Below are 57,671 nucleotides of genomic sequence, written 5' to 3'. Positions count from 1 at the left end.
TGAAGCTCGATCGCGATTTCTTCCATCTCCCTGTCCGTCATCGCAATCGTCTCTGCCACGCGGAAAAGCTCCCTTCTCACGCTTTCAGGCACATTCGTGTTCGTCTTGTAATGAAGTTCATGCTCCAGACAGGCCCAAAAATCCATTGCAATAGTACGCAGCTGAATCTCAACCTTAACATTATGAGTAGCCTGTGAAAGATAAACCGGAACCTCAATCACCAGGTGCAGGCTTCGGTAGCCGGACTCCTTCGGATTTTTGATGTAGTCCTTTTCTTCGAGAAGGGTGATGTCCGGCTGCTTTAAGAGCATATCGCGGACGGAATAAATGTCGGAAATATACGGGCAGATTACACGCACGCCCGCAATATCGTGAAGATTTTCGACCATTGACTCAAATGTAACAGGTAAATTCCGCTTTTCAAGCTTACCCGCAATGCTCTGCGGCGATTTTACGCGGGATTTTACAGTTTCGATTGGATTCCGCCGGCCGGAAACCTTGTTTTCTTTATTAAGAATGTCTAACTTCGTCTCTATCTGCTTGATAGCGCTCTCGTAAACCATCATAATCTGCTGGAACTCGAACGCCATTTTATAAAAATTATCAGGACTGCTGAGCAAATCCTGTTTTACAGCTATAGGAAGCTCCCTGTCAGGAACAGCTTCATAAGCAAGTGCATCTATATTCAAAATAAGGCCTCTAAAATTCTTTTTAAATATAAACAAAAGATAATAAAAAAAGTTTCAAGCGGCAAGAAAAAAAAGGGACAATGAGCGGAGAGCCCACTGTCCCGAATTTTCACGGATTTTATTACATCAATTTTCCGAATTTTCGCTCCAAGTCCTTAATCAGCTTGTACTCAAACGAATCCACAAGCGCGATATATGAAGCTTCGATTACGTCGCTTGAAACGCCCATCGTTGCCCAGTGCTCATCGCCGTCGCTGGACTCAATCAAAACGCGAACCCGGCTGGCCGTTGCTCCCTTTCCGTCAAGGACACGGACTTTATAGTCAGTAAGGTGTATCTGAGCCACATTCGGATAGAACTGCTCCAAAGCCTTTCGCATGGCAACGTCAAGAGCATTTACAGGACCGTCACCGTCACCGGCAGTCACGACGACCTTTCCATCAACATCAATCTTAAACTGGGCGAATGCGCTCTGATCATCGGCAAAGCGAGGGAACTCACCGCTGGTCTTGTAATAATGAAGATTGTAGAATGGCTGGTACTTTCCGATGGCTTTTCGGACAAGAATCTCAAAGCTTGCGTCCGCACCCTCAAACTGATAGCCCTGATGCTCCAGTTCCTTAACCCGGTTGACAATTTCAGCGACAATCGGACTTGATTTTGTAAGGGTTTTATCGAATTTCTGAACTTTTTCGACAATCATACTCTTGCCGGCAACCTCACTCATGAGGAAGACGCGCTCATTTCCGACGCTCTCCGGAGTGACATGCTCGTAGGCAAAAGGATTTTTAATGACCGCATCGATGTGCATTCCGGCCTTGTGGGCAAAGGCACTCGAACCGACATAAGGCATTCCGGCCTCAAGGGCAATGTTCGTAATCTCAGCAACCCTCTTACAGATTGGAGTAAGGTTCTGCATGTTTTCAGCAGGAATACAAGAGCAGTCCATTTTGAGCTGTAAGTCAGCAATAATAGAAGAAAGATTTGCGTTTCCAGTGCGCTCACCAAATCCGAGCAAAACGCCCTGAACGTGAGTCGCCCCAGCCTCAACCGCAAGCAAAGAGTTTGCGACCGCACAGCCAGAATCATTGTGGGTATGTACGCCAATCGCGGCAATTTTTCCAAATCGGGCTGTCACATCTTTTGTCATGTTGTAGCACTGCATCGGGAGCATGCCACCTTTTGTCTCACACAGACACAAAATCTTTGCCCCGCCACTGGCAGCAGCCTCAAGACATTTCATCGCATATTCGGCATTTTCGTTATAGCCGGTAAAGAAGTGCTCGGCATCAAAAATAACTTCCTTTTTATGGGCAACCAGAAACTCGACCGTCTCACGAATCATCTCAAGGTTTTCTTCGAGAGTAGCATGAATGATGTCCGTAACCTGAAAATCCCAGGTTTTTCCAAAAATACAGACGACATCAGTGTCAGCGGCCAGAAGGCTCTGCAAATTGGCATCCTCTGCGCACTTAATTCCCTTGCGGCGGGTTGAACCGAAAGCGACAATCTTGGAATGCTCAAGCTTAAGTTTTTTTGCCTCAGCGAAAAATTCCATGTCTTTTGGGTTCGAACCTGGATTTCCAGCCTCAATATAGCTCACGCCAAGTTCATCAAGAGCCTTAACGATATTAATTTTATCCTGTACCGAGTAAGAAATGCCCTCGCCCTGAGAACCATCCCGTAAAGTAGAATCAAGAATCGAAATCTCTTTCATAAAAATCTCCATGGGGCTACGGCTGACGCCGTCGAGCTTTGCGTGGTTCCGCTTACCGCTTCATTCTTCCACTCCCTTACGGTCGTTTCAGAACGGCTGACGCCGCCACTCCAATCTCTAGCCCGCTTAATCAGGCAGATATCGTGCCCTATTATTATCCGTCTCAAAGACATCAATTGCGTATAAATACGCGCTCTCGCCATCTGTTTTCTTTAAACCTGGAATCAATTCGATAATTCCTTCATAGATGTACATTGCGATTCGCTCCGCACTTGGATTCTGCTCAAAAAAAGCGATGTCGTTCAAATTTGTGTGGTCAATTTTATCACAAACAGCCTTTAATGCCTTTTTCAGCTCCGTAAAATCAAGGAGCATTCCGCCCTCGTCGAGATTTTTTCCCTGAACATGGGCATAAACCTTGTAATTGTGGCCGTGCAGGTTCTCGCACTTTCCGTGATAATCACGCAAAAAGTGAGCCGCCGCAAAATCAGCCTTAACACGAACTTGAAACATGCCAAAGATTATATCAGAATCCAAAAAAAAATACTATAAAGCAAGGCAGCTAAGACAAACAAAAAAAAAGCATTATAGAATTTCTGGAAAAACTGTTTGAAATATAAAAAAAACGCGCAGCGAATAAAACACTTGCTATATGTTTTAATGCTACGCGCTGAGAGAAAAAATGTAAAAACAAAATTCGAGCGGTCAAAGCAGGATTTAAGCACAGCCCTGACCATTCAAGTTTAGGATTTTATCAAACCCTAAATCAAAGCCAGAATATTTTGTATTCCGGATTTACAGACTATTTGAGAGCAGCAGAAATTCGCTCAAGAACCTTTTTGCGGTCAAGAGGTTTTACGATGTAGTTCTTTGCACCGAGAAGAAGTGATTTTTTAACCAATTCCTCTTTACCAAGAGCTGAAACCATGACAACGCGGGCATTTTTGTCGAATGCAACAATCTGCTCAAGAGCTGTGATACCGTCCATGCGAGGCATAGTAATATCCATTGTTACCAAATCGATATTCGGGCACAACTCTTTATATTTATCAACGCCGTCTTTACCGTCAACAGCTGTAGCTACGACCTCATAACCTTCACTTGTGAGAATCTGACCAAGCTGTTTAGCAACGAACATTGAGTCGTCGACAACGAGCACTCGGATTTTTGAGCCGTCAGCATTCATGCCCTCTGGCGGACGCTCGTTAATTGAAGGAAAATCCTGTTTTGTTTTCATTTTAGCACTCCTTATTATACGCGTTCGCGAATTGCGACGTTAACTTCAATTTTACCACACTCAGTGATGAGAGGAACGATGAGAGCCTCTACACTGTTTGTATTACCGCCACCAAGAGCAGCAATTTCCATCTTTTCACCAGCAAAAAGAGCCGGTGGAGTAAGGTCAAATTTGAATCCAAGCTCGTGCAATTTTGTAACTGCCTGAGCTGTGATGAGGTTAGCAAGCTCACTGATTGTAGCTTTTGCAAGCTCATCAAATTTTGTGAGAGTCTCACCGTTCATTGCAGAAGCAATGTTCAAAGCTGTCTCAAAAGTCATGTCAAAAAGAACACGACCTTCAACATCACCAGCAAGACCTACGAGGGCAGCAACACCCATTACAGGCATTGCGGTAGATTTGAGATACAAATCACCGCGTGTAACGGTTGCACCACCAAGCACTTCTTTCAAAATCTGATATGAAGTTTCTACAAATGGATTAATGTACTCTACTCTCATGAGTTTTTACTCCTTTATTATTGGCTATTTCTTTCCAAAAATAGTTATTGTTCCAACTTTTGTTGTTGACCACTTTGGATTCTCTTCAAGAGATTCATTCTGACCAAGCATAACAACGCCGTTTCCCTTGAGTTTTTCATAGAACTCAGAAACAATAGTCTGCTGACTAGGCTCTGGCAAGAACGATAGTACATCCCTAGCGAAGATTATATCGCAAGTTGGCAAGTTATTGGTGTTTGCGCAGTCGTGATATTCAAACAAAATACTATCGCGAATCTCAGGAATAAATGTGAAATCCCCGTTAGCTTTTTTTGTAATATACGGTGCGTACCAATCATTGGCAACATCGGCAGGAACTGCAAGCAAAGGTGCGTTAGAGATACTGAGCAAATCAACTTCATGAGCATAGATTCTCACTTTTGCTTCAGGATAACGCTTTCGAAGAATACAGGCCAAAGAATAAGTTTCGCAACCCTTTCCACAACCCGGATTCCAAACGACAATCTGTTTTGCGGTATTGTCAGGCAAAGCCTTAAATACTGAATCAGCATAGGCTTTATCCCACCAAGAACCATTGAAAGGTGAGAAGAACTTTTTAAGGAAAATATCTGCATCAGCTGGTGTCTGAAGCTGTGTTTTTCCCTTTCCACGCTCTCCTTCCCATTCCTTGTAACGAACCTGCATCCATTTGTCGTTAAGCATGGAAGCAGTGAATTTTCGCATTGAAGCCAAAGAATCAACTACGAAGGAATAATCAACCCGCTCTTCCTTTTTTGGAGCCGGAGCAGCCTGTTTTTTTGCAGCTCCAGCAGGAGATGCAGCTACCCTTGCAGCCATTTCCTTCATGACAGCATCTTCGGAAGCCTTGTTATCAGCCTTTGAACCGAAAATTTTATCAATATCAAGAAGAACGTAAAGGCGGTTGTTTACCTCAACTACACCCTGAATGTATTTGATGTTAATGTCACCAAACAAAGGATGCGGAGGGTTGATTGTTGATTTTTGAATTCCGACTACCTTGTCGATTTCATCAACTACGATACCAAAAGTGAGCTCACCGATTGAGACAATAAGCATATTCTCAAGGGCATCATACTCACGCTCCGGCATATCGATGTTGAAGAACAATCGCAAGTCAATAATCGGAATAATATCACCACGAAGGTTATAAACACCAAGGACAAATGGCAAAGCGTTCGGAACATAAGTGAAGCGACCTGCCTTTGCAATTTCCTTGACCTTCATAATATCAATAGCATAATCCTTGCCAGCAAGAGAGAATGTGACCATTTTATAGTCAACGACAACCATGTTGTCCTGTTTTGGAGTCTCTGCAGCATCAGCACCTGCGATATTCTGAATATTACCCAAGCTCTCTTTAAGAACGGAGTTGATAGAAGGCTTTTCTGTTGTATTTTCCATGAATCTTCTCCTTAGTCCTCTATGCTGTTTTCCTGGCGGGCCTGAATTTCCTGGCGGACGCCAAGTTCAAGCAACTGAGTGACATCAATAATAAGTGAAACAGAACCGTCTCCCAAAATTGAAGCACCGGAAATTCCAGGTGACTGTGTAAACTGATCGCGCAAAGGTTTGATTACGACATCTTCCTCGCCGATAAGGTTGTCAACCATGACACCAATTTTCTTGTCCTGAGAACCTACGATTACGACGAAGCAATAGTCACCGTCCTCGTTGGTACGGATATTGAAGAGCCGGCTCAAGCGAAGAACACTGATTACTTCGTTTCGGACATTCAATACCTCGTGGTTGTCGATTGTGTTGATTTCAGATTTTTTAACACGAACACTCTCGATAACCGATGCGATTGGAATTGAATAAACTTCGCGGCCAACACGAACCAGCAAGCCCTGAATGATAGCCAATGTAAGCGGCAGGCGGATAGAGAACTTAGAGCCCTTACCGTGCTCACTTGTTACCTGAATCGTACCGTTGAGCTTTTCAATCATCGTTTTAACGACATCGAGACCTACGCCACGACCAGAAACGTTGGTAATCTTTTCGGCAGTCGAGAAGCCCGGCAAGAAAATAAGCTGAGCTGCTTCCTGGTCGGAAAGAACTTTGCTTGGATGAATGAGGCCCTTATCAATAGCCTTCTTTTTAACCTTTTCAGCATTGATTCCGCCGCCATCATCAACTACATCGATTACGATGCTGTTGCCTTCGTTGGCAGCCTTGAGGAGAACTGTACCAGTCTCGTTTTTGCCCGCATTTTTGCGGACTTCCGGAGATTCAATACCGTGGTCAACAGAGTTTCGGACACAGTGCATGATCGGATCCATGAGGTCGTCAACTACAGTCTTATCAAGTTCTGTGTCTTCACCTTCAAGAATCAAATTAACCTTTTTGCCCAAATCCTTCTGCAAATCGCGGACGACACGAGGGAAGCGGTCGAAAACCTGACTGATAGGAACCATTCGGATTTTCATGATGCCTTCCTGCAGCTCGCCTGTGATACGGCCCAGGTTCTGGGTAGAAGAATGGAATTTGGAATTCAAATCCTTGAAACGATTTTCGAAAGCATCGAAGAATGTAGCGATGTCGCCGAAATCGTTTGTAATGTTTGCCTTGATGTCCTTAACAGCAACTCCGTTCTGAATTTCTTCGAGATACTGAGGGAGCTGCTCGAACATGCGGCGGATCTTTTCTTTGTAAGAAGAATCGAGATTCTGGAACTGAATGAGCATGTCCGCAAACTGCTGCTGGCTCTGGTTGAAAGAAGCCTTTGTGATGACAGTCTCAGAAACGAGGTTCATGAGGTTGTCAACTCGCTTTGAGTCTACGCGGAGGATAGTGCTCTGCTGTGCGTGTCCTGTAGCAGGAGCTGTTTTGGCAGCCGGTTTTGGAGCTTCTTTTTTTGGAGCATCTGCGGCCGGTGCGGCAGCGGCTGGCTGAGGTGCAGGCTCTGCTGCTTTTGGAGCCTCGGCAACAGGAGCCGGCTGTGGAGCGGCAGGAGCCGGAGCCGGAGCTGCGGCTGCAACTTCTGAAGCACCAGAATCACTTGCGACAGCGTTATCAAGATTCTGTGCATCAACACTCAATGTAACATCATCGAGGAAAGCAGTATCTTCCAGCTGTTCAGCAGTATTATTAGTAGCAACAAAATATACTACGTCTTTATGGAATTCGTCCTCATAAAGGGCATCGAAATCTGGAATGGTTTTGAGGACTGTACCACATGCCTTGAGGGCAGCAAATACCTGAATACCGCCAACGGAATTCATAGGGTTGCTTTCATCAAATGTAACGGTTACAGACCAAAGCTGCTGACCAGGCTCACAGCCCTGCTTGAGCTCAACAAGCTCATACTCTGAAAGATTGACCGTTGGAGCACTTCCAGAAGAAGCTGGCGCCGGAGCAGGAGATGCTGCAGGAGCCGCCTTTGGAGCAGATGCCGCAGCTTTGGGTTGTCCGCCACCACCAGCAATCATTCCACGGATTTTTTCAGTAATTTCATCTACGCTTTCGCCATATACGGAACCATTTTTGCGCTCCTCAAGCATGGCTTTGATGACATCAAGAGCAGTCAAAAGCGTATCAACAATATCTTCTGTAACTTTAATTTTGTCAGAACGTACTTCGTCGAGCAAATCTTCCATGGTGTGTGCAAAATGTGCAATCTCACTGAATTCAACAGTTGCTGAATTGCCTTTGAGAGTATGTGCCGCACGGAAGATTTCATCGATAGCGTCATGGTTATTAGGATCGTTCTCGATTGCAAGAATATTGCTCTCGAGGTTGTCGACCATCATTTCAGACTCAGAGAAGTAGTCCTTTAACAATTCTTCGTTAGTCGCGTCAAGATAATCACTCATATATTCTATTTTAACAGTTAGTTTTCCAAAGTCAAGTAAAAAAGAAAGATTATTTTAATATTATGGAAGCAATTTTCTTTTCTACATCCAATAATCCATAATTGACAGAAAAAAGACTATTTTCAGCAATGACTAGGCGAGCATTTTAGCGAGCAGACATACGCCTTCAACCATCGCTTTATGCTCTTCCGGGGCAATTCGGGCATAAAGAGAATCAGGTGTATCATCTGGGAGAACAGGAACCTTTTTTTGAACAAGAATTTTGCCGGTATCACAGCCAGAATCCACGAGATGAACAGTGCAGCCGCTTTCTTTTTCGCCAGCCGCAAGAACTGCCTCATGAACATTGTGGCCCCACATTCCTACCCCGCCGAATTTTGGCAGAAGGGCCGGATGAAGATTGATGATTTTACCGGAATATTCCCCGATGATTTTACCACCAAGAACAGAAAGATAACCCGCAAGAACGATTGCATCAATTTCGTACTCACGGCACAAATCCAGAATCGCATCGCTGATTGCGATTCGTTTCTCATCACGGGAAGCCGACTGTGCCTTTTCTTTTCCGAGAACAGAAAAAGGACTCCTAACCTCAACAGGAATTCCCGCATTTTTAGCCCGTTCCAAAGCATAAGCATTCTTAGTGTTAGAAATAACGAGCTTGATCCGATAGGGGCAGTCGGCATGAGAGTTCTGATAATCAATTAAAGCCTGAAGATTTGTGCCACCGCCACTTACTAAAACAGTGATATTCATTCCCCTATTCTACCATATTTAACTGTTTTATAGAATACCTCGCAATCTTATCATTTGGCCGGCCTTCAGCAAGCTTAAGAAAAATTGCAAGAGCCTTAGACTTTTCACCCTTTTCAGCCAGGGCTACGGCCTGATTCCAGTAGTTGGCATAGTTCCAGAGCTTGTCATCATCAGCAGCAAGGGAATCGAGAACCTCGCAGACAGGCTGGGGATTTTCATCGTCAAAGCTGCAAATATTACGCAAAATGTAGTCATTTTTTACGGAATCAGCAGTATTTTCATCAATAATTATACCAGAAGCCTCTATTTTTGCACTAAAATTCTTCAATTCAAGGGCATTTTTCCATGATGAGTCTGCAATCCGGTAAGATTTTCTGGAATCAGAACCCATGCAGGCACAAAAAGCCTGGCCAGACCAGATTCCCACATCAGTTTGAATCTTTATGCAATTGTGGTCCAGAATGAAAAAAGCCGTGTACAAATCATCATTCATTCCATCTGGCTTAGGAAATTTTGAGAAATTTCTTATTTCCGAATTCATTACTTCATCAAGATTTTTCATCTCACGGGCCGCATTTACGGCAGAATCGCAGTGCTTTTCATCAAAAACAGGAGCCCCGAAGACAGAAATAAGCTGGTCATCCCGGTAAGACTCAATAATTCCATCGAATTTCAGGCTTGCAGAAGAAATTTTTTCGAAGTAATAGTTCATGAAAGCCACAAACTGACCTTCATTGAGCAGGGATTTCAGGGAATCAAGGGCACGAATTGAAGAAGAAAGCAGGGAAAGCTCAATTTTTTCGCCGGAAATCATGGATTCAAAAGGATGAGCTTTAATTTTCTTCAATAATACTGGCGGAAGCGGCTGGGAAAAAGCCTGAGAAAGAGCAAGAGATTTTTCCTTTGACTCTTTAAATTGCCGCTGGTTCAAAAGGATGGCGAGGATAAGTCCTGATGCAAGGGGAACAGAAAGTCCGGTAAAAAGAGAAAACTGAATAAGGACAAAAATGACTGCAGCCAAGAGGAAAAGAATAGAAAAAAGGGAGAATGCAATCATCAGAAGATTTTTCCTGATTCTATAGGCGGCAAAGGCAAAAAGAAGGCAGAAAATCAGGGCAAGGGCAAGTGAAATCAACTTCGGGCAGAAAAAGATAAAATCCCTGGCAAGAACCATGTTCATAAGCACATAGGATAAAAGGGATGCCGGAAAATGCCGGTCAAAAGGCGTGGAAATAAAATCAGTCTGGGAATCAGAGCAAATAGCAAAAAGGCAGAAGGAATTCTGAATCGAATCAGAAAGTTTTACGCGCAGAGTCTCAATTTCTGAAAAAAGCTTGCGGCAGGAATCAAAGGACTCCTTGATGGAATTAAGGTTTTCCTCGCTGCTGCTGGCTTCGCAAAGGGCACGCTCCTGATTTCCAGAAAGAAAAGCCGACATCAGCACAAAAAACTTCTTTTTATAGAAGATATATTCGTTTTCGTTGCGGGAATTTCTGGCTCTGAGGGCGGAATTCAGGACATCGAGGGGACTTTCGGACTTAAGCTCACAGAAAAAGCCCTGGGCAGACATAGAAGTCAGTTTTTCCTTGAGTTCATTTTCAAGCATGTAGAGCTTGTAGAATTTGAAAAATGGGACATTATCGTAGTCTTTCCATGATTTTCCGGGATATTTTAAAAGAACCGAGCCGTCAGAGAGGCGCCTAATTTTTAATGAGGTCAAGGAAGAACCGTCACGCAGGGAAAGATTTTTCAAGAGCAGGGCCGAGTCAGAAAGGCTGATCATGGGAGAGCCTGTCAGAGCGAGTACCTGAGAAAAAGCCTGATTTGCGTAATATTTTCCCTCTTTTTTGGCGACTAAATGGCATGAATATGGAAGATTTTTGGAATTGATGTTCTTAAAGGCAGGGGGAGTTTTTGTATCGGCACCCGAAAGGTCTTTTGAAGGGAAAACGATTTTAAAATTCATCAGGGGAGCTTTTTTTTCGACTCCGGCCTTAACTTTTTCAACCATGGAATCGATGTAAACGAAGGAATTTTTGTCATCAGCATCAAAAAGGACGTCCTTACAGCCAAGCTCACGGGCAAGAATACGGATATTTTCTTTGGATTGAGCTGAAAGAGGGTCAAAATCATCCATAAAATCAGAATCTGAAAGGGGAACAAGGACAAGAGGAAGCGATGGCTTGCGCTCCGGCATAAATTTCTGTAAATAAAGGGAGATTTTTTGATCTGAACTGGTAAAGAATAATAAAGAAGAAATTCCGACAGCAAAGATTAGAGAGAAAACGTAGAAAACTTTTTTCATACTTTATTGTCGGAATTTCTCAGTTTTTATATAAGTTTTGTTGCCTCGTGGCTGCCCTTGAGGTCGTCACCGAGGTCTTTTGTTGCAGCTTCTACATGACCGATTTTGTAAGCCTTGAGTGGTGTGGCACCGGCCTTTTTGTATGGCTCTGTCTCAAAAGCTGCGGCCTTTTCGTTGAAGCGGGCGACGATTGCGTCTGCATCGCTTGCCTTTACAGCGAGGATGAAGCCGATACCCATGTTGAATGTGCCCCAGACTCCTTCTGAATCTGCCCCCCGCCGGATAAGCTCATCAAAGATTGCAGGCTTTGGCCATGAATCCTTTTTGATTACAGAAACAAGGTTCTTGCCCTTTGCGTACATGCGAGGAACGTTTTCGTAGAAACCGCCGCCTGTGATGTGAACCATGCCGTGGATGCTGTCACCGAATGCTCCGAGAACGTCCATTACCGGGCGAACGTAAATGCGGGTTGGTGTAAGGAGAACTTCACCGATTGTCTTGCCCTCGAATGGTGTGTCGAAATCAGAAACAAGCTTGCGTACCAGAGAGAAGCCGTTTGAGTGACAGCCTGTTGAAGAAAGACCGATGAGAACGTCACCAGCCTCGATTTTTGTGCCGGTAATCATCTTTTCTTTTTCGCCAACGCCAACGCCGAAACCAGCGAGGTCGTATTTGCCTTCGTCATAGAAGCCAGGCATTTCAGCAGTTTCACCGCCGAGAAGGGCACAGCCAGTGTCAACACAGCCGTCTGCAACGCCCTTTACAAGCTCGCCTGCAACTTTTGCATCAAGCTTGCCGCATGCAACGTAGTCAAGGAAGAAAGAAGTCTGAACGCCTGAGCAGAGAATGTCATTTACGCTCATGGCAACACAGTCAATGCCGACTGTATCATATTTTTTAAGCTGGAAAGCAATGTCAAGTTTTGTACCGACACCGTCAGTTCCAGAAACCATTACAGGATTTTTAAGTCCTTTTGGAATCTCGAACATGCCGTTGAAACTGCCCAAATCAGTGAGCAGGCCCGGAATTCGGGTTCTTTTTGCATGAACTTTGTACTCGTTGACGGCATTATAGCCTTCTTCAACATCAACGCCAGAATCTTTGTAATTTACTGCCATTTTTTACTCCAAAAGGAAATTTGATTGCCTATTATATCAGATTATTCATTCTCCGGGCAAGCGATTGGATATTCACCAGTGAAGCAGCCCTTGCAGAAACCGTAGCTTTCAGGATTGACTCCCCTGCATGCTTCCATTAAGCCCTCCGGCGAAAGGAAAGCAAGGGAATCGGCTCCAATCATCTTGCGGATTGCCTCAGTGTCATACTGGGCGGAAATCAGCTCGCTGCGTTTCGGGGTGTTGATTCCAAAGTAGCATGGGAATTTTACAGGAGGCGAAGAAATGCGGAAATGGACTTCGGTTGCCCCTGCCCGCCTCAAAATCTGTACCAGGCGCTTTGACGTTGTGCCGCGGACGATTGAGTCGTCGATGATAATGACCCGCTTGCCTTTGACATCGCATGGAACCGCATTGAGCTTTACGAAAACCATGTTTTCACGCTCTTTTTGAGTCGGGGCGATGAAGGTGCGGCCGATATATTTGTTCTTGATGATTCCTGTAGCGTAAGGAATGCCTGATTCTTTTGCATAGCCTACAGCAGCTCCCAAACCGCTGTCTGGAACTCCAACAACGACATCGGCGGCAACTCCGCTTTCACGAGCAAGCTGGGCTCCAAGTGCATAGCGGGCCTGCTGAACAGGGATTCCGTCGATTACACTGTCAGGGCGGGCAAAATATACATATTCGAAAATACAAGTGCGTTTTGAAGTGCGTTCTCCGAATTCAAAGGAAAGAACGCCATCGTCATTTATGATTACGATTTCACCAGGATTGATGTCGCGAACAAAAGTGCCGTTGACGGCGTCGATTGCACAGGACTCGCTTGCTAAAATCCAGCCTTTTTCAGTCTGTCCAAGGCAGAGTGGGCGGATTCCGTTAGGATCACGGGCACCAATCAGGCATTTGTCGGTCATGACTGTGAGGGCAAAAGAGCCTTTTATCATCTGGATTGTATCGGTAAGGGCTCGCTCCAGGCCTTTTTTGTATGAGCGGGCAATCAGTTTGACAATAACCTCAGTGTCACTGCTTGACTGGAAGGTACAGCCTGCGTCCTCAAGCATTTCACGAAGCTGCTCGTAATTTGTGAGCTGACCGTTGTGGGCTACGGCAATAGTACCGAGCTTTGAAGTCTGAACCATAGGCTGGGCGTTTTCAATAGTACAGCTGCCAGCCGTGGCATATCGGACATGGCCTACAGCAAGACGGCCCTTGAGATTTTCAAGATGCTCAGACTTGAAGACTTCGGAAACAGCACCCATGCCTTTGTGAACCCGCATTTCACTTCCGTCACTGACAGCGATACCGGCACTGTCCTGACCGCGGTGCTGAAGGGCATACAAGGCGTAATAAACCTGCTGAACAGCATTAAAGTGCTTTGCTGAATAGGGCTCCTGAACTTCCTTTCCGTTTGAATCGGTTGAAGTTTTTGAAGCCTGAAAAATTCCGACTACACCGCACTCATCATGAAATTTGTCATCTTCTGAATCAAAAAAATCTTTGTCACTCATAAGATATTTTCCTGTTTTTCGCAAATGCAAACAATAACCTAAAGTTCTACATCAAGACCGCTTGCAGCTGCATCGTCAGCAAGTTTTTTGCGGAATGCAAGAAGCTTTTCTTTAAGTTCCGGATATTTAATAGAAAGAATCTGAACGGCAAGATATGCCGCATTTTTAGAAGAATTGATTCCGACGGTAGCAACAGGAATCTGAGGAGGCATCTGTACTATAGAAAGAAGTGCATCCATTCCGCCCAATCCGTTTGATTTTCCAGGATTTACACATTCAAGAGGAACACCGATTACAGGCAAAGTAGTAGCACCTGCGATTACTCCCGGAAGAGCCGCAGCAAGGCCTGCACCTGCGATAATGACCTCACAGCCGTCTTTTTCAACCTGCTTGACTGTTTCGTGAAGAAGAGCTCCGGCACGATGAGCCGAAAGGATGTATGCCTTATAATCAACGCCGAATTCGCGGAGAACGTCGGCAGCCTTTTTCATTGTCTCTGTGTCAGATTTTGAACCGAAGAAAATAGCAACTTTCATAGATACCTCGTGAAAAGAGAATAGCATAAAACAAAAAAATAGTGAATTAAAAAGACTTTCTTTTTTGAAACTTCGGGCTTATAATAATCTTATGCCGATGATTTCTAATCAGATGAACGTATTCTGCGAGATTCACTTTGTTTTCAGGGGTAATTCCATCATTTTACAGGGAGAATCTTTGCCTGATGATGCAGTCGTTCGCAAATGTTTCGAAATGAACGTTGCCGAAGACTGGTTCGCTGAACTTGAATATGGATATTCTGCACTGCTTCTCGAAAAGGACACCCCAAATCCAGCGGGTTGCACTGATATCCCCCTGCGCGATTTTTTCCATAAAATGCAGGGCATCGAAAGAATCAACGACTTTATAAGCATAACCGACGAAACAAAAAATATTTCCGGAGCTGAGCTTGCAGGTCTTGCCGCCAGAGCGCGTGGGCTTTTAAATTTCAAGCAGGACAAAAGATTCTGCTCAAAATGCGGTGCCCCTTTAATCGACGACCTCTATTTCACGGCCCGCACATGCAGCCACTGTAAAAAACAGTTTTTTCCTCAGCTCGAACCGGCAATCATCACGCTGATAAACAAGGGCGATGAAATCCTTCTTGCCCGCCACAAAAAGCGAAATGACGGAGTTTATTCATGCATTGCAGGCTTCGTCGAAATGGGCGAGACAATCGAAAATGCCGTCCACCGTGAAGTCCTTGAGGAAACCGGCATTAAAGTCAAGAATATCCGCTACGTCGGAAGCCAGTCATGGCCTTTCCCGGACCAGCTCATGCTCGCCTTCCGTGCCGAATACGAAAGCGGCGAGATTAAAATTCAGGAAGAAGAATTAACTGAAGCCCGCTGGTTTAAGTGGAACAAACTTCCAAAGGTTCCAGGCCCCGGAAGCGTCGCCTACAATCTCATTCACGGCTGCTTCGAATAAGATTCTGAATCGAAGTTCTGCCCCTGATTTTCCCATAGGCAGAAAAAGAGCAAGTCTGTATAATTCTTTTCATGAAACGTCTTCGTCCGCTGGATTTTGCATTTATTTTTCTATTTACAGCCCTCGGCGCCTTTCTTACGGCCAAAAATCTTTTCCGCAGGGGAGCAAAAGTCCATGTCCGCGCTGACGACAGTGAATATGAGTATTCTGCAAAGGCAAACGGCATTTACAAGGTTCAGGGAGCAATAGGAATCACGACATTCGAAATCAAGGATGGTAGAATCCGCATAATCGACTCTCCCTGCCCCAACAAAATCTGCGTGCATCAGGGCTGGGATTCACCCCTTGTCTGCCTTCCCAACAATGTAATCATCACTCTGGAAGATGAAGAAGGAGAATTCGATGCCCTCACAAAATAAAAAAACTGTAGCCTATTTTGCAGCCCTTACCCTTCTTTTTTCCTACATCGAAATGATTCTTCCGAGGACAGTCCCATTTTTCAGGCTGGGTCTTGGAAACATAGCGGTCTTAATGGCCCTGAAAATTCCATTCGCCCCCTTTGCCCTTCTCTGCCTGATTAAAGCGATTGCGGCCTCCCTCATGAGCGGAACCCTATTTTCGCCCTTTTTCATTATTTCCCTGGCCCAGAGCATTTCAAGCGGCATTTTCATGTACCTGCTTTCTGGCCTTAACCGCAAAAGCGGTGAAAAATTACTTTCAGTCTACGGAATTTCAGTTTTCGGAGCCGGAATAAGCGCCCTGGTCCAGATTTTATGCTGCGCCCTTTATCTTGGAAGCGGAACTTTTGCCTTATTCGGCCCCATACTGATTTTCAATACGGCAAGCGGCATCCTCACGGCCTTTTTCAGCTTAAAATTCCAGGATTCAGAAAAAACATCTTTTGCTAAAATCGACATCGAGCAAGCAGTTGAAAGTCAGAATCAAAAGTCGGCATTCCTTCAGATTCTTCTTGCCCTGGCAATTCTTTTTGCAGCCGCTTCCATTTTTTTCATAAAGAACATAGCCATTCTTGCAACCGCCCTTGTCTTAAGCCTTGCCGCACAAAAATTCTGCAAGCGAAAGATCCTCCTTCTTCCCCACATTTCACTCTGGATTTTCATACTGATTTCTACAATTCTCGTGCCGGAGGGAAAAGTCCTTTTCAAAATATGGAACGTTTCCGTAACTGAGGGAGCCTTCGTAAGTGCCCTTCAAAAATCCCTGAGACTTTCGGCTGTCAGTGCCTTAAGCCAGTGCGCGGTTTCACTCCGCCCGCCAAAAGATTCAATCCTGGCCCTGACCCTGCTTTACTATAAGGGCATGAGCGACAAATTCATAAAGGCCAAGGGAAACATTTTTCAGAGGGCAAAGGAAAGCCTGAACTGAAGAGGATTTCAGTCTTCCACCAGGGTAACCTTTTCAAACGGGAAAATAAGCTTTATATAGGAAGAAAGTCCTTTAGAATAAAGAATTTCACGCTCTTTAGTAATCAATATAAAATCAAAATCGCCCAGGGACTTCCAAAAATCAAGGGCGGCATTCCTTCCCATGACAAAAAGCGAAGTGCTGAGGGCGTCGGCATAGATTCCTTTCGGGCAGACTATCGTAACGCTATCCAAATCACTTTCGGCAGGCCTTCCGCTTCTGGGGTCAAAAATATGGATGTAAGTCTTTCCGTCCTCGCCAGTGAAAAAACGCTCATAACCGCCGCTGGTAACAACGGCTTTTGACTCGATTTTAAGGGCACAGGCGACTTTTTCCGTGTCCCAGGGACATTTTACCCCGACAGTCCAGAGGGAGCCGTCCGGCTTTTTTCCAAGAGCCTGAATATTTCCGCCCAAGTCCAGTAACGCTGATTTTATTCCATGCTCAGCAAGAACTTTTACTGCCATGTCAGCCGCATATCCCTTGGCAATAGCTCCGAAATCAATCTGCATCCCCTCTTCTGCAAAAACTGAGACCGGCATTTCTGCTGATTCTGATGGAAGCATTGAAATTTTTGAAAAATCCGTCAGCAAAAGAAGCTGATCTATGCGTTTCTGCTCAGGGATTTTGTATTCTTCGCTGGTAAAGCCCCATTCCCGTATCAGGGGATAAAGAGCCGGATTGAAAAGGCCCTGAGTTTTCCCGTACATAATTGATGAAAAATCAAGAAGTTCCTGAACAGGCTTGTGGGCCAAAGTCGCTTTGAGAGATGAATGGTTGATTTTATAGACATCACTTTCCTCGATTGTAGTTGAAAGAATCCTCTCAAGATTCAGTATCTCTTCTTTTACGGCAGAACAGGCTTTCTCTCCCTTATTTGCATTTGACGAAAAGACCTGCACGGTCATATATGTGTTCATCGAATTGAAAGTATCGAAGGATTTACTCTGCCTGCATGAAGAAAGAAAGACAGAAAAAAGCATAAAACTCAAAGAAGAGGCAAGAAACTTTTTCATATACAAAAAATTAGCAAAAGATAAGTTATTTTTCAATAATTTTAAATAATTTTCAAAGAAAGTAATTGACATATTACATATATTAGAATAAATTCACTCCCGTTAGCAAGTGCTAATATTTCAAAAAAAGGAGTTTTTATGAAAAAATTAAAAGTTCTTTCAGCCGCATTAACAGCCTTACTGCTTGCGGCTTCATTCGGTTTCACATCATGCTCCAGCGATGATGATGATGACAAAAAAACAAGTCAGGACCTTGATCAGCTTACATCTTCCAGCATCAGTGACTTAAACGAAGCAATCATCAAGGCAAACGCCTATCTTGAAGCCGACTCTTCCCTCTCTTCCCTCAAATCAAATCTTGAAAAAGCAGAAAAAGTGCTTTCATCAAAAGATTCAAAAGACAGCGAGGCAAAAATCCTCATCACAGGAATCAATTCTGTCCTTGAATCAACAAAATCCGTAAAAATCACCGAGACAGCATTTAAAGACCTCGCAGGTCCAGGAAAAAGCCGCACTTACAAAGGTCTTTTTGCACCAACAATCTTGAAATCAGAATATGACTCAACATGGCTCAAATACATCACTCCCCTTATCGGAAGTGAAGCAGCCGAAGCAACGGCAAAAATGCTCAAATCCTCAATCAGTGGCCCGACTTACGGAAAAAATCTCAGTGCAGAGCAGAAAGCGGCTGGTCTTTTTAACTGCGAGCTGCACCCGGAAAACAGCCTGCTCACTTTCGCAGTAACCTCAGATGGAAAATACAGCTTAAGCGAGGGAACAAACACCTACACTTACGAATATCTGGGAATATCACACATGGGAAAAAACGACGACTGGCACGCCCTCTTCCCGTCAATGTTTAAAGAAGGCCAGTCAACAAGCTTCGACTGTGCGGTTTACAAGGCAAAAGAAGAAAATGCCGGAGAGTACAAATACCTCCTTCTCTGCCCGGATACACCGGAAAAAACATACCACATCGAATTCCGCTACGGCTCAAACATCAACGACCTTCAGTCAGCATTGAGCGGTGAATATGCCTTCTGGCTTGCAGCAGGTATTCCCAACGACGCAGATTCTGAAATGATTGAGAATGTAATCAAACTGTTCGTCGAGGAAAACCTTGCAGATATGGCAGAATATTCTTACGCACTCGTAAACATTCCTTTTGAAACCTTCTTTAAGGAAGAGGCCATCGAATTTGACGCATACAGCTCTGCAACAACAAAAGCGGCAGCAGGGAACATGTCTTATGGAACTTACCACACACAGACCACAGCATCAGAAGCAACAACACGCGGTATCACCTATCCTGTAAAGATTGCAAAAGCTTCACTTTCTTCTCTCACAGGAAATAAAATCACCGATGACACAGCCTCATTTGAAATCACGACCACGGGACGAGGGGCAAGCACAATCCGCTACAAAGGAAAACAGAATCTCTTCCAAAGTGCTGATTACAGCTACTATCTTCTTAAAGACGAGCCGGCTTATTACAAAGAACTTTCTGTCATTGACGGAAAAGTTTCTGCAGGTAAAATCGTGGGCGAGGCAAAAGAAATCAAAAATCTTTACGTCACGATTGCCGCCGGTGAAGCTCACCACGACTTCTCTCCGGCAATCACAATTTATGTAGATGATCCAAATAACGCCGGCAAGGTGACAAAGCTCACTTTCAGCGATGAGGCAGACAAAGCCGAAAAAATTACGGATGCAGGAACGAGTGAACAGGTTTTAAGTGCATTGAAAGCAATCGTCGCAACAAGCGCAGAAGGAAAATCTTACGGTCTTACAACTTTGAGCAACATCTTCTGGGGCAAAAGCCAGATTGGATTCAAAGCACCGAAAGACAAAGATTATTATCCTCAGCACGCTCTTGTCGGAAAAGAAGTTACAAGCCTTACTTTCATTACAGAAAAAGGCCTGTATGTTGCTAAGAACATCAAGGTTGGAAGCGTTGCAACTGATGCTGAAACAAAACTCCTAACCTTTACTGCAAATTCCGGTGACGAAGCAAAATTCGTAATCCCAAACTTGCAGGGAAAATAGCAGTAAGATTATCGGGTCAAGCCTGATAATGACTAATGACATCTTATTGTCATTGCCGGGCGTGCCCCGGCAATCTTTTGAGTGACAAAAAAGGGGTTCCCACCCGGGAACCCCAACATGAAAAAATTGTTTTGGAAGCCGCAGCTGAAATCAGCTTAAATCTTCCTTTTATTTCCCGCTCTTCTTCTTCTTTGACATTACATCAAAGAGTACTGCGAGCAAAAGGACCAAACCTTTAACGGCACGCTGCCAGTTCATATCAACACCGAGGATTGACATACCATTGTTCAATACACCCATGAAGATAGCACCAACTACGGCACCAGAAACTGTACCTGTTCCACCGTAAGCCGAAGCACCACCAATGAAGCAGGAAGCGATAGCGTCCATTTCGTAGTTCTGACCAGCTGTTGGCTGAGCTGAGTTCAATCGTGCGATTGTAACAAGAGCTGCAACTGCTGAAATGAAGCCCATGTTTGTGTAAGCAAAGAACATTACTTTGTTTGTGTTTACACCAGAAAGTCGGGCTGCCTTTTCGTTACCACCGATTGCGTAGAGGTAGCGGCCAGGAACTGTATTCTGTGTGAAGTAACCATAAGCTGCGATGATGACACCGAGCAGGATAAGGATTACTGGAAGACCACGGTCACGGGCAAGGAACTGTCCCAAGAGCACGATTACTACAGAAAGAAGGGCAATCTTTGCAATGAAAGAGCTCTTTGAAGAAACTGTGTAGCCGTTTCTAATTTTCTTCTGGCGGCTGACAATTTCCATTGCGATGTAAGCGATTACACAAATCAATGTTATGATCATTGTGATAATCAAAACGTGTTTGTCTACGATTTCACCGAAAACCTCAAGTTCATTTGCTTCTGTAAGCTCACCTGCGTTTGGAAGGAAGCTTTCGAAAAGGTTCAGATATTTCTGTGGGAACGGAGCGATTGGTTTACCGTCAAGAACGATTGTCGCAACACCGCGCCAGAGAAGCATACCGGCCAAAGTCGTAATGAATGGCGGAATGTGAACGAAAGCGATGAAGAAGCCGTGGAAAGCACCGATCAATGTACCAATGATAAGACAAAGACAGATTGCAAGCCAGATAGGCATTCCCAGATTTACAATGAAGACACCTGCAAGAGCACCAACTAGGGCTACTACAGAGCCGACAGACAAATCGATGTTACCACCGGTCAAGATACAAAGAAGCATACCTGTAGCAAGAATAACTACATAAGCATTCTGGCGGATAATGTTTGTGATATTTGCCGGAGCAAACAAAGAGGCAACACCCTCTGTTTTAATGCCGATCAAAACTTCAAAAAGAAGCATTACGCCTACAAGGACGAAAATCATTGTGTTACCCTTGAAAACAGCTTTCAAGGATGAGGTTAACTTATTTGTGTTTTCCATACTAGTCTCCATTTTTTCCTAAATTGTCGCTTTTACCAGAATTGATGATTTCTGTCATAATCTTTTCCTGAGTTGCACTTCGTCCGTCCATTTCGGCAACCATGCGGCCTTCGTTCATGACGTAGATTCGGTCGCACATGCCCAAAATTTCAGGCATCTCAGAAGAAATCATGATTACAGATTTTCCTTCTGCTACCATTCGGTTGATGACACAGTAAATTTCATACTTTGCACCAACGTCAATACCACGGGTCGGTTCATCCAGAATCAGGATGTCCGGTTCAGCAAAAAGCCACTTTCCAAGAAGGACCTTCTGCATGTTTCCGCCAGAAAGGTTTCCGACATTTTCCATGACTGTCGCACATTTAGTGTGCATTTCTACAGCCATGTGCTCTGAATACTGTCGCTCCTTGTCGAAGTCGATTACCCAGTGCTTTGAAATCTTTTCCGGTTTTGCGGCAGTTGTGTTCTTACAGATTGACTCGGTAAGAATCAAACCGTTACCCTTTCGGTCTTCGGTTACATAGGCAAGTCCGGCTTTGATTGCAGACTTAACGTTAGGGAATGAAACTTCCTTTCCGTTCATGTAAATGTGACCGCGGATGTTGGTTCCATAAGAACGGCCAAAGAGGCTCATTGCAAGCTCTGTTCGGCCAGCGCCCATAAGTCCTGAAATTCCAAGAACCTCGCCCTTTCGCAGGTTGAAGTTGATGTGGTCACAGACTTTAATTCCGTCAAATACAGGATGATCTACGCACCAGTCTTTGACTTCGAAACAAACGTCGCCGATATGTGGCTCACGTTTTGGGAATCGGTCGGTAAGGCTTCGTCCTACCATAGCCGAAATAATTGTATCTTCTGTAAAACTATCTTTCTGTTTATCAAGGGAAGTGATGGAAGTACCGTCACGGATGACTGTAATCTTGTCTGCTACATAAGAGATTTCGTTCAACTTATGTGAAATGATGATTGAAGTCATTCCCTGCTTCTTGAACTCAAGCATAAGGTCAAGAAGGTGTTTTGATTCTATTTCATTCAATGATGCCGTAGGCTCGTCCAAAATAAGAAGCCTTACATGCTTACCAAGCGCTTTTGCAATTTCTACAAGCTGCTGTTTTCCGACACCAATGTCTTTAATCAGAGTTTTTGATGAATCTTTAAGGCCGACCATTTTCAAAAGCTCATCGGCTTTGTCAAATGTCTCCGACCAGTTAATTTTTGCTTTGCTTCCCCGTTCGTTTCCGAGGAACATGTTCTCTCCGATCGTCAGGAGAGGAACAAGTGCGAGTTCCTGATGAATGATGACTATTCCTTTTGCCTCGCTGTCCTTAATCGTCTGGAATTTACAAACTTCGCCATCGTAAACAATATCACCGCTATATGTTCCATATGGATAGATTCCACTCAGAACATTCATCAAGGTTGATTTGCCGGCTCCGTTTTCACCACAGATTGCGTGAATCTCACCTTCTTCAACAGTAAGATTTACGTTATCAAGTGCCTTTACGCCAGGAAACAACTTGGTGATATTTTTCATTTCCAATAATGTCTTAGCCATTGGAACCCCTCTTTTTTTAGTTTTTGATCATTTGAAAAAAAAGGGCTGCCAGAATTGTGTTTTGACAGCCCCGAAGTCACTTTAGTTCAACTATTTGAGCTGAGCTTCTGTGTAATATCCAGAATCAATCAACAATTCTTTGTAGTTGTCTTTTGAACCGTAAACTGGCTCACAAAGGAATGATGGGATGATTCCTGTACCGTTGTTGTAAGTTTTTGTATCATTTACAACTGGTTTTTTACCGTTCATGATTGCGTCAACCATCTCAACAACTTTAGCAGCAAGTGTACGTGTATCTTTGAAGATAGACATAGCCTGTGTGCCTTTGAGCATGTTCTTTACAGCGATGATATCACAGTCCTGACCAGTAATGATTGGGAAGTCCTCTGCTGTATATCCAGCTGAAAGGAGAGCGTTTGTTACACCGTTAGCTGTTGAGTCGTTTGAACAGTAAACAGCGTCAAGTTTTGTGCCTTTTGGACCGTATTTGTTAGCTGTGATGAGGTTCTCCATTCGTTTCTGAGCCTCTTCTGTTGACCAGTTGAGAGTAGCAGCCTGAGCTTTTGCTGTCTGGCCAGAAGGACAAACGATTACGCCTTTGTCGAGGTATGGTTTAAGAACGTCCATAGCGCCACCAAAGAAGAAGTTGATGTTGTTGTCGCCTGGATCACCTGTGAAGAACTCCATGTAAACTGGGTCAGAAGCTGAGCGGCTCTTGAGGCCGAGTTTGTCAACGAGGTAGTCACCCTGGATTGTACCAACTTTGTAGTTATCGAATGTAGCATAGTAAGAAACTGCTTTTGAATCCATAATGAGGCGGTCATAAGCGATAACCTGAACCTTCTTTTTGCGTGCTGTTTCAAGAACGTTTGAAAGTGAAGAACCATCGATAGCAGCAATTACGAGGATTTTGCATCCACCAGTAATCATGTTCTCAACCTGTGATACCTGTGTTGGGATGTCGTTTGCAGCATACTGAAGGTCTACTTTGTAGCCAGCCTTTTCGAGCTGAGCCTTCATGTTAGCACCGTCCTGATTCCAGCGCTGAAGGTCTTTTGTTGGCATTGAAACACCGATTGGTGTTTTCTTCGAGATTTTCTTTGCAGCAAATACGCTCGGAGCGAGCATGAGGCCTGCAAGCAATACAGCAATAATTTTTTTCATAGGTTTCCCCCTTTATGAAATAATTAGAATTTAGCGAACAGGATTAAAATCCGTGGACGCTTTTTGTTTTGATGGTTTAATTCTACATTATCAAGAGGGAGGATTTTCGCCCATCTTTTTCAAATTTTTGCTATTTTGTGTTAAATTTCGATATAAAACTAGAATTTCTTGCCATTCTTTCTAGAATTTTTTGTACTAAGATTTGTGCTACTTGTAAATTTCACCGTGAGTGTGGAAGCCTGAGCCTACAACAACGGAATCAATCGTGTCCTTAGTGACAATCTTTGGCTCAAGCCAGACGACCGGAATTTCAGCAAAACCATTATTGATGGTCTTTCCGCTTCGGACAATGTCTTCGACTTTTTCGCCCTTTGCAAGAAGAACTGCATAGTCTGCGGCCTGCTCGGCAAGCGAGGTAATCGGCTTGTAAACGGTAAAGGACTGGAGGCCCCGAACAATGTTCTGGCAGGCGGCAATATCAGCATCCTGACCGCAAATAGCGACATGCCTGTCCGGGCAATAATCAGCAATCGCCTGAATCACGCTGCCTGCAAGAGCGTCGTTTCCGCAGATGATTGCGTCCGGAATTTTGCTTCCCGTAACGATTTTAACGGCTTCCTGGTAAGAAAGGTCGTAATTCCAGCCTTCAGTGTAGTAAGTTCCCCGAATCTTCACTTTTTTATCACGGATGGCAGATTTTATTCCCTGCTGCAGGAGAATCATGTTGAAATCATCTTCCGGGCCAAGAATACAGTACCAGTCAGTTCCGACTTCCTGGGAAAGCATTCGTTTTGCCATCAGCTCGCCTACCCTCTCTGTATTTACGGAAATATACATGCTTATGTCTGCATCGGTGATGAGGCGGTCATAAGAAATCACAGGAATTCCTTTGGCCTTGATTTTCTGGATAATGTCAGTCAGCGAATCACGTTTTTTTGCAAGCACGACAACCGCATCAACCTTCCTCTCCATCAAATAAAGAAGCTGCTTGTTCTGAATGTCTACGCTGTTTCCCGCATTCTGAACGATTACGTCTGCCCCAAGTTCCTTGACCCGGTTCATGAAAATATCCAGATCGCGCTGCCATCGTTCCAGGGCAAGGGTGTCTATTGAAAAGCCTATGCAAAGTTTTGGAGCCTCACCGGAAGATTTTTCTGAATCCCGGGAAGAAATTTCCATTCGCCTGCATGAAAAAAAACAGAAGGTAATCAAAATTAGGAGAAATAATGAGAAAAAAGACTTTTTATTTTTGTGCTGCATCGCGGAACTCCGTTGGCGTCATGCCGAACTTATTTCTGAAAGTGCGGCTGAAATAGTTCTGGTCATTAAAACCGACCGCCGCACTGATTTCTTTTATGCTCAGGGAATTGTCCTTTAAGAGCATGCGGGCCTTTTCCATTCTGGCATCCGAGACGTAAGTGACGTAATTCACGTTCTTTTCTTCTTTAAAAAGCTTGCTCAAATAAAAAGCGCTTACGTTTACAGCCTGGGCCGTATCCTCAAGGGAAATATTTTCCGAAAGATGCTCTGAAATAAAGGCAGAGGCCTTTTCAATAATCGGATTGCAAGCCCGCAATGAAGCCTCAAGGACTGTGGCCGCAGACTCTGTGCAGAGGTTACGCACAAAAAGTTCCAGCCGGGCCATGTCGTTTTCCTTGCTCAAAACCGAAAAGGCATTGTCAAAACCTTCATTGTGATAGGAAGGGTCAACTTCAGTGGCAATATTCCTGGCATTGACGATAAGTTCGAAGAGGGAATTCTTGATTTTATCGATGTTGTCATGCTTTTTTTGAAGGGCTTCAAAATACTTTCCGATGAAAGCCTGCAGGCCGCCCGCATCGCCTGCCCTGATTCTGGCAAAAATCTTTTCTGCAATCTCGCCGGAACCCTTTTTTTCTTCCTGATGCTCGACCCATTCGTCCGCGAAAATGATTCCGCCCTGCTCTGAGACGGCGTTCAGCATTTCAAGAGCCTTGTTGTAGGCGGAACCTGTCGCAGCCGGAGAAAGTTCGATTTTGCTGACCCCGGCCCTGATTCCAGACTTTATCTGAATCGAAAGAAGGTTGTACAAGGCCTTGATGTTTTCGCTGATTACAGAGCTGTCGCCATTCTTGTACATTTTTGACGGAAAATAAAAGAAAATGGCGATTCTGTTCATCATGAAGGAGCCGATTATGCAGTGGGCCTTGGGAGTAAGGATGTTGCGGATTTTTGTGTAAATTTCCAGAAGTTTTTTGCTCTCCGCGTTTGGAATTTCAAGGATGCAGAAGCACCAGACGCAGTCTTCGATTTCAAAATAAGAAAAATAGTCAGAAACATCATTGTCGCCGCCAAAAGCCGCTGAATAAATGAAATCACTCTCAACCATTGGCGAAACTAAGTCTAGTTTTTTGTGGAGCTCAACTTCCGTGGAAAGCTGGCCCCTCTTTTTATCGACCGCAGACATGGCCTCACGAACAGTATCAATGACGGTATTTCGGTTGACAGGCTTGGTCAGGTATTTAAAAGCCCCCAGACTTACGGCTTCCTGGGCATACTGAAATTCATCGAAAGCCGAAAGGATAATGACCACCGTGTCAGGCTTTGAATGCATTATGTAGCGGACGGTTTCCAATCCGTTAAGGCCCGGCATATTTATGTCCATGAAGATGATGTCAATCTGATTTTTTGCTACGATTTCAAGAGCCTCAGTGCCGCTGGTTGCAGAAAAAATTCCTACCTGCTCGGAAAAATTCTTATTCAGGATAAAAGTGAGAGAATCTACCATTATTTGTTCATCATCAGTCAGTAAAATATTATACATTTGGAATCCTCAGCAAAAATTTAGTTCCGCCGCCCTCGTTATCAAGAATATCAAATACATCGTACCTGTGGAAATACAATCTGAGTCTGGAAATTACGTTCACAAGACCGGTTCCGTTTCCTTCAGCACTTTTAGAAACCTGCTTTTCAGAATCAAACTGAGCGGAAGCAGATTTTTCTTCCGGATTTAAGCTCAGCAGAGTTTTTTTGAGTTCCGGGTCAAATCCAGACCCGTTGTCAGATACAGAAATTTTTGTCATATAAAGTTCAGGCTCAACAGAAAGCTCCACACGGATTTTCGTGCCGTTATAGCCATGCTTGATGCAGTTCTCAACCAGAGGCTGCAAAATCATTCGCGGCAAGAGCTGCAGGTGTTTTTCGTTCGAGACATTCTTGACGAATTCGAACCTCTCTCCGAACCTGACTTTCATAATGTACACAAAGTTATCAATCAGGGCAAGTTCTTCGTCAATCGTAGCAGCCTGCCCCTTCTGACTTATGTTGTAGCGGAAGAAATCAGCGACCTGCTCCATAAAATAGCAGGTTTTGTCCGCGCCCTCAATCATTGCAAGCTGGGCTCCGGTGTTGAGGGTGTTAAAAAGGAAGTGGGGATTAATCTGATTCTGCAGGGCCCTCAGCTGAGCCGCCGCATAAAGTTCCCTGGCTTCAAGTTCCTTTTCGCGGAGTTCGGTTTCTTTGGCCGCCTTTTCCCAAATCTGGTCGATGTATTCACGGATACTGATTGTCATGCGGTCAAAAGCCCGGCAGATGGTTCCGATTTCCGTAGAATCATTGTTATTGAAAAGAGGAACTTCAAAATCCTTCTGGGCAATCCTAAGGGCAACCGAAGAAATATCTGAAAGAGGCTTGGTAATTGCCGTGACCGACATATAAACGAGGATGAAAACCAATATAAAGAAGACAAAAAGCAGGGCGCAACTGAGCTGGGTCAGGATAAGAAGCCGTCCCCGGTTTTCGGAGTAAACGTCAGCATTTCGCCTCATGAGCAGGATGTTCAATTCCTCAATCTGGCCCTGAAGCATATCATAGCAGACGAGACATTTTTTATAGCTGTCCTGGGCCTTGTACTCATTGTTTGCTCGCTGGGCCACAACCGCATATTTTCCAAAGGAATACAAGGTCATAATCAGCTGTTTTACGACGTATTCCTTTTGCAGAACCTTGTCCGTCGATGGAGACTCAGGAAACCAGTAAATCAATTCCTCGCTGGCCGCCTGAAAATGATAAAAGGAATCGATGCTTTCAAAAGTGCGGTAGGCTATGTAGTTTTCCAGCGATTTTTCCATGTTTCCCAGCTGAGTCGAAATTTCCGTCAGCTGGGTGTTAGTCTGATAGGATTCTCCCAGCCTCTCAATCATGCGCTGATTAAGAAAAATGATGACCAGAAGATAGAGGGTCATAAAGACTACCGCTGAAATTACACAGAACATGATTCGCCAGCGGATACTTTTGCCTTTGAAAGGAATTCTCATTTTTGGCCGCTCCTTCTGACTTTTACGTCAGCCGCAATGTAATTGTTTGCGTAGCCCCGCCTGATATACTCAAAAAGTTCCTTCATTGCAGTACGCCCGATTTTCTCAGAATCAATTGAAAGGAGTTCGGTCACAGTTCCCTTGCTGAGGTAAGTCTCAAGAACCTCGCCGTCACCAAAACCGATTATGCCGATTTTTCCATCCTTGTGGATTTCCGTGACAAGCTGGGCGATTCTGATTGTATCTTCGGTCGTGAGGCAGACCAGAAGGTCAAAAGATTCCTGCATGATCAGCTTTTTTATGTCGGCAACAGAGGAACTGATGCTGCCGGAAGTGTTGAAGTCGAGCACGGAAGTTTTTATGTCAGAATGAAGGGAAAGGGCGTTCGAAAGGCTGTTCATGAGGGTACTGTAATTGGTGCCGCTGTCCTCAGCAATGTTGATGATGGCAATCCGCCCCCTGCCGGAAAGATAATCCGAGCTTTCCTGGGCAATCTTTCGTCCCAGCTCAGAATAGTTGGTACCGATGAAAGAAATTTGAGGAAGTTCCGGGTGATACTGGGACAGGGTTACAAGCGGAATCAGCTTTCCCTGAATGTTAAGGGGCAGCTCAATGTTTCCAGGCATTTCCGGAATACAGATGATTATGCCGTCAGGATTGATAAAAGAAGCGAAATTAAAGAGGGACTGTAAATTTTTGTCAGATGAGTAAGTTTTGGGTACATAAAGCTCAACCACGCAGTCGTAAGCGCCACTGACAGACTGGGCGCCCTTGTAAATGCTGGTCAAAAAGTTTTCATCCTCGGACTCACCAAGAATCAGCACATGATGCTGACAGGATTTTGCGCTAGTAGCCGAAAGATCTTTGCGGCCCAGGGCCAGCGAAACCAGGTAAAAAAAATAAAAACAGGAAAGAATAAACAAGAGCAGCAGCAGAAAAACAACAGACACCTTCAAACGATTTTTCATAGATAAAAAAATTATATCATGAAGGAAGGGAGAAGTCTCCCCCTGCGCCCATACTTCGTTACGGGCTACCCCCTCTCCTAAGGGGCCAGCCCCTTAAAATCCCCAAAGCGAGCTTTTAGCCTGCCGGCGATTTAAATTGATTTTTTTGAAATCCCTCTCCCTACTTATTGACACTAATCCCCGATTTTCATATAATATTCGAACTTAATTAGTATTTAATTTTAGGTAGGTACAATCATGTCTAGAATTTGTGATATTTGCGGAAAAGGCTCTCAGCACGGCAACCGAGTTAGTAAGTCATACAACCACACACGCCACACTTGGAGACCAAACCTCATCAAGGTAAAGACAGAAGATTTCGGACGTACAGAGACTTTGACAGTATGCACTCGTTGCTACCGCTCAGGCTTCGTTACAAAGAAGATTTCTGTAGTTCCTGCAAATGCTGGCGCTCCAAAAGCAGCCAACTAATTCAATTTACTCAATTGAATGAACCCGCTGGATTTACTCCGGCGGGATTTTTTTTGCAGCCGGAAAAAATCCGGCATAAAAAGCATAAAAATTAAGAGCGTGTAATCAAAAGAGCCACGAGAATAATCAGGTGGGTTGCGAAGGTGTAAAGCCAGCTCAAAAAGTGATTGATTCCATTGTTGAAAAGGCCTTTGGCACCAAAGAAGTCAGAAAGAACAATCGCAGCAATCCAGACGATAATTACAATCAGTTTGAGAATGCGGCTGAAAGTTCCGATTCTGTCTCCGATGAAAAGCTGGAGAATGATGAAAATTCCAGAAAGCAGCTCGATTCCACCGAATACCAGCACGAGGATTTTCCTCAGGTCTCCGCTGAAAATGCTTTTGATTGCCTGACAGCCGAAGTCTCCCCCGCCCTGCAAGGCCCAGATTCCGCCAACAGCAAGCATGATTCCAACCGAAATGTTTGCAATCACCGGAAGAATTCTAAGTTCTGATGAATTAGACATAAGTCCTCCTTATTTTTTATAAATTACTTTGAAGATTTCACAGACGATTTTTGAATCCTCGCGGGCTTCAAATCCGCAAAGGTCAGCCTCGTCCTCAAGATATTCACGCATTTTATCCTGCCAGTCAGAAAGATTTTCGTTCTCACCGTCACGGCGGGCCAAATCCCAGGGAATTTCATTGAGGGGAACGATATTTACGTCAGTCAGCTCGATAATGCAGCAAGGCTCTTCCTTTGAATCAAGCACGACGTAAACTTCCCCTCGCGATGGCACCGGCTCCAAATTGATTTCAATGACATCAAGGGGAGTAAAAGTGGCTGTTTTTGCACCGGAAAGGACAAGAGAAAGCTGAGTCTGCCCGGTAAAGCCCGAATCCTCAAAAACAAGCTCGCCTGAATAAAGGGCATTTTCTTCTTTTTGATTCGTTGCTTTAAGATAAGATTTCCAGAATTCTGTCGTCGTCATTATTTTTTCCCTGTTTTTATCAGCATCAGGATAAAGGCAATAATCACAAATAGACTCGGAATGATTGTAAGCAGTAGCTGGACAAGGGGAATTTCATTTCCGAGGACATTGATGAGGCGGGAAGTCACGAAACCAAGCTTTAAAAGCAGGTCAAAGACAAGTGAAGAATAACCGGTAACAGCCGCCAGAACAAGGAACATCCAGGAAAAATCCCTTGTGCGGCTCCAGAGCATAATCGCAAGAAAGGCAATCACTCCGCCGAGAAAAAGTTTTATTATAAAGAAGATGATTTCACTTTCGCTCATCCCCTGCTCCCTAAAAATCGAAGGGTTTGTTTTTAAGCAAAGCGAAGTTCCCTTTATCAGCACCGAAAGGCACGATTGAAGGCTGATTGTAGTCCGGGCTGATTACCAGGTGGCAATCAAGACAGTGAAGGACAAAAGCCTGATATTCTGACTCAGGAACTTTCGGGAAAAGATAAGGACCTTTTCGCTCCCAGTATTTTGAAATAATCTGGTCGTAGATGAACCAGTGCTTTTCCTCGCGCTCCTGCAGGGCTTTGACCAGGTCGTAGATTGAGCGGGTTAAAGCCGCACAGATTGGAGCCGAAAGAAAACTTTCGCCTGGATAGGCCTTGTATCTTGTAACAAATTTTTCTATCTGAGCTTTAAGACCTTCCTCGTCGAGAGCAAGGAATTTTATCGCATCTTTTTTGACAGCCAGAATATAGATGTCACTCGTCCAGGGAAAGGGAGGAGCAAAAACAATACTGTCAATTGTACGCGGATCTACATTCGCGTTATTCCAGGGTTTCCAAAACGAAGTTGACTGAATTGAAAAATGAAGACCGATTTCAAGAGCAGCCTGCTTATCAGAAAAAGTGAATGCGACACGCTCATCGCCAAAAAGAGCAGAAACAGCCCTGTCCAGCTGGCTTCTCTCGCGCCCGCATGGGGAAGAAAAGTCAGTGAAGTATGAGCCCGTGATTCCGCGCTCCAGGACATTTTTGAGCACGGTAAAAACAGAGCCGCCCCAGCCCAAAAGCGCCCGGCCGCCTTCCTGATAAAGGTCGGTAAGGCGGATGCCCTTTGCCGTGTACAAAAAGCATTTGCGCGCACGCTTGATTGTGCCGAAGCGAGAATATATTTCTTTTGGAAGATTCAAAAATTCTAACATTTAGAAGAATTATATCAAAAAATAAAAGATATTAAAAGAAGAAAAAAAACAGGCTGCCAGTTTTGAAGCAATACTCCGTCTGGCAGCCTGTGAAAAATCAAAGGAGGAGATTACCAATAATGTGAATACGGGTCAACTTCTGGCAATTTGCTGACCTTCTCGAAACTTTCTCCGAAGTAGAGGTTTGTTCCGTCATAGAAAGCTTTGCCATTTGAGAACTCATCTACATCGGTTTTTGTTTTGATGAGCATTTTTCCAGATTCATCATCGTAGTCAGGCCCTGTTGAAGTACTTACAGTTTTGCCATTAACCGTCAAAACACCTTTATTATTCACATAGACGCCTGTAATGTCTGAAGTTTCACTAGTCGACATATCTTTATACATCTCATCCATTTGTTTTTTTGCTTCAGCCATTTCTTTTTCAGCAATTTCCTTATACTGCGGAGGGACATTACTCATGTCAAGCCCCATTGCTTTGAGCATTTCGTTTTTGAATTCTGATGTATAAGCAAATTTTGCATTTGATACCATTGCGCCAGTAAAGGCTCCTGCACTTGTTGTTTTAATCTCAACACTCATTCCGCCTGTCACCATAGCCATTGGAATTGAAACACCTGTTTTCTCATTTTCACCTTTTACGGTTTCGTTTATATCCAGGCTCCATGAGAAAGTTGAATCCAAGTCTTTACCTGCAGAGCGAGACACCACCATGTTATAGATATAATACTGATTATCAATCATAACAAGATGCAAAGACATACCCAAAGAAGACATTGCAGAAGACATAGCATCACCATGTTCAGAATCTACAATTTCCTTTAATTCGCCTGTTATTTTATTGTATTTATATGTAGCATGAGGCTTTTCATTTCTGTACTCAGTATGAACATAATACTCATTTACGATAATCTCACCATTTTCTTCGGTAAATTCATAGTAAACTGCATCATCGTCGTCATCAGAGCCATTGTTTCCTTTCAAAATGAGACCTTTAAGATTCTCTGTTGGAATTGAAAAACCTTCAATTTGTGCAATACTTGATTTACCAGCTCCACTACCAACTTCTACCTGAGTTACAAGCTGAACAAAAGGCTTTTTGCTCTTCGTAGCCTCCGGCGGAATAATTGCCGTAATCATAACAGAACAGTCTGCAGAAGGAGTTGTTGCGGTAATTTCAAATTCGATTTTTATGTTTGTAATTGATTTAAGAATAGCCTTGAAATTTTCAAGACCTTTATCCTCAGAATCTGCAGCGGCACGGCTTGCATCAACACGGCTCTGGCGGAAAAATTCTGTTACATCATCCCCCTCTTTGTACTTTGCGACAGTCGCATCACTCAACGGATTGCTGCTCAAATCAAGTTCACGAGTCTCTGTATAAGAACCACCCTTTTCTGCATTTTTTGACTCTACATCTGCACTTATCGCTGTAGCAGAAGGCAAATTGCTTCCACCATCATCACTGCTGTCACTACACGAGAAGAAGCCCAGCGAGAGCGTGACACACATAATTATACCAAGGATCTTTTTCATATTGACCTCCATAAAATATTACTTGATATAATTATACCAGTCACCCCCCCCCCATTTGTCAAGTATTATTTTTCGTTTCTCCGAAAAAAAAGGACATAGATTATATTATCCATGCCCTTTCCCTGTTTCGACAAGCCCTTTCAAGCCATTTTCAAATATACTTACAGTTTTGCCAGCTTTTCTGTGACAAGCTTGGTTGCAACGCCAGGATTTGCCTTACCCTTTGAAGCCTTCATCACCTGCCCCATGAGCCAGCCGACAACATTTGTCTTTCCGCCCTTGAAGTCAGCGACAGCCTTTGGATTATCGGCGATAACCTGATCAACGATTGCTTCGATTGCACCAGTGTCGCTGACACTCTCCATGCCTTCTTCTTTGATGATTTCGGCAGGCATTTTGCCAGATTCGAGCATCTTTGCGAAGACCTCTTTGCCCTGCGCCGAAGTGATTTTTTTATCGGCAATGGCGTTAACAAGCTCCGTGATGTGAGTAGGCTTAATGTTGACTTCGCTGATTGTAATATTCTTTTCATTGAGGACAGCAAGAAGCTCAGCCAAAATCCAGTTTGCGACTTTTTTGACATCTTTTGCACCCTCAGCAGCTTCCTCAAACCAAAGTGCAAGCTCGCGGGTATTTGTCAAAGTCTCAACATCAAAGTCACTAAGGCCATAATCCTTCTTGAATCGGGTGCGTTTTGCTTCTGGAAGCTCGCCGACACGGCCTTCTGCACGTTCGATAATCTCCTCGTTTACGCTGAAAGGCTTGATATCCGGCTCAGTAGTGAAACGATAATCGACGAAGCTGTTCTTTGTTCGCTGAACGACAGTCTGACCTTTTGCCTCGTCCCAGCCCATCGTAACTTTGAAACCTGCGTTGAACTCCTGGCGGTCATTCTGGAATTCTTCGAGCTGGCGTTTTGCCTCGTATGTACATGCCTCGCGGATTGCCTTGAAGCTGTTCAAGTTCTTGATTTCGGAAATCGGAGTATGATAAAGCTTACCGTCTTCCCAGACATTGAGGTTGATGTTAGCGTCGCAGCGCATGTTTCCTTCTTCGAGGTTACCTGCAGTAACTTTTACATAACGAAGAATTTCCTGAACAGTCTGCATGAAGAGAGCGGCTTCTTCCGGGCTGGACATATCCGGCTTTGTGACAATCTCAATCAACGGAGTGCCAGAACGGTTGTAGTCAATATAAGAATGTGCGCCCTGCAAGTGGAGAGACTTACCTACGTCTTCCTCAAGATGGATTCGCTCGATTCGAACCCGGCGGTATTTGTTATCGATGATACATGGCTCTCCCTTGAAATTTACAGGACGATGCTTTGCTCCGCCAACCTGCTCGTCTTTCGGGAAGTGAGAAAGCGGCAAATCAACATAGCCGTCTGTACACAAAGGAACATCGTACTGCGTAATCTGATAGCCCTTTGTCAAGTCAGGGTAAAAATAGTGCTTACGGTCAAATTTTGTGAAACGAGCAATGTCACAGTTGAGAGCAAGCCCCGCAACCGCACCAAGCTCAACATACCCCTTAGAAATTCGAGGCATAGCACCAGGCAAGCCCAAACAAACCGGGCAAACTCGAGTGTTCGGCATTCCGCCATAACGGTTCTCACAAGCACAGAAAGCCTTAGTTTTAGTCAAAAGCTGCGTATGAATCTCACAGCCGATTACAATTTCGTATTTATCGATAGCCATTTTTCGCTCCAAAAGTGATTCAAGCTACAGTATATCAAATTTCAAATGGAAGTTGTAGTGGGTTTTGGGGATTTTTTTTACAAGCCGGGCGTTACCGCCGGCAAGCGGCGGTCAGGCTTTTCGGGGTTCCGCCATTCGGCTTCATTCCTTCGCTTCGCTCAGAAACGGCTTCGCCGCCCCTACAATCCTTAACGCAGTGAGTTCATTCAAACTCTTTCAAAACCTCATTAACATAATTTCGTACATCGCTTGCAATCGCTGATTTCAATTTCGCGGCATTTTCTTTATTCTCTTTAAAAGAATCACTTGCTGGCATAAATAATTTCACAACATCGATTTCTAAAGCATCAGTAATTTGGGAAAGAGTTTTCTCTTCTGGATAAGAATGAGCCAGTTCTATGCTTTTTATGGTTCCCTCAGACAAATTTGCTTTTTCTGCCAACTGAAACTGAGTGAGTTTTTTAGATTTGCGAATACTCCTTATATTTTCTGCAACTCGATTTCTTATCTCTAAATCCTGCATATTTTTTATTTTCATACAGAACAGAGAAAATCTACATACAAATCATATATACTAATTATAATAAAGTTAATACAATATATACTTGTAGGTACATTTTATTTATACTTTTTAAAATTAAGTAAATAAAAATTATACAAGGGTTTTATATGGCAAAGAAAGAAGTTCAGACAGATTTGTGGGTTCACGATTTATTGAAAGAAGCAGGTATAGAGCTGGACGCGCAGGGAAGTTCGATAAAAGAAATAGATGAAGCGTTAAAAACTGCAAGCAAGCGCGGAACTGGCAAAGTCGGATTTCCTGAGTATGTTGGTGTTGTAAAAGATTTTATTTTGGTAATTGAAGATAAGGCAAAACTCGAAAATCACGTAAAATATGATTCAAACAAACTCATTAGCCTTGAAACAAAAGACGTAACGGATTTTGCGGTGAACGGGGCACTGTTTTATGCAAAGCATTTGATTCAGAACACAACTTACAAAAAAGTTTATGCATTTGGTATTTCTGGAAATGCTAAAAATCACCGTATGACACCGCTTTTTATCGATGACCGGGAAAATTTGTTTGACAAGCTTGAAGATGTTGAATCTTTTATTTCGTTCAATGAAAAGAACATTGATGAGTATTATCTTCGCGATGTTTTGAATGAATCAAGTGATAAAGAAAAAGAACTGGAAGAGATTTTGGCGGACGCAAAAATTTTGCACGAGCATTTGCGAAACTACGGCAATATGAAAGACGAAGAAAAGCCGCTTGTGGTTTCAGGAATTCTGCTTGCTCTACGTGAACGCGATAACGGCAATTTCAGCATTGATTCTTTGAATGCGGATAATTTTGTAACAGACGGGCAGAAAATCTACAATGCGATTGAGTCAAGCTTTAAGAGAACGGATTTATCTCCTGTAACAAAAATAGACAAAATTCTTTCTCAATTTGCAATCATAAAAGACAGCACAAAATTGAATGAGAAAAACGCTACGCTAGGAGAAACACCATTGAAATTTTTTGCGAAATTTTTGGACGAGAAGCTTTATAAATCCATAAAGTTCACTCGTTCCGCAGAAGATTATCTTGGTCGCTTCTACGGTGAGTTTATGCGTTACTCTGGCGGCAGTGGTCAGACATTGGGAATCGTTTTGACTCCACGGCACATTACAGAACTTTTCTGCGACTTGCTAGATTTGAAGACAACGGACAGGATTTTTGACCCGTGCTGCGGAACTGGAGGTTTTCTGGTTGCGGCTCTTCACGCAATGCTTTCAAAATCCGAAAGCGATGCTGAAAAACAACACATCCGCAAAAATCAACTTTTTGGAATCGAGATTCGCCCTGATATGTTCACGGTTGCTACAACAAATATGATTTTGCGCGGCGATGGAAAAAGCAATCTGCATTGTGATGATTTTCTGATAAAAAATCCAAAACAACTTCAAACGGATTTTAGAGCGACCGTTGGAATGTTGAATCCTCCGTATTCGCAAGGAACAAAAAAAGACCCAAGCCTTTACGAAATCGCTTTTACGGAGCATTTGCTTGATTCGCTTTTGCCGAATTCAAGGTGTGCCGTAATTGTTCCACAAAGTTCAATGACAGGAAAATCAAAAGAAGAACAGCAGATAAAAGAGTCGATTTTGAAAAAGCACACGCTTGAAGGCACTATTATGCTTCAAAAAGATACTTTTTACGGAATCGGTGTAATTCCGTGCATTGCTGTTTTCACAGCAGGAGTTCCGCACGACAAAGAAAAAGTTTGCAAGTTCGTGAATTTTGAGGATGACGGATTCAAGGTTGCTCCGCACATTGGGCTTTTGGAAACTGAGAGTGCAAAGGACAAAAAGCAACACTTACTCGACGTGTGGTTTGACCGCATAGATGCTCCAACGAAGTTCTGCGTAAAAACGACGATTACCGCAGAAGATGAATGGTTGCACAGTTTTTATTATTTCAATGACGAGATTCCGACCGACAAGGATTTTGAAAAGACTGTGGGCGATTATCTTACTTTTGAATTTTCGATGATTATGCAGGGCAGAAAGTATCTGTTTGAGCAAAACGCTGATTCTGATGTAAAAAAAAACTTTAAATGTGAACTGAACAGCAGGGAATGGAGAGAGTTTTTTATTTCTGGAGAAGATGGCGTTTTCAAAATAGAAGCAACTTCGAGCGGAATAGATAAAAACAAACTGAATTCAGAGATTGGAGAAGTTCCATACATTACCAGAAGCGATATTTCAAATGGCTTAAATCTTTTTGTTTCAGATAATCAGAAAGAAGGCTTTGAAAAAGATTCTGGAAATTGTATTACAATCGGTTTGGATACGCAGACTGTATTTTATCAGCCTCACGAATTTTATACAGGTCAGAATATTCAAGTTCTGAACTATGAAAATTGCAAAAAGGAAAATGCTCTTTTTGTTACTAAGTTAATTCAATTGCAAATGGGGAAATTTAACTGGGGTGGCAATGGTGCAACTTTAGGCAGACTTTCCAGAACAAAAGTTCTTCTTCCTATAACATCAAATGGCGAAATCGACTATGATTTTATGGAAGAGTACATAAAAGAAGTTGAGGAACAGAAACTTGAGGAATACCGTGAGTTTGCCACAAAACGGCTGAATGAGTGCAAGACAAATTCGCAGTCGGTTGAACAGCTGGAAGAAAAAGAATGGAAACCGTTTGAGATTTCTGAAATTTTCAAAAAATTCGAGCAAGGAAAATCAAAAGGTCTTAATCACTTAGATGAAAATAATGGAACTCTACCATATCTTGGTGCGACTAACCGCAACAACGGAATCCTTACATTCATAAAAGATGCAAAAACGATGAAACAAAAAGGAAATTGCATCGGCTTTATCCGAAACGGACAAGGTTCTGTAGGTTATGCAATCTATAAAACCGAGGAATTTATATCTACTTCTGATAATACCTTTGCGTATGCTGATTGGCTAAACAAGTTTACGGGGCTATTTGTTGTTTCTTCTCAAGATTTGATTAGAAGCAAATACAGTTTCGGTTACAAACGCAATAATGAAAGACTTAAGAAAGATAATATTCTTCTCCCTGTTGATTCAGAAGACATGCCCGACTATGCGTATATGGAAAGCTACATCAAAAATCTAATGACACGCAAGTATTTAGAATATCTCGCTTTTAAGAAAAAGGTGGAATATAAACTCAATCCGAATTATGGGGCACTGAAAGTCGCGACTCCATAGATTTTATTTCGCCAGAATCATAGCCCAGTAATACTTGTAAGTGCTGTTCGCATCATAAGCATAAGCAATTCCGATTCTGGTGAAGTTTTTTCCGAGCATGTTCCGTCTGTGGCCTTGTCCGCTGTATTTTTTGTTATCTTCCTTCCATTGAAGAAAAGTTCTTTCACCTGATTTGTTACCGGCAGCAATGTTCTCTCCAACAGCTGAATATGAAATCGAAAGCTCGTTTAAGACGGTGAAACAGCTCGTTTCGTTCGGGCGAGTATGTGAAAATTTTGAGACAATCTCATTTGCGCGGATTTGGGCGGCCTTGCATAAGCCCTCGTCTAGCGTAAGCGTTCCGAGCTGTCCGACCAGATTCGTTTTCGTCGTATTATCTTCATTAAGGTAAAAAGCTTCGTTCCCTGTACGAAAAGAATTCGTTAGATTAAAAACATTCTTTACTTCTTCATCAATATTTGCGGTAATTTCGGTGATTTCCTTCCCGGTATCATTTTTTTCATCAGAATTATCCGAGCATCCAAAAAAGAAAACAGCCGACAAAATAAAAACTGTTAAAACAAAGAAAGATTTTTTCATTTCTCTATCCTCTCAACAAAATCCAGAATGTCCGAACGAACTTCTGCCGCACAATCATCGCACAAAATTTCATGCCGGAATCCTTTGTACAGTTTGTAAGTGCAGTCTGTCACGCCAGCCTTTTTATACTCGCCGCAGACTTTGGGAATATCCTCGCCACAATGCCCCACCGGATCGTCGCCGCCTGCAATCAGGAATATGGGGAGCGAGGCCGGTGTTTTTTCAAATGTGCGGGCTTTGTTTGCCTCACGGTTCACTTCCATGAGCATTTTATAACCGTCAAGACTGAATAAAAATCCGCAGTATGGACTTGCGATATAATTGTCAACATTTGTCTTGCTCACGGAAAGCCAGTCCAGCGGAGTTCGCGCAGGCTCAAATCTTTTGTTGTACGGACCAAAGCTGGATTTGTCGATGAATTTGCTCTTAAAATCTTTTCCTTTGAAAAGTCGCAGCACTTTGAGGATAAAAAGCCCCATCGGCACTTTCGGGTCTTTTGCACCGGTTCCGCACACGACAAGAGAATTGTAATCAGAACCGTATTTTGCCACCGTAAGGCGCACGACGAAACTTCCCATGCTGTGCCCGAAAAGATTGAGGGAAAGCGACGGATATTCGCCCTTTGCAATCAGGCTCATCTTGTGCGTGTCTTCAACAAGAGTTACCGACTGATTCGCATCAAGGAAAAGTCCGAGGTGCTCGACATCTTTTGCCGTGTTTCCGTGACCTACATGCTCGTGAATGTAGCAGACATATCCGTGGGCGCAGAGAAGTTCCGCAAGCTCATCATACCGCCCGGCATATTCTGCCATTCCGTGAACCATCTGAAAAATTGCCTTGGGAGCTGTCTCCGGTGTGTATTTAAAATAGCAGATTCGGTCTGAGCCGTTCGTGCTGTCAAAATATAGTTTTTCCTTTTTCATGTTTTCTTCCATTAAAATTCCGTGTTATCGGCTTTACATGGAGGCAAAGAATGTTCGGTTTTATGCCTCTTTTATAATCTTAAATTCTAGTGTTCAACCCAGTCCCTGCATCGGGAAACGGCCTTTTTCCACCCTTGAAGCAGAGTTTCGCGTTTTTTCTCTTCCATTTCGGGATTCAAAACGGTTACATTCCGCTTTAACGCACGGATGTCATCGAGGTTTTTGAAGAGCCCGATTGCAAGGCCCGCAAGCTGTGCGATTCCAAGCGAAGTGATTTCCTTCATCTCAGGCCGACGCACAGGAATCTGAAGGATGTCGCTTTGGAACTGCATGAGGAAATTGTTCCCGCTCGCTCCGCCGTCAACATTAAGTTCCGTAAGCTGGATATCCGTGTCTTTCTGCATGCAGTCAACCAAATCATGAGTCTGAAAAGCAATGCTTTCAAGTGCCGCACGGATTATGTGCGCACTTTTTGTTCCTCGCGTAATTCCCATGATGCAGCCGCGGGCGTACATGTCCCAGTAAGGCGCGCCCATGCCGGTAAAAGCAGGAACTACATAAACTCCGCCGGTATCATTCACCTGACAGGCGTGCTGCTCGGATTCGGCACTGCTGTCAAAAAAACGGAGCTCGTCTTTCATCCACTGGACTACAGAGCCGCCCGAAAAAATACTTCCTTCAAGGACATACTGCACGCAATTCTCTTTTGTGCTTGCCGCAATCGAGGTAAGAAGGTTGTTTTTGCTTCGGCACGGCTTGCTTCCAGTGTTCATCATTAAAAAACAGCCTGTACCGTAAGTGTTTTTTGCCTGCCCCTTTTCAAAGCACCCCTGACCGAAAAGACTTGCCTGCTGGTCGCCGGCCACAGCTGCAATCGGCACGGCATTATTCAAAATGTCGGCATTTCCAAAAACATGGCTCGATGGATGGACTTCAGGCAGCATGCTTTCAGGAATATCGAGGATTTCAAGGATTTTTTTGTCCCACTGCAGCGTATTGATGTTGAACATCATCGTGCGGGAAGCGTTCGAATAATCGGTAGCGTGGATTTTGCCCTGAGAAAGCTTCCACATGAGCCAGGTGTCCACCGTACCGAAAAGAATTTCACCGCGACGACACCTCTCCCGCAATCCACCGACATTATCAAGAATCCATTTTACTTTTGTTGCAGAAAAATAAGCGTCGATCAAAAGCCCGGTCGCTTCTTTTATATAATCTTCCCAGCCGTCTTTTTTAAGCTGTTCGCAGATTTCAGCCGTACGTCTGCACTGCCAGACAATCGCATTATAGACAGGCTTTCCAGTCGACTTGTCCCAGAGAATCGTCGTCTCTCGCTGGTTGGTGATTCCTATCGCCGCAATTTCATCAATCGAAATGTTGTTTTTCGTGAGGGCTTCGACCATGACACCGTACTGAGTCGCGTATATTTCCATCGGGTCATGCTCAACCCAGCCTTCCTTGGGATAAATCTGAGGGAGTTCATGCTGGGCCATCCCTACAATCTGCTGATTCTTATCAAAAACAATGGCGCGTGAAGAAGTGGTGCCCTGATCCAGAGAAATGATGTATTTTTTCATTAATTAAAATTATAAGGTGAGAAAATTTTGCCGTCAATAAAAAAAATCCCGCGCGGCAATGCACGGGATTTCAAAGGGAAAAAGCAACCTTTAGAAAAAAGGTTTCTTTTTCCCTTGAACTCTTTTTTTTCCAAAGTTTTTTATTTTACCGGCACTCCGCAGCCTTTGTGATCTTCTTCCCAAGCCTGGGCAAGCTGCAGGATTTTTGCTTCGCTGAACATTTTGCCAGCGAACTGGATTCCGACCGGCATTCCGTCTTTGTTTGAGCCGGCAGGAACTGAAATTGAAGGAATTCGAGCAAGGTTTACGAATACTGTGTAAAGGTCGCTCAAATACATTGCAAGCGGATCATCGTATTTTTCACCGAGCTTGAATGCAGGTGTCGGACAAACAGGACAAAGGATGATGTCGTAGTTTTCGAACAGAGCCGCAACTTCTCGCTGGATTCGGGCACGAACGCTCATGCCTTTTTTGTATGTGTCGCCAGAGAACTGCTCAGAAAGAACGTAGTTTCCGATGATGATTCGGCGCTTTACTTCCGGGCCAAAACCTTCGCTTCGGCTGTCAACATAAAGCTTGTCGTAGCCTTCACCATTGTCAACGCGGCGGCCATAGCGGATTCCGTCGAAGCGGCTCAGGTTTGAAGCGGCCTCAGAAAGTGCGATTACATAGTAAGCGGCGATTGAAGCGTCAAGGATTGGAAGGTCAACGACTTCGAGTTTTGCCCCCTTGCCTGTAAACCATGCTTTTGTATCCTCGAAGACCTTTTTAACATCGGCATCAAGGCCTTTTGCTTCCTCGAACTGCTTTGGAACTGCAATTTTGAGTGAAGAAAAATCTTTGTAAGCGGAAAGATTTGCAAGCTTGTCTGAGTCCGGCAAATCAGCGCTTGTATCGTCGTAGAAGTCAACTCCGCTCATGAGGCTGAGAGGAAGGGCAATGTCCTCTGGTGTGTGGCCGAGGATTCCGACCTGGTCCAAAGAAGAACCGTAAGCTACAACGCCCCATCGTGAAAGAACGCCGTAGGTCGGTTTTAGTCCGTAAATGCCGCAGTAGCTTGCAGGAAGTCGGACAGAACCACCAGTTTCAGTACCAAGGGCAAAAAGAGCCTGATTTGCGGCAACGGCAGCAGTTGAACCGCCAGAAGAACCGCCTGAAACATAGTCGCGGTTAATCGGGTTGCGTGTCGGGCCGTAAACAGAATATTCTGTAGAAGAACCCATTGCGAATTCGTCCTGATTGCAGCGGCCGAGCGGAATAGCGCCCTTTTCTGCAAGGCGGGCAATTACTGTTGCGCTATAAGGAGCGACATAGCCCTCAAGGATTTTGCTTGAACAGGTGAGTTTGTGGCCTTTGCAGGAAATATTGTCTTTGTTTGCAAAAGGAATGCCCAAAAGAGGCTTTTTCTCAAAAAGTGCATCGATTGTTCCGTCTTTTTTGGCAGCGGCAATCTCAGCATCACAAGCCTTTGCAAGCTCAATCGCATCATCATAAATTTCAAGGAAAGCATTGAGCGGCTTTTCTGATTTCTGGTCAGCAGCGAAAGTGTCGATTGACTGCTGAACTAATTTTTCACTGGTAGTTTCGCCCGATTTCAACGCGGCGACAGTTTCTTTTATTGTGTAGTACATAATTTCCTCATTCCTAACTTATAAGTTTAAGCCCCTTCGCCCAAAACTTTTGGAACCTGGAAGTAGCCGTCCATGAATTTGTCGGTGACTTTTTTGACATCCGGGATATCCAGGCCCGCTACAATTTCGTCCTCGCGAAGTTTTTCGGCCTCAGTTGAAGGATATGCGTCGTAAGGATTTTCTGAGTCATCGTATTTTGAAAGAATGTCGAAGTAGCCGACAATTTCGTCCACTTGCTTTTTAAGAGTAGCCATGTCAGTGCTTGAAGGTGACAGGCGTGAAAGATACAAGAGATTTTCAAGAGTTGTCTCGTCAACAGATTTATGTGTAGCCATAAAGATAATTATATTGAAAAAATGAGCAATGAGCAATGTGCAAGCAGAATTTTTTCCAAAACAGGATGGTTTAATTATTTGTCGTCATCGTCTTTTTCTTCTTCGCTCATTTCCTCGTCTACGCCGGAACGGTTTCGCAGGTACTGAAAATATGAGAAGCCTTTTTTGTTGCAACGGGCGATTAAGTCCAGGTCTTTTCGTCCCAAATCAAGGGCTATGGCCTTTTCAAGATATTCACTGGCAAGATTGTATTTTTTGTTCTCGAAATGAATCTGAGACATGGCAATGTAAACAAGATATTTTTCTCCGGGAATTACAACGCACTTTTCTGCATTCTCAAAATGACGCAGGGCCTTTCCCTTGCCGCCGCCAAAGAGGGACGGAGCATAGAAGCACCAGTTTCCGAGACAGACATGGGAAATCGCACGATTTTTGTTGACCAAAAGGGCTTTTTCATAAAAACCCTTGACCCTCATTCCGTATAAAAAAGTTGCGGCCACAGAGCGGGTCATATAATAGGCGGTGACATCCCCGGAAAGCTGGTACATCCATTCACAAATCTGCTCTTTTTTGCGCGCATCAATGCAGGCAAAATTATTTTTCATCAGGCGCTTCATTTCAGCACGAAGTTCCTTTTGGTTTCCGCTGGCATTCAGGGCATGCTCGTAATATTCGGCAAAGTAAAGGCTTTCAAGAAGACATTTCTCCTGCTCAAAATCCTTTGCGTGCAGGGGAAGTTCAGCAAGGGCCGCTTTTTTAAGATTATCGATTTCTTTGTAGGCGGCCTCATGCTCCACACTTTTGAGGGTAACACGGTAAGTTACAAAATCCTCAACCTTCTGCCGGGTGTAGGAAGAAATCACATCCTCAGCCGAAATAAATCCACACAAAAGAGAAAAAATCAAAATAAAAGAAAAAAAGCATCTTTTCATATTACTCCCTCACTATCATCAGCTGGCTTTCCTGATACTTTGGAATGAAGCGCTTGACTCCGCTGTTTTCAAAACTGACCGTAATTGCGTACTCCCCTTCCTCGTTGGTCTGGGAATTTGCAATGATGCCGTAGCCGTAATCGTCGTGAAAGACTTTTGCTCCGCGGCAATATTTTCTTTTGATCGGGTCGGCTTCAACATCAGGATGGCTCAGGCCACGCTCCCCGTAATCTCCGCCGTGAAATGAACTTCCCCGGTAGCGTGAAGGGAGCTGACCGATTGCCTTTACGCCCTCGCGCCCCATTTCAAGCAGGAAGGGACTGCATTTCATGTACTCGATATGTCCGTACATTCGGCGCACGGCACAGCTGGTAAGATAAAGCTCGTTCTTTGCCCGGGTAATTCCGACATAGCAAAGACGGCGCTCTTCCTCCATTTCTTCCTCGTCGTCTCCGTTCCGCGGGAAAACGCCCTCCTCCATGCCTGTCATGACGACCCGGTTGAATTCCAGGCCCTTCGTGTTGTGGAGGGTAATCAAAGTGACTGCATCTTCTGCGATATCCTCGTCCTCATTTGAAAGGGTGCGGTCAAGCTGAATGTTGTCGAGAAAATCCAAAAGTCCCTGGCGTGCAAGAGGATAAGGAACAGCAGAGTTTGCAAGCTCCTGAATGTTCTCCACGCGGAAAGTGTGCTCGTCCTTGTCCCGCTCCTCATAATACTGGGCAAGGCCTGATTTTTTCGCGATTTTTTCGATAAGCTCAGCCAGAGTTTTGCGGCTTTCTCTTTTTTTAAGCTCATTGCTTGATTCTCCTTCAACAAGCTGGCTTGCAAGCTCGCCGCCAGCCGTTGTGTCCTCGGTGAACATGGAATCAATCTCGTCAAAAATCTCAATGAACTTAGAAAGCTCGCCCCTCACCTTTGCAGAAAAGCCCTTCATTTTGTAGCGGCAGGCTGCGATTATGTCATTAGCCTCAAAATTCTGCTTAATTTCGCCGCTTTCTTCTATTAATTGGTGCTCAGTCTGAGAAGCAAGCACTATCGCGTCCTGAGTCTTGTTTCCGATTCCACGCGCCGGTTTGTTTATGATTCGGTGGAAGGCGATTTCATTTTTATGGTTGGCAACAAGCTCAAGCCATGCAATCAAATCCTTAACTTCCTCGCGCTCAAAGAATTTCAGCGAGCCGACGATGACATAAGGAATCTTTTTTTCAATAAAAATTCCTTCGAACTCTCTAGACTGTGCATTTGTACGATAAACGATAGCCCAGTCACTGTAAGGCGTTCCCTTTTCATGTGTTAAAGTAATCAAGTCCTTACAGAATACCGCCTCATCTCCGTAATAGAAACTTAAACGTAAATTTTCAGCTTCATTTTCTCGTCCAGCTTTTTTAAGCCTTTCAACTTCATATTCAAGCTGAGAACGAGACCATGCGAATTTACTATTCGACATAAACGCCAGCACAGGAGTTTTCCCGCTGCCCCGCTCAGCACGAAGGGTCTTTCCAAGGCGTCCGTGATTGTTCTTAATCACATTGTCTGCAAGGGAAAGAATTTCCTGAGTCGAACGGTAATTGCTTTCCAGGCGGACTATTTTAGTTCCTTCAAAAATCTTGGGGAAATTGAGGATATTCTGGATTTCAGCTCCACGGAATTTGTAAATCGACTGGTCATCATCACCGACTACACAGACGTAAGTGCCGCTGCCCTCATTCAGGCCGGAAAGGGCCTCGAGCAGCTTGAACTGAGCCACATTCGAGTCCTGATACTCATCGACCATAATCACGCGGAAACGGCGGTACATTTTTTCTCGAAGGGCGGCATTTTCCTCAAGGGCAAGATATGGAAGCAAAATCAAATCACCGAAATCAACATTTCCGGTCGCCCTGAGCCTTTTTTCGTAAGCCTCATACATCTGAGGAAAGTCACTCGGATTCAAAAAAGCCTCACGAGTAAGGAGCTCCGGGCTGTCTGGCTTGAGGCAGTAATCTTTTGCAAGCGCGATTTTTCTTGCATACTGGGCCGCCTCTTTTTTGGTGAGTTTTGGCTCGACCTTCTGAATCAAAGAAACGACATCATCGTCGTCATAAACGGTAAAGTTCGGATCAACACCGGCTTCCTCGGCATAAACGCGAAGAAACCATGCTCCAAAGGAATGGAATGTGCGGATTTGAGCTTCTGCAGCCCTGGGTTCAAGGCCAACCGCACGCTCATGCATTTCATTTGCAGCCTTTTTGGTAAAGGTAACGGCCAGAATCGAATAAGGATTTACGTTCTTTTCACCGATGAGATAGGCAATTTTAGTTGTAATTACGCGGGTTTTACCGGAACCGGCTCCCGCCAGAATCAAAAGCGGGCTTCCCTCATGAACGACAGCCTCATGCTGCTGGGGATTCAGAACTGAAAGATATTCCTTAGCCCGGTCAGAAAGCTGGCCCGTCTGAGAAGAATTTATGCCAGAAAGAATGTCGTCTTCAAGTGACATAAGCCTATTATAACAAAAAAGCCCCTGGAATTCCACTTAGTGAAAAAAAAATCCCGGCATCTTTTAGCCGGGAAATTATTTTACTTGCTCAAAAGGCGGAAGCATTTAAGCGCGGAATTATATGCCACGCCGAAATCATCCTCTTCCTTAGGGAAGCGGCCCTTTACGAAGAAGCTTTCAAGCAGCTTCACATAATATGATGCAACATTGTCATGAGGATTTGTCTGGCTCAGGCTCTTGAACTTTTCAAGGGCTGAGGCATAGTCCTCATGGTCAAAATTCTGCATTGCGCTTTCCCAGACTTCCAGATACTTAAGCAGGTGTTCGTTTGAATTGCTTTTCAGGGTAAGAGGTTCGTAAAGGGTGAGCGGTGTGTTTACGTTCACTACCTGAACTTTGTCCAGACGGCGGCAGAGAATTTCCTGACCAAGCTGCCTGTAAGTTGCCTCGCTCACAAGAATACCGAAAGTTGAATACTGCTTGTTTACGCCCTCAAGACGGCTGGCGAGGTTTACGTTGTTGCCCATCATGGTGTAGTTCTTTTTGTTTTCACTGCCCATGTAACCGGCAATCATCTCGCCAGAGTTAATTCCTATTCGGGTGAAAATCTCCTTTTTGTTTTCGACCATGATTTTAAAAGCCGAATAGAGGTTTTCGTCCATTCCAGGAGCTTTTGGCAGGGCTGCAACTTCCTTGATTTTTGCATTCATGAGCTTTTCGACCTGCTTCATTTTGAGGGCAGCCTTAACAGCCCTTTTCGCATGGTCTTCCATTTTAAGAGGGGCACCTACAAGAGCGATGATTGCATCTCCCTCGTACTTATCAATCGTGCCGCCTTCTTCCATGATAATGTCGCTCATTTCAGTGAGGTAGTAATTAAGAAGGGCAACCAGCTGGCTGGCCGTAAGAAGCTCTGAGAAAGAAGAGAACTTCTGAATGTCAGTGAAGATTGCCGTCATCTCGCGATTTTCGCCACCCAATTTAAAGCTGTCAGGATTTGCAACAATCTGATTTACAACATCTTTTGAAAGACACTGACTGAATGCATTCGTGATGAATTTTTTGTCTTTTGAAGCCGTAAGGAAGCCGATTACAAGAGTTGCAATGTAAGTCAAGAGTGAAGAAAAAAGCGGAACTGCCTGACCGACATAAATTCTTGTCGAACGGAAGACTAAAAGCTGGATTAAAGAAGATGCACAAATAACGAGCAGGCCGAGAAGGATTTTGCCCGAAGTTGACTTCATCAAATTAGTAACGAAAATGATGATCAGGGCAAAAATCAGGGCGTACAGAAGCGAAATCCAGACCGGGGCTTCACCGACAAAATCTCCGTTGAGGATCTGATTTGCTACAGTGTAGTGAACGCCAGGAAGAGGATAATGGGCTTCATACTGATTTACGCCGTAATCAGCAGTGCTTGAGGCACAGGTTCCGATAATACAGATTGCCGAAGCCAGCCGTGATTTCAAGTCATTGTAGAGGTTTGTATATTCTTCAATGTAGTTTTCCTCGCCGTCTTCCTGCATATACATGCGCAAGAGGGCAACCCGATAAATGTCGTAAAGGGAAATGTAGTTGTAGTCGTTGAACTGCATTTTCGGATATTTGAGGATAAACTTGCCGTCGTTTCCGCGGGGAATCACAAGATTTTTTATAGTACCGCCGATTTCGACATTTTCAAGCGTAATTTTCCGATTTTCGACGATGACTTTAGGATTTCCCAGTCTTTTAAGAACGGCAGGAAGGGTAAGATGACCATAGTACTGGCCGTCATATTTTGCGACTGCATTTACCCTGCGGTAGGAATTGTCCTTGTCCGGGTCGGTAGACACGTTTCCGACCGCTGCCGAATACTTAACGAAATCAGAAATAGAGGGAGTTACGCCCGTAAATTCCTGAGTTGAAGTATCTCCCTTTTCCTCAAGATTTTTAATGGCTCCCTTTTCTTCCATCAGGCCTTTGGCTTCATCATCAATATCAGATTTATTGTCAAGAACAAAGCTAAGGTAAGTGATTTTGCTTTTCTTGAGTGACAATTCCAGTACATCATCAGGCCAGAAGGGCTGGAAATTATCGTCAACGCTGACAGGCGCCTTGTCAGTAAAAGTCAAATCGAATACAACTGACTCAGCCCCCATTTCTTCCATAACGGAAAGACAATCAGCGTAGATATTACGGGGCAATGGAAAGGCCGCTATATTTTCAATCGTATAGTCATCGATTCCAACCATTATTACATCATTCCGGATCTCCGTAGCCGGCAAAACCCTCTGAAATAAATCAGAAAGCTTTGCGTCGAGAGTTGTGAGCAAAAGCAGGGCGCTTACCCCGACACTCAGAATCGGAAGGAGAAAAGAAAAAACTTTTCGCTTAGTCATCAAGCTCGCCTTCTGCCATTACATCAGATGCACGAGAAGCAGCAGTTGCAGTGCCCTTGCCCTTTTTTGATACGGAACCAGACATTCCGAGCTTTGCATTAATCTGCTCTGCGACAGTTCCCTTTTTCGGGGTGCGGAGAGTGATGTCCTTTCCGTCGGCTGTGAGAACGAGCTTTGAATTTGTACCCAGGCTAACGATTGTTTCATCGCTTACAGTCATGCCGGCTTTTACAGGAATAGCCTTGCCATTTTCTGACTCAGAATAAGTTACCTTGCCGGAAAAGCTTTTTACCTCATAATCTTTTGCAGAAGCAAAAAAAGCTGCGAATGCGAGCAATGCGCCCGCCAAAACCATAGATTTTTTCATAAATCTCCTCCTTATTTGAGATATCTTAATATTCGTTCGACAGATGGGAGCTCGATGTCAGTGTCAGACTCAGGAACACTCACCGCCTTATATAATTGCCAGGCATCGCTCATAGGATAAAGCTTTGCCTCGCCCTTTTTACTTGCACTCTTCCATTGATTATAACCCGCTGCCCGCGAGATTTCAAAATTTTCCTGAGAAATTGTAGCTTCAAGCGGAATCCATGCCTTTCCGCCCTGAATTACGTAGCGGCCATCCTTTAAAACTTCAGCTGCCTTTTTGGGATCAATGCCGGAATCAAAAGCCATGAAAATGTGGCCCGGAATCGTGATGAAAGCGGTTGAAATTCCGATTGACTCAAAAATAGCGCAGTTGAGGATTGAAAGGTCGTCACAGTCACCGCCGGAATACAAGAGGGTCTGGTAAGGGAACTGAAGGAAGTCGACGTCCTGGGTTTCGCTCGATGAAAATGGACTTGTCGGATCCTTTACATAGCTTATTCCATAGGCCTTGAGGGTAGCGAAGATTCCCTTTGCGATGGAAATATTCTGAGTTGCCTCGTTCTGAGGATTTTTGATGATGATTGATTTTGCAAGCTTAGAGATTTTGTTTGCCGCACCGTCATGACTGCTGACGAAAGCCGCCGCCCTCTGGTCATCTTCCCAGCTCATGGCATTTCGATTGAGGGCCGTAAAGTCAAGAATCTGCTCGCTTGTTACTCGTTTTCCAAGCGATGTGTAGGAAATAATGACTTTTCCTTCGGTTTTGTGAACCATGAGGGATTCAAGAATTGTCTCGTTGATAAAGGCCGTGAGTTCCGCAGAAAAATATTCGTTGCGCTCAATGCTTTCATATTCAGCACAGACCTTTGGATTCTGCATGTATTCAGGGATAAGGACTGAAACAGTGACGTCCCGGATTCTGTTTTCCTCGCCGTTATAAAATGCAAGGGAACCGAAAGAATTTTCGTTGTAATAACTGTAGAAAACTGGGAAAATCGGCTGAACTTCATGGTCATCAAGCTCAACGCCGCCAGTAGAAAGAATACCTCTGCTGAAACTATATTTGACGCTCAAGCCCACATCGAATCTGGTAGCAAAATCTTTGGGAGAAAAACGAAAATCACTGTATCCCGCGAAAGCTCCAAGTTTAAGTTCTGGGAAAGCATAAAAATCAGCAAAAACACGCCCACCAAAAAGACTTCCGTTCATTGCTTTTGTGCCTTTTGACTCAACTGCCGGGAACTGCCACATTCCACCATAAAACTGACCGCCCGCCGCAAACCTGTCATGCAAACGGCAAAGATAAGTGAGAGCCAAATCACCGTAGTAAAGCGGAGTGGTGTCCAAAGTCTGGGCCTTTATTCCTGCCGCGCCAGCCTGCAATCCAAATCCAATCTTGTCGCGACCGCGGATGGTAATCGGATAAAAGTCAAAAGAAATCGTTCCGGAAACAGAATTGTCAAAATCACCTTCTGTGTGCAAGTCAAACTGAGGCATAAGAGCGACTTCAAAATCAAGACAAAACAATGGAAGAGAAAAGAAAACAACAAGGAAAAGCGCCGCAAATCTCTTCATTTTTACTCTCCGATGAGCGCCTTGATTTTTTTGGAACCTGCAAGGGCCGATCTGTTATTTGGGTCTTTTGCAAGAACTTTGTTGTACATTCCCAATGCTGACTTGTAAGCTTTTTGTGCCGAATAAACCATGCCCATGTTGTTCATTGCAGAAAGAGTGCTGAGTTTTGAATACTCTGCAAGGGCTTCGTTGTACATGCCAGCCCGCACATAAGTGTCAGCAAGTTTTTTTGTATCGCCTGAAGAGCGGAATTTTTTGATAAGCTCAGTCAAATCGTTATTAATATAGTAAGAAGTTGCTTCGTTTACAGCCTTGATAATTGAATCCTTGCCAGGATTTTTGTATGAACCGCGGTAACCGGAGAAAGTAACCGGCGGATAGTAGGCCCATGCCGCATGAACGTCAACAATTTCATAAGGAAGCTCAGTGACTTCGCCGGTTTCGTTGAAATCACCGATAGCCTCATAATCCTTTTGAACTGACTTAAGTTTTTTGGATGCCGCAAGACGGGCCTGGGTAAAGCCCTTGCCGAAATTCGCCATGCTCAAGCCAAGCCAGCTTGTGTTTTCGTCAGAAATTACGTCGCTGCCCGTGAACTGGTTCTTTTTCTTTGAGGGAGCGATTCCTGTATCAACAAGAACGATAAAGTCATCTTCCAGGGCAATGAAACCTGTGCCGATTCCGAAGCTCTCCAGACAAGAGCAGACAAGAATGCCCAAATCATCATAGTCGCCGCTCAAAAGAGCGAGGGTCTGCAAGGGATACTGAACTGAATCCACGTCCATGCTGTTGCGGTATTGCTTGTAAGGAGAAACTGTGTCTTCAGAATAAACGATACCGGCAAGACGCAGGCCTTCCATGATTGCCGCAGCGTACTGGAAAGGAGAATTCATGCCCGGTTTTAAGTTGAGGATTTCAGCCCCTGCGATATATTTTGCCGCCTCAAGAATTTCCGGGGCACCATTATCGATGAAGCAGGAAAGGGCTGCAGGATCATTCCATAGGAAGCTGTTTCTGTGGCAGACGTCAAGAAGAATATTCTGAACTTCGGTCATCTTTTTGCCAAGGAAACTGTATGAAATTACAAGCTCGCCGTTGATTTTTCCGTTTTCTGTGTAACGAAGGATTTCCGGGCCAAAATCAGCATAGATCGGGATTTCGACTCCCTTGTAGCTGTTGAGCCGGGAGAAGACCGCGCATTCCTTTTCAGCGGAAGTGTATTTGCCTGCACGGAAAGCGATGTGAACGTCCCTGACCTCAGCAGAACTGACATTGCGGATTGTTGCGTAGCCCAGGGGAACCTGCTTGTACATTGTGGAATAAGCCGGATAAAGCTGGGAATCCTGATCGAAAGAAACCCAGAAGTTGTCGGAAGAACTTGTACTTCTGGTTGAAAAATTGAATTTTGCGCCAAGACCTGCAAAAGGAGTTGAGAAAAGCGAAGAATCTCCCATGCTGAAAGAATCGTAGCCAGCCGATGCAAGAAGAAGAAGGCCCGGAGTAAAGCGGAAGCCCATTTCTCCATACCCCCGCCAGTATGAGCCACGGCCGCTGCCTTTAACGCTTGGAGCATCAATTGAAGTGCTATGGACTCCGTAAGAAGCATTTGCACTCAGATAAAGACGTGAAAAGGGATAATAGTAAAGGCCGGCACTCGCACCGCCCATAAAAATGCTGTAATTTTTATCAAGGGATTCTTCTTTTATGGAAGCATAACCGCCCTCAAGACCAATGGTAATGAAGTTGAAGAGGTCCAAATCAGCATTTACCATGCCGCCGAAGCCCTTTCCGAGATTTTCCTCGCTTGGAAAAAGCATGTTCGGTGAAATACGGAAAGCAAAATCAAGAGAAAAAGCCTCTGCAACTAAAATACAAGACGCAAGGCATACCAGAAAACTTTTTTTCATTATTTCTTAAATTCTCCAATACGTTATATTTTAACGTAAATTAAAGATTTTTTCAAAAAAATTAAAGAAAAATTTGGAGAATTTGCAAAAATTTATTAAATTTCCTGAGCGAAAGAAATTGCGTCTGACTTTGAGATTTTTTCATTCAGCGGAGAATCGCAGACGAAGTCACCGTTCAAGTCAACGTCACCGCTTGAAATGATTTTTACCCGGACAAGCCTGCCTGACTGCACGGCATTTTTTTCGCTATCAGAGCTTCGGTCGTAGCGGACTACTACGCTTCCGTCAACTTCTGGAGCCTGGAACCATGCGCGGCCGATAGCCAGTCCTTCATCTGGATTTTCCTCGCTTTGAGAAAGAACTTCCTCAATCAAAATGTCTGTTTCAATACCGACTCTGGCCTTGAGGCGCTCGCGGGTAATCTGGGCCTGAATCTCAACAAGCTCAGTTGCCCTCCTCTCTGCGGTTTTGTGAGGAACCTGCTTTTTGAAAGAATAGGCCGGCGTATCGTCTTCCTTTGAATAAGAAAAACAGCCGCTCCAGTCTGTTGCTGTCTCACGCAAAAAGGCCTTTGTATTTTCGAAAGATTCTTCCGTTTCGCCAGGGAAGCCTGCCATGAAGGTTGTGCGGATTGCGGCATCCGGGAAAGTCTCGCGGATTTTTGCAATCAGGGCCTTGTATTTTTGAGCAGAACCAACCCGGTTCATGGCTTTAATGATTGCATCGTCACCGTTCTGGAAAGGAATGTCAAAATAATGAAGGAAGCGTGAATCAACCTTCATTAGCGGGAGAATGTCTTCGTTAAAGTGATCCGGATGAATGTACAAAAGGCGGACTGCAAAAGTTCCCTCAATCTGAGAAATCATGCGGATAAGGCGAGCAAGCCCTGATTCGCCGAGGGTACTGGGGCTTTCACCTACTTCGCTTCCCGGCGTACCGTTTGGCAGGAATGTTCTTCCGTCACCAAAACAGTCGTCTTCGGCTCCAGTGCCATAGGCCGCCAGATCCTGACCAATAAGGTTGATTTCATATACGCCCTTTGATACCAGGTCTTTGATTTCCTCTATGATTTCTGTGGCTTTGCGGCTGCGTAAATTTCCGCGGATGATAGGAATCGCGCAGAAAGAACAGCGGTTATTGCAGCCCTCGGTAATTTTTACAAAAGCCGTGCCCTTAAACGAAAGAAGAAGATTGCGGTCGCCGCAGCAAACGCCCTTCTGCTCAGGCACAAGAACAGGCCTCTCGTCCTTCATCAAGGGTTCGATTACCTTGTAAATCTGGCTCAGGTCGCCGTTTCCGAAAAATCCGTCGGCTTCCAGTAAATCATCCTTGAGGTCCTTGGCATAGCGCTCGGCAAGACAGCCAGCCAGCAGGATTTTGGCTTTGGGGTACATCTGTCGGGCACTCATTACAGCGTTGATGCTTTCAGTTTTGGCAGATTCAATAAATCCGCATGAGTTTACGACGATTAAATCAGCCTCGGCAGGCTCGAAAGTCTGCTCCCAGTCCTGTTTTTTGAGAAGGCTGATGATAAGCTCACCGTCAACCTGATTTTTTGCACAACCGTGCTGGTCAATAAAAAATTTCATTCTATTCAATATCCACGATTACGACTTTGTAGCGGCCGTCGGTGTCTTTAATCCATTTGATGTCCTGGGCAATTACTTCACCCGCTCTTGGAACAGCCAGATCATAAGTCTTTGAGTTTGCGACAATCTGAAGTTTTACGGCATTTCCGTTTGAAATCCACATTCTTATGCCGTTGCTGGCCGTCATGCTGAGAACATCGCCGCTGGCAAAATAGTCTTCGATTGTTTCTTTTCGGTCCGGTCGATAGCGGAAGAGACAACCGCCACGGAAACTTGCATTAACAGTGAAAGGATAAGCCCTTGTGTCTGAGAAAATCTCCGTGCGGGCCTGTTCCTTCGGCAAATCTTCGGCATTTGGAATCTGATTTTCATCTGGAGAAGCGACCGCAACGTTTGAAGAGTTTTTAAGCATGATTTTGACTTCAGCACCACGGTCAACATTCTTTTGAGAAACGTCAGAAACGTAAACGATGAGCTCAGGAATTGAATTTCCGTCAACATCAATTTCAAGTTCCTCTGAAAGCTCTACATACTGCATTCCGGCCGGTGTTTCAAGTCCGAAGATGCCCTCAGTTTCTGCAACAGTGAGGAAAATATTGCCCTTGTCACTTCCCATGATAAGCTGGTCGCTTTTAAAGAGGCGGCCTGTGAAAGGCTTTTCAGTCAGCTCGTATTTTTTAAACTCATTTGTCCTTGAAAGTGCCACTGAATCCTCATTTTTGGCAAATTTAGCCTTTAAAACGAAAGTAAGGGTTACTGCGGCTCCGGCCACAAGAAGGACGCAAAGAGTAACAATCAGAGGAATTAAAAATCTAGGTTTTTCGCGTGCAGTAAGAGCCAGTGGCGGCGGACTTTCCTGAATTTTCTTTGCGTGATAGAGGGTGAGGACATGATTGGTATCAACCTCAAGATAATCCGCGTAATTCTTTAAGAAGCCAACAAGATATGGCTCTCCTGGGAAAACGCCGTTTTCTTCATTTTCCAAAGCCTCAAGATATTCCTGAGTGATGGAAGTTTCCCGCGCAATGATTTCGAGTTCTATGCCTTTTGCTTCTCGTGCTTTTTTTAAAAGTTCGCCGTAGCTTTCCATTTTTAATTACTCCGAAAACAAGAAATTATTGTAATTGTTCGCCGATGTAGGCGGATCATAAATAAATCTCTGATCAGAGATTCCAGAATTCAATTTGTAATTTTTAAAGTCGAAGGAGAAAGTCTCATTCTGCGGAGTCACGGCTTCGATTCTACGGATTAACATTGTGTCAGGCGAAACAGACATTTTGATTGTAGAAAAAGCCTCGCTCATGTTTCGGCGGCGAAGAATAAGATTAACGACCATTTCATCGCTGCCCTCTTCAAGAGGAACCGCTTCCTGACCAGTTTCATAGGCTGGAGAATAATAACGGCCCAAGAGGGAAAGTCCCTGGGCTGTAGCAAGATTTGCTCCGTTATTGTTTGAATTGTCAACGGACTGATTGAGGATTGCCGCACTTCCAGGAAGATAAATCGTAAGCAGGTCGCCGTTAAAACAAATTACCTGCTCTTCTGGATTTGTAAAATCAATACGGAGAAGATTGGGGTATTTGTATGAAAGATGACCGCTCATCGTGCTTTTTGAAGCCTTGATTTCAACCTCAGCCTCATAATCCTTGATTGTGGCGTAAACTTCTGAAACAGACTTAAAGAAAGAAGATGCCGTAAGGATGCCCTGGGCAAAAGCAGATGCGCTTAAAGCAAATGAAACTATGCATATCAAAAGAGATTTTTTCATTCTTTTGCACCTTCCTCTTCTACAGCAGGATTTTCTGCCTGACCGGCTGTTGCAGTCAAATCTTCGCAGTGTTCGTGAGCCTTGATAATCTCGTTGAATTCTTTTGCATCCATTGTTTCGATTTCAATAAGACGCTTAGAGATATATTCAAGCAAGTCTTTCTTTGAACGGAGCAAGGAAAGAACATGCTCGTAGCGCTCGTTCATAATCCGTGAAATTTCTTCATCGATGAAATTCTGGGTCTCTTCACTGAATTCGCGGACGAGGTTTGGCTCACCGCCATGACCGCCGAGAACACCCTTGCCCAAAGTCATATTCTTGAACTTGTCGCTCATGCCGTAATCAGTAATCATGCGCTTGATGATGTCTGTTGCCTGAGCGATGTCGTTTGAAGCACCTGTTGAAATGTCACCGAGAATGATTTCTTCGGCAGCACGTCCACCAAGAGCACTGTCAACATCGTTGAGCATGTCCTTGCGGGTCATAAAGTGCTTTTCTTCCTTTTCTTCACGGAACTGAGTGAATCCACCGACTCCATGAGAACGAGGAACGACAGTGATTTTATTTACAGGCGTGTGGTCAGGAGTGAAGGCCGCAACAAGAGCGTGGCCAGTCTCATGAACCGCTACCAGTTTCATTTCCTTTTCATTGTCCTTGCGGGACTTCTTTTTGAGACCGATGCTGACCTTATCAATTGCTTCGTTGAAATCAGCCATCGAAACCTTTTCATGACCGTTGCGGACTGCAAGCAGGGCTGCCTCATTGACGACGTTTGCCAGATCAGCACCCGCAAAACCTGTAGTTCCATGCGCGATTGACTCAAAATCAACATCGTCTGCAAGTTTAACCGGCTTAGCGTGAATCTTAAGGATTTCCTCGCGGCCCTTTACATCCGGTCTCTCAACAGGAACCTGGCGGTCAAAGCGGCCAGGACGGAGCAAAGCCGGGTCAAGGATGTCGGCACGGTTTGTAGCGGCAAGAATAATCAAGCCCTTTTCGTTGTCAAAGCCGTCCATTTCGACCAGAA

49 protein-coding genes (2 of these 49 only partly in view) are annotated in these 57,671 nt (G+C 44.3%); 7 read left to right on the top strand and 42 right to left on the bottom strand.

What is annotated here, in order from left to right; genetic code table 11:
- The 12 genes from HNP76_RS07645 to purE all read right to left on the bottom strand — a co-directional run.
- Positions 1 to 689 carry the 5' portion of a GTP pyrophosphokinase gene (locus HNP76_RS07645; RefSeq protein ID WP_246462629.1) on the bottom strand. The gene continues 13 nt to the left of window position 1, outside the view, so 689 of the gene's 702 nt are visible here — the first part of the coding sequence; its start codon is at positions 687 to 689; its stop codon lies off the left edge, out of view.
- Between the two features lie 121 nt (positions 690 to 810).
- Positions 811 to 2,406, bottom strand: coding sequence for a citramalate synthase (gene cimA, locus HNP76_RS07640; RefSeq protein WP_184659148.1), 1,596 nt, complete (start codon positions 2,404 to 2,406; stop codon positions 811 to 813).
- Between the two features lie 126 nt (positions 2,407 to 2,532).
- The gene (gene queD / locus HNP76_RS07635) at positions 2,533 to 2,919 is read right to left on the bottom strand and encodes a 6-carboxytetrahydropterin synthase QueD (RefSeq protein WP_184659146.1); all 387 of its coding nucleotides are present in this window, start codon (positions 2,917 to 2,919) and stop codon (positions 2,533 to 2,535) included.
- Between the two features lie 289 nt (positions 2,920 to 3,208).
- Positions 3,209 to 3,643 (bottom strand): response regulator, encoded by a 435-nt coding sequence (locus HNP76_RS07630; RefSeq protein WP_184659144.1) that lies wholly within the window; start codon positions 3,641 to 3,643, stop codon positions 3,209 to 3,211.
- A gap of 14 nt (positions 3,644 to 3,657) precedes the next feature.
- A complete protein-coding gene (locus tag HNP76_RS07625) occupies positions 3,658 to 4,143 on the bottom strand; it encodes a chemotaxis protein CheX (protein ID WP_184659142.1) in 486 nt (161 codons plus the stop codon).
- A 24-nt stretch (positions 4,144 to 4,167) separates the two neighbouring features.
- Complete coding sequence (locus HNP76_RS07620) at positions 4,168 to 5,565, bottom strand: CheR family methyltransferase (RefSeq protein WP_184659140.1); 1,398 nt, start codon at positions 5,563 to 5,565, stop codon at positions 4,168 to 4,170.
- An 11-nt stretch (positions 5,566 to 5,576) separates the two neighbouring features.
- The gene (locus HNP76_RS07615; RefSeq protein ID WP_184659138.1) at positions 5,577 to 7,976 is read right to left on the bottom strand and encodes a chemotaxis protein CheA; all 2,400 of its coding nucleotides are present in this window, start codon (positions 7,974 to 7,976) and stop codon (positions 5,577 to 5,579) included.
- A 132-nt stretch (positions 7,977 to 8,108) separates the two neighbouring features.
- Positions 8,109 to 8,732, bottom strand: coding sequence for a phosphoribosylglycinamide formyltransferase (purN, locus tag HNP76_RS07610; RefSeq protein WP_184659137.1), 624 nt, complete (start codon positions 8,730 to 8,732; stop codon positions 8,109 to 8,111).
- A gap of 4 nt (positions 8,733 to 8,736) precedes the next feature.
- The gene (locus HNP76_RS07605) at positions 8,737 to 11,037 is read right to left on the bottom strand and encodes an adenylate/guanylate cyclase domain-containing protein (protein ID WP_184659135.1); all 2,301 of its coding nucleotides are present in this window, start codon (positions 11,035 to 11,037) and stop codon (positions 8,737 to 8,739) included.
- 26 nt (positions 11,038 to 11,063) lie between these two features.
- A complete protein-coding gene (purM, locus tag HNP76_RS07600) occupies positions 11,064 to 12,155 on the bottom strand; it encodes a phosphoribosylformylglycinamidine cyclo-ligase (protein ID WP_184659133.1) in 1,092 nt (363 codons plus the stop codon).
- 41 nt (positions 12,156 to 12,196) lie between these two features.
- Positions 12,197 to 13,663, bottom strand: a complete 1,467-nt coding sequence (purF, locus tag HNP76_RS07595; protein ID WP_184659131.1) for an amidophosphoribosyltransferase — start codon at positions 13,661 to 13,663, stop codon at positions 12,197 to 12,199.
- Positions 13,664 to 13,701: 38 nt separating this feature from the next.
- Positions 13,702 to 14,199 carry a 5-(carboxyamino)imidazole ribonucleotide mutase gene (gene purE / locus HNP76_RS07590; RefSeq protein ID WP_184659129.1) on the bottom strand — a complete coding sequence of 166 codons (498 nt, stop codon included), beginning with the start codon at positions 14,197 to 14,199 and terminating at the stop codon, positions 13,702 to 13,704.
- Positions 14,200 to 14,290: 91 nt separating this feature from the next.
- Here purE and nudC point away from each other — a divergent pair, with 91 nt between their 5' ends.
- From nudC to HNP76_RS07575, 3 genes are all read left to right on the top strand, one after another.
- Positions 14,291 to 15,130, top strand: coding sequence for an NAD(+) diphosphatase (nudC, locus tag HNP76_RS07585; RefSeq protein ID WP_246462631.1), 840 nt, complete (start codon positions 14,291 to 14,293; stop codon positions 15,128 to 15,130).
- 71 nt (positions 15,131 to 15,201) lie between these two features.
- Positions 15,202 to 15,549 carry a NusG domain II-containing protein gene (locus HNP76_RS07580; protein ID WP_184659127.1) on the top strand — a complete coding sequence of 116 codons (348 nt, stop codon included), beginning with the start codon at positions 15,202 to 15,204 and terminating at the stop codon, positions 15,547 to 15,549.
- Positions 15,533 to 16,516, top strand: a complete 984-nt coding sequence (locus tag HNP76_RS07575) for a Gx transporter family protein (protein WP_184659125.1) — start codon at positions 15,533 to 15,535, stop codon at positions 16,514 to 16,516. Before HNP76_RS07580 ends, HNP76_RS07575 begins: the two co-directional genes overlap by 17 nt.
- An 8-nt stretch (positions 16,517 to 16,524) precedes the next feature.
- Here the strand turns inward: HNP76_RS07575 and HNP76_RS07570 are convergent, their stop codons facing one another.
- Complete coding sequence (locus HNP76_RS07570; RefSeq protein ID WP_184659123.1) at positions 16,525 to 17,571, bottom strand: FAD:protein FMN transferase; 1,047 nt, start codon at positions 17,569 to 17,571, stop codon at positions 16,525 to 16,527.
- Positions 17,572 to 17,709: 138 nt separating this feature from the next.
- Here HNP76_RS07570 and HNP76_RS07565 point away from each other — a divergent pair, with 138 nt between their 5' ends.
- The gene (locus tag HNP76_RS07565) at positions 17,710 to 19,617 is read left to right on the top strand and encodes a hypothetical protein (protein ID WP_184659120.1); all 1,908 of its coding nucleotides are present in this window, start codon (positions 17,710 to 17,712) and stop codon (positions 19,615 to 19,617) included.
- 168 nt (positions 19,618 to 19,785) lie between these two features.
- Here HNP76_RS07565 and mmsB read toward each other — a convergent pair whose 3' ends face one another.
- From mmsB to HNP76_RS07530, 7 genes are all read right to left on the bottom strand, one after another.
- Complete coding sequence (gene mmsB, locus HNP76_RS07560; RefSeq protein WP_184659119.1) at positions 19,786 to 21,027, bottom strand: multiple monosaccharide ABC transporter permease; 1,242 nt, start codon at positions 21,025 to 21,027, stop codon at positions 19,786 to 19,788.
- Between the two features lies 1 nt (position 21,028).
- Entirely contained in the window at positions 21,029 to 22,585 is a 1,557-nt protein-coding gene (mmsA, locus tag HNP76_RS07555) for a multiple monosaccharide ABC transporter ATP-binding protein (protein ID WP_184659116.1), read from the bottom strand.
- Positions 22,586 to 22,675: 90 nt separating this feature from the next.
- Complete coding sequence (chvE, locus tag HNP76_RS07550) at positions 22,676 to 23,749, bottom strand: multiple monosaccharide ABC transporter substrate-binding protein (RefSeq protein WP_184659114.1); 1,074 nt, start codon at positions 23,747 to 23,749, stop codon at positions 22,676 to 22,678.
- Positions 23,750 to 23,956: 207 nt separating this feature from the next.
- Positions 23,957 to 24,928 (bottom strand): substrate-binding domain-containing protein, encoded by a 972-nt coding sequence (locus HNP76_RS07545; RefSeq protein ID WP_184659112.1) that lies wholly within the window; start codon positions 24,926 to 24,928, stop codon positions 23,957 to 23,959.
- Between the two features lie 64 nt (positions 24,929 to 24,992).
- Entirely contained in the window at positions 24,993 to 26,552 is a 1,560-nt protein-coding gene (locus tag HNP76_RS07540; RefSeq protein ID WP_184659111.1) for a response regulator transcription factor, read from the bottom strand.
- Positions 26,545 to 28,044 carry a sensor histidine kinase gene (locus HNP76_RS07535; RefSeq protein ID WP_184659110.1) on the bottom strand — a complete coding sequence of 500 codons (1,500 nt, stop codon included), beginning with the start codon at positions 28,042 to 28,044 and terminating at the stop codon, positions 26,545 to 26,547. The genes HNP76_RS07540 and HNP76_RS07535 overlap by 8 nt, the downstream gene beginning before the upstream one ends.
- Positions 28,041 to 29,012: a sugar ABC transporter substrate-binding protein gene (locus HNP76_RS07530; protein WP_184659109.1), complete on the bottom strand. Its 972-nt coding sequence runs from the start codon at positions 29,010 to 29,012 to the stop codon at positions 28,041 to 28,043. Before HNP76_RS07530 ends, HNP76_RS07535 begins: the two co-directional genes overlap by 4 nt.
- A 237-nt stretch (positions 29,013 to 29,249) precedes the next feature.
- Between HNP76_RS07530 and rpmB the strand changes: the two genes are divergently transcribed.
- Positions 29,250 to 29,483, top strand: a complete 234-nt coding sequence (gene rpmB, locus HNP76_RS07525) for a 50S ribosomal protein L28 (RefSeq protein ID WP_184659108.1) — start codon at positions 29,250 to 29,252, stop codon at positions 29,481 to 29,483.
- Between the two features lie 91 nt (positions 29,484 to 29,574).
- Here rpmB and HNP76_RS07520 read toward each other — a convergent pair whose 3' ends face one another.
- The 6 genes from HNP76_RS07520 to gatB all read right to left on the bottom strand — a co-directional run bounded on the left by HNP76_RS07520 (position 29,575) and on the right by gatB (position 34,864).
- Entirely contained in the window at positions 29,575 to 29,991 is a 417-nt protein-coding gene (locus tag HNP76_RS07520; protein WP_184659107.1) for a hypothetical protein, read from the bottom strand.
- Positions 29,992 to 30,000: 9 nt separating this feature from the next.
- Positions 30,001 to 30,456 (bottom strand): ASCH domain-containing protein, encoded by a 456-nt coding sequence (locus tag HNP76_RS07515; RefSeq protein WP_184659106.1) that lies wholly within the window; start codon positions 30,454 to 30,456, stop codon positions 30,001 to 30,003.
- On the bottom strand, positions 30,456 to 30,761 hold the full coding sequence (locus tag HNP76_RS07510) for a hypothetical protein (RefSeq protein WP_184659104.1): 306 nt from the start codon (positions 30,759 to 30,761) through the stop codon (positions 30,456 to 30,458). Before HNP76_RS07510 ends, HNP76_RS07515 begins: the two co-directional genes overlap by 1 nt.
- Before the next feature lie 10 nt (positions 30,762 to 30,771).
- Positions 30,772 to 31,632: a hypothetical protein gene (locus tag HNP76_RS07505; RefSeq protein WP_184659102.1), complete on the bottom strand. Its 861-nt coding sequence runs from the start codon at positions 31,630 to 31,632 to the stop codon at positions 30,772 to 30,774.
- Between the two features lie 110 nt (positions 31,633 to 31,742).
- Positions 31,743 to 33,167, bottom strand: a complete 1,425-nt coding sequence (locus HNP76_RS07500; RefSeq protein ID WP_184659101.1) for a hypothetical protein — start codon at positions 33,165 to 33,167, stop codon at positions 31,743 to 31,745.
- Between the two features lie 161 nt (positions 33,168 to 33,328).
- Entirely contained in the window at positions 33,329 to 34,864 is a 1,536-nt protein-coding gene (gene gatB, locus HNP76_RS07495; RefSeq protein WP_184659099.1) for an Asp-tRNA(Asn)/Glu-tRNA(Gln) amidotransferase subunit GatB, read from the bottom strand.
- 45 nt (positions 34,865 to 34,909) lie between these two features.
- Between gatB and HNP76_RS07490 the strand changes: the two genes are divergently transcribed.
- Complete coding sequence (locus HNP76_RS07490; RefSeq protein WP_184659097.1) at positions 34,910 to 35,056, top strand: hypothetical protein; 147 nt, start codon at positions 34,910 to 34,912, stop codon at positions 35,054 to 35,056.
- A gap of 10 nt (positions 35,057 to 35,066) precedes the next feature.
- Here HNP76_RS07490 and HNP76_RS07485 read toward each other — a convergent pair whose 3' ends face one another.
- Positions 35,067 to 35,387 carry a helix-turn-helix domain-containing protein gene (locus HNP76_RS07485; protein ID WP_184659095.1) on the bottom strand — a complete coding sequence of 107 codons (321 nt, stop codon included), beginning with the start codon at positions 35,385 to 35,387 and terminating at the stop codon, positions 35,067 to 35,069.
- A gap of 146 nt (positions 35,388 to 35,533) precedes the next feature.
- On the opposite strand from HNP76_RS07485, the gene HNP76_RS07480 reads away from it, so the two are divergent.
- Entirely contained in the window at positions 35,534 to 38,599 is a 3,066-nt protein-coding gene (locus HNP76_RS07480; RefSeq protein WP_184659093.1) for an N-6 DNA methylase, read from the top strand.
- A 3-nt stretch (positions 38,600 to 38,602) separates the two neighbouring features.
- On the opposite strand, the gene HNP76_RS07475 is transcribed toward HNP76_RS07480, so the two are convergent.
- The 15 genes from HNP76_RS07475 to ftsH all read right to left on the bottom strand — a co-directional run.
- The gene (locus HNP76_RS07475) at positions 38,603 to 39,178 is read right to left on the bottom strand and encodes a CAP domain-containing protein (protein WP_184659091.1); all 576 of its coding nucleotides are present in this window, start codon (positions 39,176 to 39,178) and stop codon (positions 38,603 to 38,605) included.
- Positions 39,175 to 40,101, bottom strand: a complete 927-nt coding sequence (locus HNP76_RS07470) for a serine aminopeptidase domain-containing protein (protein ID WP_184659089.1) — start codon at positions 40,099 to 40,101, stop codon at positions 39,175 to 39,177. The genes HNP76_RS07475 and HNP76_RS07470 overlap by 4 nt, the downstream gene beginning before the upstream one ends.
- Before the next feature lie 86 nt (positions 40,102 to 40,187).
- Positions 40,188 to 41,678, bottom strand: a complete 1,491-nt coding sequence (gene glpK, locus HNP76_RS07465) for a glycerol kinase GlpK (RefSeq protein ID WP_184659087.1) — start codon at positions 41,676 to 41,678, stop codon at positions 40,188 to 40,190.
- Positions 41,679 to 41,818: 140 nt separating this feature from the next.
- The gene (gene gatA / locus HNP76_RS07460; protein WP_184659086.1) at positions 41,819 to 43,309 is read right to left on the bottom strand and encodes an Asp-tRNA(Asn)/Glu-tRNA(Gln) amidotransferase subunit GatA; all 1,491 of its coding nucleotides are present in this window, start codon (positions 43,307 to 43,309) and stop codon (positions 41,819 to 41,821) included.
- 26 nt (positions 43,310 to 43,335) lie between these two features.
- A complete protein-coding gene (gene gatC / locus HNP76_RS07455; RefSeq protein ID WP_184659084.1) occupies positions 43,336 to 43,644 on the bottom strand; it encodes an Asp-tRNA(Asn)/Glu-tRNA(Gln) amidotransferase subunit GatC in 309 nt (102 codons plus the stop codon).
- 74 nt (positions 43,645 to 43,718) lie between these two features.
- Entirely contained in the window at positions 43,719 to 44,576 is an 858-nt protein-coding gene (locus HNP76_RS07450; RefSeq protein ID WP_184659082.1) for a hypothetical protein, read from the bottom strand.
- A 1-nt stretch (position 44,577) separates the two neighbouring features.
- The gene (locus HNP76_RS07445; protein ID WP_184659080.1) at positions 44,578 to 47,058 is read right to left on the bottom strand and encodes an ATP-dependent helicase; all 2,481 of its coding nucleotides are present in this window, start codon (positions 47,056 to 47,058) and stop codon (positions 44,578 to 44,580) included.
- An 80-nt stretch (positions 47,059 to 47,138) separates the two neighbouring features.
- A complete protein-coding gene (locus HNP76_RS07440; RefSeq protein WP_184659078.1) occupies positions 47,139 to 49,436 on the bottom strand; it encodes an adenylate/guanylate cyclase domain-containing protein in 2,298 nt (765 codons plus the stop codon).
- Positions 49,429 to 49,803: a hypothetical protein gene (locus HNP76_RS07435; RefSeq protein ID WP_184659076.1), complete on the bottom strand. Its 375-nt coding sequence runs from the start codon at positions 49,801 to 49,803 to the stop codon at positions 49,429 to 49,431. Before HNP76_RS07435 ends, HNP76_RS07440 begins: the two co-directional genes overlap by 8 nt.
- Positions 49,804 to 49,814: 11 nt before the next feature.
- Entirely contained in the window at positions 49,815 to 51,380 is a 1,566-nt protein-coding gene (locus HNP76_RS07430) for a hypothetical protein (RefSeq protein WP_184659074.1), read from the bottom strand.
- A gap of 2 nt (positions 51,381 to 51,382) precedes the next feature.
- Entirely contained in the window at positions 51,383 to 53,287 is a 1,905-nt protein-coding gene (locus HNP76_RS07425) for a hypothetical protein (RefSeq protein WP_184659072.1), read from the bottom strand.
- Between the two features lie 95 nt (positions 53,288 to 53,382).
- Complete coding sequence (gene rimO / locus HNP76_RS07420) at positions 53,383 to 54,885, bottom strand: 30S ribosomal protein S12 methylthiotransferase RimO (protein WP_442806490.1); 1,503 nt, start codon at positions 54,883 to 54,885, stop codon at positions 53,383 to 53,385.
- Positions 54,878 to 55,966 (bottom strand): helix-turn-helix domain-containing protein, encoded by a 1,089-nt coding sequence (locus tag HNP76_RS07415; RefSeq protein WP_184659068.1) that lies wholly within the window; start codon positions 55,964 to 55,966, stop codon positions 54,878 to 54,880. The genes rimO and HNP76_RS07415 overlap by 8 nt, the downstream gene beginning before the upstream one ends.
- 6 nt (positions 55,967 to 55,972) lie before the next feature.
- Positions 55,973 to 56,644, bottom strand: a complete 672-nt coding sequence (locus HNP76_RS07410) for a LolA family protein (protein ID WP_184659066.1) — start codon at positions 56,642 to 56,644, stop codon at positions 55,973 to 55,975.
- Positions 56,641 to 57,671, bottom strand: the end of a protein-coding gene (gene ftsH, locus HNP76_RS07405) for an ATP-dependent zinc metalloprotease FtsH (RefSeq protein WP_184659064.1). 1,042 nt of this gene lie beyond the right edge of the window; 1,031 of the gene's 2,073 nt are visible here — the last part of the coding sequence; the start codon falls outside the window, past its right edge; the stop codon is at positions 56,641 to 56,643. Before ftsH ends, HNP76_RS07410 begins: the two co-directional genes overlap by 4 nt.

This window comes from Treponema ruminis, from assembly GCF_014201975.1.
Classification (GTDB): domain Bacteria; phylum Spirochaetota; class Spirochaetia; order Treponematales; family Treponemataceae; genus Treponema_D; species Treponema_D ruminis.
Note: the sequence above shows the minus strand (reverse complement) of the source record. Positions and strands in the feature narration are given on the sequence as shown.

What these genes read in the sequence shown, in the direction of transcription:
- cimA (WP_184659148.1), bottom strand. Translation starts at nt 2,406, where the DNA reads ATGAAAGAGATTTCGATTCTTGATTCTACTTTACGGGATGGTTCTCAG.
- queD (WP_184659146.1), bottom strand. Translation starts at nt 2,919, where the DNA reads ATGTTTCAAGTTCGTGTTAAGGCTGATTTTGCGGCGGCTCACTTTTTG.
- HNP76_RS07630 (WP_184659144.1), bottom strand. Translation starts at nt 3,643, where the DNA reads ATGAAAACAAAACAGGATTTTCCTTCAATTAACGAGCGTCCGCCAGAG.
- HNP76_RS07625 (WP_184659142.1), bottom strand. Translation starts at nt 4,143, where the DNA reads ATGAGAGTAGAGTACATTAATCCATTTGTAGAAACTTCATATCAGATT.
- HNP76_RS07620 (WP_184659140.1), bottom strand. Translation starts at nt 5,565, where the DNA reads ATGGAAAATACAACAGAAAAGCCTTCTATCAACTCCGTTCTTAAAGAG.
- HNP76_RS07615 (WP_184659138.1), bottom strand. Translation starts at nt 7,976, where the DNA reads ATGAGTGATTATCTTGACGCGACTAACGAAGAATTGTTAAAGGACTAC.
- purN (WP_184659137.1), bottom strand. Translation starts at nt 8,732, where the DNA reads ATGAATATCACTGTTTTAGTAAGTGGCGGTGGCACAAATCTTCAGGCT.
- HNP76_RS07605 (WP_184659135.1), bottom strand. Translation starts at nt 11,037, where the DNA reads ATGAAAAAAGTTTTCTACGTTTTCTCTCTAATCTTTGCTGTCGGAATT.
- purM (WP_184659133.1), bottom strand. Translation starts at nt 12,155, where the DNA reads ATGGCAGTAAATTACAAAGATTCTGGCGTTGATGTTGAAGAAGGCTAT.
- purF (WP_184659131.1), bottom strand. Translation starts at nt 13,663, where the DNA reads ATGAGTGACAAAGATTTTTTTGATTCAGAAGATGACAAATTTCATGAT.
- purE (WP_184659129.1), bottom strand. Translation starts at nt 14,199, where the DNA reads ATGAAAGTTGCTATTTTCTTCGGTTCAAAATCTGACACAGAGACAATG.
- nudC (WP_246462631.1), top strand. Translation starts at nt 14,291, where the DNA reads ATGCCGATGATTTCTAATCAGATGAACGTATTCTGCGAGATTCACTTT.
- HNP76_RS07580 (WP_184659127.1), top strand. Translation starts at nt 15,202, where the DNA reads ATGAAACGTCTTCGTCCGCTGGATTTTGCATTTATTTTTCTATTTACA.
- HNP76_RS07575 (WP_184659125.1), top strand. Translation starts at nt 15,533, where the DNA reads ATGCCCTCACAAAATAAAAAAACTGTAGCCTATTTTGCAGCCCTTACC.
- HNP76_RS07570 (WP_184659123.1), bottom strand. Translation starts at nt 17,571, where the DNA reads ATGAAAAAGTTTCTTGCCTCTTCTTTGAGTTTTATGCTTTTTTCTGTC.
- HNP76_RS07565 (WP_184659120.1), top strand. Translation starts at nt 17,710, where the DNA reads ATGAAAAAATTAAAAGTTCTTTCAGCCGCATTAACAGCCTTACTGCTT.
- mmsB (WP_184659119.1), bottom strand. Translation starts at nt 21,027, where the DNA reads ATGGAAAACACAAATAAGTTAACCTCATCCTTGAAAGCTGTTTTCAAG.
- mmsA (WP_184659116.1), bottom strand. Translation starts at nt 22,585, where the DNA reads ATGGCTAAGACATTATTGGAAATGAAAAATATCACCAAGTTGTTTCCT.
- chvE (WP_184659114.1), bottom strand. Translation starts at nt 23,749, where the DNA reads ATGAAAAAAATTATTGCTGTATTGCTTGCAGGCCTCATGCTCGCTCCG.
- HNP76_RS07545 (WP_184659112.1), bottom strand. Translation starts at nt 24,928, where the DNA reads ATGGAAATTTCTTCCCGGGATTCAGAAAAATCTTCCGGTGAGGCTCCA.
- HNP76_RS07540 (WP_184659111.1), bottom strand. Translation starts at nt 26,552, where the DNA reads ATGTATAATATTTTACTGACTGATGATGAACAAATAATGGTAGATTCT.
- HNP76_RS07535 (WP_184659110.1), bottom strand. Translation starts at nt 28,044, where the DNA reads ATGAGAATTCCTTTCAAAGGCAAAAGTATCCGCTGGCGAATCATGTTC.
- HNP76_RS07530 (WP_184659109.1), bottom strand. Translation starts at nt 29,012, where the DNA reads ATGAAAAATCGTTTGAAGGTGTCTGTTGTTTTTCTGCTGCTGCTCTTG.
- rpmB (WP_184659108.1), top strand. Translation starts at nt 29,250, where the DNA reads ATGTCTAGAATTTGTGATATTTGCGGAAAAGGCTCTCAGCACGGCAAC.
- HNP76_RS07520 (WP_184659107.1), bottom strand. Translation starts at nt 29,991, where the DNA reads ATGTCTAATTCATCAGAACTTAGAATTCTTCCGGTGATTGCAAACATT.
- HNP76_RS07515 (WP_184659106.1), bottom strand. Translation starts at nt 30,456, where the DNA reads ATGACGACGACAGAATTCTGGAAATCTTATCTTAAAGCAACGAATCAA.
- HNP76_RS07510 (WP_184659104.1), bottom strand. Translation starts at nt 30,761, where the DNA reads ATGAGCGAAAGTGAAATCATCTTCTTTATAATAAAACTTTTTCTCGGC.
- HNP76_RS07505 (WP_184659102.1), bottom strand. Translation starts at nt 31,632, where the DNA reads ATGTTAGAATTTTTGAATCTTCCAAAAGAAATATATTCTCGCTTCGGC.
- HNP76_RS07500 (WP_184659101.1), bottom strand. Translation starts at nt 33,167, where the DNA reads ATGAAAAAGATCCTTGGTATAATTATGTGTGTCACGCTCTCGCTGGGC.
- gatB (WP_184659099.1), bottom strand. Translation starts at nt 34,864, where the DNA reads ATGGCTATCGATAAATACGAAATTGTAATCGGCTGTGAGATTCATACG.
- HNP76_RS07490 (WP_184659097.1), top strand. Translation starts at nt 34,910, where the DNA reads ATGGAAGTTGTAGTGGGTTTTGGGGATTTTTTTTACAAGCCGGGCGTT.
- HNP76_RS07485 (WP_184659095.1), bottom strand. Translation starts at nt 35,387, where the DNA reads ATGCAGGATTTAGAGATAAGAAATCGAGTTGCAGAAAATATAAGGAGT.
- HNP76_RS07480 (WP_184659093.1), top strand. Translation starts at nt 35,534, where the DNA reads ATGGCAAAGAAAGAAGTTCAGACAGATTTGTGGGTTCACGATTTATTG.
- HNP76_RS07475 (WP_184659091.1), bottom strand. Translation starts at nt 39,178, where the DNA reads ATGAAAAAATCTTTCTTTGTTTTAACAGTTTTTATTTTGTCGGCTGTT.
- HNP76_RS07470 (WP_184659089.1), bottom strand. Translation starts at nt 40,101, where the DNA reads ATGAAAAAGGAAAAACTATATTTTGACAGCACGAACGGCTCAGACCGA.
- glpK (WP_184659087.1), bottom strand. Translation starts at nt 41,678, where the DNA reads ATGAAAAAATACATCATTTCTCTGGATCAGGGCACCACTTCTTCACGC.
- gatA (WP_184659086.1), bottom strand. Translation starts at nt 43,309, where the DNA reads ATGTACTACACAATAAAAGAAACTGTCGCCGCGTTGAAATCGGGCGAA.
- gatC (WP_184659084.1), bottom strand. Translation starts at nt 43,644, where the DNA reads ATGGCTACACATAAATCTGTTGACGAGACAACTCTTGAAAATCTCTTG.
- HNP76_RS07450 (WP_184659082.1), bottom strand. Translation starts at nt 44,576, where the DNA reads ATGAAAAGATGCTTTTTTTCTTTTATTTTGATTTTTTCTCTTTTGTGT.
- HNP76_RS07445 (WP_184659080.1), bottom strand. Translation starts at nt 47,058, where the DNA reads ATGTCACTTGAAGACGACATTCTTTCTGGCATAAATTCTTCTCAGACG.
- HNP76_RS07440 (WP_184659078.1), bottom strand. Translation starts at nt 49,436, where the DNA reads ATGACTAAGCGAAAAGTTTTTTCTTTTCTCCTTCCGATTCTGAGTGTC.
- HNP76_RS07435 (WP_184659076.1), bottom strand. Translation starts at nt 49,803, where the DNA reads ATGAAAAAATCTATGGTTTTGGCGGGCGCATTGCTCGCATTCGCAGCT.
- HNP76_RS07430 (WP_184659074.1), bottom strand. Translation starts at nt 51,380, where the DNA reads ATGAAGAGATTTGCGGCGCTTTTCCTTGTTGTTTTCTTTTCTCTTCCA.
- HNP76_RS07425 (WP_184659072.1), bottom strand. Translation starts at nt 53,287, where the DNA reads ATGAAAAAAAGTTTTCTGGTATGCCTTGCGTCTTGTATTTTAGTTGCA.
- HNP76_RS07415 (WP_184659068.1), bottom strand. Translation starts at nt 55,966, where the DNA reads ATGGAAAGCTACGGCGAACTTTTAAAAAAAGCACGAGAAGCAAAAGGC.
- HNP76_RS07410 (WP_184659066.1), bottom strand. Translation starts at nt 56,644, where the DNA reads ATGAAAAAATCTCTTTTGATATGCATAGTTTCATTTGCTTTAAGCGCA.